The organism is Thermosynechococcus sp. B3 (assembly GCF_030323045.1).
Classification (GTDB): domain Bacteria; phylum Cyanobacteriota; class Cyanobacteriia; order Thermosynechococcales; family Thermosynechococcaceae; genus Thermosynechococcus.
In genome coordinates this window covers 2,549,438-2,605,075 of sequence record NZ_CP097584.1, presented here as the reverse complement: position 1 = coordinate 2,605,075, position 55,638 = coordinate 2,549,438, and the positions used below count along the sequence as shown (strand labels likewise).

Here is a 55,638-nt window from a genome sequence, read left to right as displayed (position 1 = left end):
GTGGGTCTCAAGCAAAAAGTGCGTGCCCTTGAGCGTGCCAACTTTCGTCTGCGCGCAGAGTATGACCGTGTCAGTGCCCCCCATCACTTTAATCCCCAAAATCAGCATGGCTTCGATGTTCTCGAGTTCGATCGCTATACCGATGTGCATCTGCTCTCCCAAGAGGTGATGGAAACCATTGTCCAAGTACAGGAAATCACCAGCGATTTGGAATTGAGCCTAGAGGACACCGAACGCACTGGCCGTGATCTTAACCGCACCGCCAAGCAACTTCAAACTCGGTTTACCCAAGTGCGGATGCGCCCCTTTGCGGATCTGGCCAACCGCTATCCTCGCCTAATCCGCGAATTGAGTCGCGAGCATGGTAAAAATGTCAACTTAGAGATTGAGGGCAGCCACGTTCTCATTGACCGCACGGTGTTGAGTGTGTTGGCAGATCCCCTCTTGCACCTTGTCCGCAATGCCTTTGATCACGGAATAGAACCCGCAGAGGAACGCCAAGCCCTTGGTAAGCCCGCAGCGGGAACCATTACCCTAAAGGCGGCCTATCGCGGCAACCAAACCGTCATTACTGTGGCGGATGATGGCCGAGGCCTAAATCCAGAGAAAATTCGGCAAACGGCACGGCGATTGGGCTTAGCCCGGGACTGGTTGGAAACCGCGAGCGATCGCGACCTTTGGCAACTGATTTTTGAGCCGGGCTTTTCAACGGCCTCACAGGTGACCAGCCTCTCCGGGCGTGGTGTTGGCATGGATGTAGTGCGCACCAATCTGCGGCAAATTCGTGGGGACATCCAGATCCACAGTACCCCCGGCCAAGGCACACGATTTATAATTACAATTCCCTACACCCTCTCAGTGGTACGGGTGCTCTTGGTGGAGGCCGCTGGCATGCTCTTGGCGGTACCCACCGAAGAAATCGAGGAAATGGTGCTGGCCGATCGCTACCCGCCCATCGAAACCCTTGGCTCAACCCTAATTGACTGGGAAGGCTATCTCATTCCTTTAATTGACCTCACCCAGATTTTCCACTTTCAGCGCCCCTATCGTCCTGTGGAAATGGAGGGCGCACCCACAATTAACGAGCCAACCCTGATGATTATCAGTCAAGGGGACAGTGCCCTTGCCCTGCGGGGCGATCGCTATTGGAGCGAGCAGGAAGTCACCATTCGCCAAGTCGAAGGCGAATTAGCCCTCCCCCAAGGCTTTAGTGGCTGCACAATTTTAGGGAATGGCCGCATTGTCCCCCTACTCGATCCCCTTGCCCTCTTTGATTGGTCAGAACAAGAGAGTTCTCATGCCCCTGTGGCTAGCCCCGTTGCCCCTAGCCAAGACACCGTCCTTGTGGTTGATGATTCAGTGAACGTGCGGCGTTTTCTCGCCAGTACCCTCGAAAAAGCCGGCTATCGGGTTGAGCAGGCCAAAGATGGTCAGGAAGCCATTGATAAACTCCAAGGGGGGCTACACGTCAACGCTGTTATCTGCGACATTGAAATGCCCCGCCTCGATGGATTTGGCGTCCTCACTCAAATTCGCCGCATTCCCCAGTGCCAAAACACCCCCGTCATGATGCTGACCTCCCGCACGGGTCAAAAACATCGCCAGCTTGCAGAACGCCTAGGGGCAGCCGCCTACTTTAGCAAACCCTTCCGCGAAAGTGACCTCTTGGCCACCCTTGATCAGTTGATCCGCCATGCTTAAAAGCCGCCGTCGCCGCCAAAGCCAACCCGTTGTTTTAGAGCAGTTCCTGACCTTTATCGTGCGTCAAGAGCAGTTTGCCGTGCCCATGGCACAGGCCTATCGGGTCATTCCTTTACCTCCCATTCATGGCGACCCCCACCAGCGGGGGATTGGCCTTGTCACCTATGAGAATCACGAAATTCTAGTCATTGATATTGGCTGCTGTCTCTTTGATGATCCCCTCTCAACCTCAGAAACCCAGAAGCTGAAATTTTTGCTCATTCTCCAGCCTCGCTTAGAAGGGGAATGGCTTGGCCTGCCCCTCACAGAACCCCCCGTGATTGAGCGCATTCCACGGGATGCCATTCATCCCATTCCCAGCAACTATCTCCACTGGGGGAGTATTCACAGCGTCAGTTCCCTCATGGTCAGTAGTCAAGAAGATCAGGAGCTACCCCCGATCTTTATCGTTGATATTGAGCAGGTTCTGCACACCCTAAAAACGCGATAACCTGCCTGCATTTCTAGATGGAGGCGCACCAGCCATGAGTACGCTGTATGAAACCGACTTTTATAGCTATTCCAATAGAGAATGAGATATCATCTAGCACAATACTTGCGAATCACCTCATCCATAGAACAGTTTAACCCTGCATACATCCGCGCTCGCTTCAGCGCACTAAAGTCGTGCTCAATCACATTCAAATCAAGAGAGTATTTCGGTAAAAATAACACCTCGTGACCCGCCGCTTTCACCACTGCCTGAATCACCCCTTTCGGATGAATCGGTGCATTATCCATCATCAACAACGAACGTTTCTCTAACGCTGACAAACAGTACTGACTCAGCCAGCTCACAAACCCTAACGCATTCAAATATCCTGAAAACAGCATCGGCGCTATGAAGTCTTTCTGGTGTCTATACCGTCCTGCGACTCAACTCTCTCTTTTCTGACGCTTCCCCGCTCGCTCTCCATCAATTCGTTGGCCTCGCGCTGACCACCCATACTCAGACTCCACTCGATCGCTGGGCACGGTCGATTAAACGGTCATCGGGATGGGCAGCAACATCCGCTGCTAAGGCCGCCCAATCCAGCTTCCAAGGACGACGGGGGACAACCGTGGGGGCTAAGTCGCCTCGCTTCAGCCAGCGATGGATGGTGGCGCGGCTCACCTGAAAAATTTGAGTCGCTTCACTGATTTTGCCACCTTGCTTGATATAGGAGACAACCCGCTCTCGTCAGTCCAAGCTATAGCTCATATTCTTGAGTAACATTCATGACGCTTTGAGTATAGCCTATCCCTCTTGAAAATATCTCATCTCCTTTCGAAATGGCTATAGCGATCGAAGTTGATGGCTCATCCCACGATAGCGAAGAAGCTCAAGAGCAAGACTGCTACCGTCAGCAAAGGCTTGAAGCCTTAGGGGTTCGATTCTTGCGGTTTCGAGATGAAGAGGTGCGCCACAATGTTGAGGCAGTCCTTGAGGCGATCGCAACCTAGATTAAGGACAACGCTCCCAAAACTCCCCCTCTAGGGAGGGATTAGGGGTGGGTCTGAGTTGGGCTGACTACGGACAGGGATGCGAAGGGAATTCTTGCCCTGTGAATTGCTGCGTGAATCTCATTTGTGACCTCTGCCCATCAAACTAAGAAGCCTCCCATGGCTTTCTAGTTCTCCTCATCCCAAACTGACGTGGGTGAGATGATGTGTTCGTGCTAAACGCTAGCCGAATCAGCGTCAATCCCTAGAAGGGCACCTCATCTAGGTTAATATCTTCGGGTTCGGGGGGTGGGGGCGCCACTTTCGGTGTCATAGGTGCCGTGGCTGCGGGTGTGGCCATTGGGGTTGCTGCGGGCTGGGCGGGATGATCCACAATGTTGCCGTCAACGGTGTAGAAGCGGCTCACTACCAACTCGGCACGTTTTTCTTTGAAACCTTCGGGGCGGTCAATGGTGTCCATTTTTAGCCGGCCTTCGAGGATCAGGCGATCGCCCACTTTGCATTCTGCCTGCATTTTTTGCCCCAAATTGCCCCAAGCCACTGTTCGCAAACTCATGGGTGGCTCTTCACTGCGCAGGCTAGCAAACTGCACCACCATTGTGGCCACCGCCATCTGATTTTCTTGGGTGTAGCGCAGTTCTGGCGCTTGAATCACTTCTGCAAAGAGGACGCAACTGTTCATCCGATCGGCTTCCAACAGGTCGTGTTCTTTCCAGTATAGTCCCAACGGCTGCCGCGACAAGGCCACAGGATCAATACAGCGCGACTCTGGGGTTCTCCCTAGCACAGACGGCTGTAGCCAATTGTATCTTCTTATACTATCATATAGTTAATTAGATAAATTTACAGAGGATACGGTTATGGCACGGGTGGTTGTCCTTGGGGCAGGCATCGGCGGGTTGTCTACAGCCTACGAATTAAGGCACCGTTTGGGCGATCGCCATCAAGTGGTCTTGGTCTCCGATGTGAATCGCTTTACATTTATTCCGGGACTAGTGGCAGTTGCCCTTGGACACCATTCCCTCGAACGCCTGCAAGTGCCCCTAGGGATCGTGAGCCGTCGCCATGGGTTGCAATGGGTGCAAGGCAAAGTTCAGCAGATTGACCCTAAAGCTAAGAAAGTCTATTTGCCTGAGCAAACCCTTGACTACGACTATTTAGTGATTGCCACAGGGGCAGAACTCGCCCTCGATTTGATTCCCGGCCTTGGCGTTCACAGTTATTCCGTGTGTACCCCCGCCCACGCAGTTGCCGCCCATCGAGCATGGCAAGCATTCCTCAAAGACCCCAAGGATTTAGTTGTGGGTGCGGCGCCGGGAGCCAGTTGCTTTGGGCCTGCCTATGAATTTCTGTTTTTGGCGGAGTATGCCCTGCGGCGTCATCGGTTGCGCGATCGCGTCAAGATTACATTCATTACTCCTGAACCCTACATTGGCCATCTGGGGATTGGCGGCTTGGCCAACAGTGATCAACTCACCCTAGACCTGATTGCACAGCGGGGCATTGAAACCATCACGAATGCCGAGATCACGGCCATTGAGCCGCATCGGATTTTGTTGCGGGATGGACGGGTAATCCCCTTTGGCTACAGCATGATTTTGCCACCTTTTCGCGGGCCAGCCTTTGTGCGTGCCTCGGGTCTTGGCAATGAAAAGGGATTTTTGCCCCTGCTGCCCACCCTTCAGCACCCCGACTATCCTGAAATCTATGGGGTCGGTATTAGTGTTCACCTGCCGCCGATAGAAGTCACCCCTGTGCCTATGGGCTTGCCCAAGACGGGTCAAATGACCGAGGAGATGGCGATCGCCGTCAGCCACAATATTGCTGTTGCCCTTGGGGAATTAGCCGCTGACCCTGTGGTGCCGACACTGGATGCCCTCTGTTTTGCCGACTTTGGTGACACGGGTATTGCCTATATTGCCGCTCCTGTGATTCCTGAGACCCTCGGGCAGAAGCGCCGCTTGGCCTACGCTATTCAAGGATTGTGGGTGAGTTGGGTCAAGGCTGTCTTTGAGCGCTACTTCCTGCTGAAAATGCGATGGGGGCTAAGTGTTCCTTGGTTTGAACAGTGGGGACTGCGGCTCTTCTTTGGCCTTTCCCTTGTGCGTCCCCTTCACCCCCCCCTAGTTTCCAAGCAGCAACCGTTCGCAAAAGTTTGATATGCAACCGTTAACAACACTGACAAGGAGTAATTTTTATGGCGCGCCTCTTTCTCATGGGTCTGTTGATGGTTTGTCTATGGCTCAACAGTTCCTCAGCCACATTGGCCAATGTGAATCCCGATGAACTGGGGAAAGCCGTAACCGCCATTGAACAGTTGGATCAAATGCGCATTGGCCTTGCCTCTACTTTAGAAGGAAGTCCCACGGAACCCACCCTTGACACCTTTAAGACTGTTTGTGCCCCCGTAGGCAAGAAAGCGAAGGAAATTGCTGCTGCCAATGGCTGGCAACTGCGTCAGGTAGCCCTCAAGTACCGCAACCCCAACCATGCCCCGCGCACAGCGCTGGAAGTGCAAGCCCTCAATCGCTTTGATAACAATCGTCAACTCCAAGCCTTTTGGCAAACGGATGCTGCAGGGGTGCACTACTTCCGTCGCATTGATGTCCAAGCCAGTTGCCTTGCCTGTCATGGGGCGAAAAATCGGCGGCCTGCCTTTATTCAAGAAAAATATCCCAGCGATCGCGCCTATGGCTTCCGTGTTGGTGATCTGCGGGGCATGTACGCTGTGACGATTCCGCAAATTCAACAGGCACTCCAAACCTCACCCTAGGGAGGAACTTCAATGAAACGTTGGCAGCGTTTGTTACTTGTGATCCTGCTCGTCATTCCCCTGTGGCTAGCGGTGTCCCCCAGTAGCCCTGCCATGATGCGCACCATTGAAGAGGCTCCCAATCAAGTGGTGGTGCAGTCGCGGCATCAGTTGCGCGATAATCGTGGCTTCACGTGGCAGGTGATTCTCTTTTCCCGTCGTGACCAGTTGCAATTACGCTTGGTGGGGTTTCCCGAGCAGTACCACTTTCGCCATCCCGATCCCTTGGTGCTGATCACATCGAGCGGTCAAACCCTCACAGCCGTAGATGACTTTCCCAAGGCAGACTCCGTTGCCAATGTGGGACAGTTTGACCTGTTGCCCCTCGCCTCGCAATTGCCCAAGAGTGAACCTTTGGTACTGCGTCCGCCCCTAGAGGAGCAGGGGATTGAGATTGCTGTGCCTGCGGCTGTGGTAATTGAATGGCACGCTCTGATGGAGGGAGCCTAGGAACGGGGGCTGATGGGCATAGGTGTTCCGAGGGCAAGGAGCAGGGCTTGGGCTTTGCTCAGGGATTCTTGCCATTCCCGCTGTGGATCACTGTCGGCCACAATACCGGCGCCCACCTGTCCCCAGGTCGTCTGGCGATCGCCTGCCACCAACAAGGTACGGATGAGGATATTCAAGTCCAAATGCCCCCGCTGATCCCAGTAGCCACAGGAACCGTAGAACAAATTGCGGGGAAAGGGTTCCAGAGCCGCCAAAATCGCCATGCAGCGCACCTTGGGACAGCCAGTAATCGTGCCGCCGGGAAAGAGGGCACGGATCACATCCACAGGAGACAGCCCCGGCTGCAACGTGCCGCGAACATTGCTCACCAAGTGAATCACATGGCTGTAGTACTCCAGCGTTAGGAGTTCATCCACCACCACACTGCCCCACTGGCACACTCGCCCCAAGTCATTGCGCTCTAAATCCACGAGCATCATGTGTTCTGCCTGTTCCTTGGTATTGCTGAGAAGTTCCTCGGCCTGGGCGCGATCGCCCGCTGGGGTTTGGCCGCGCGGACGGGTACCAGCAATGGGTCGGGTTTGCACCCTATCTCCCTGCACTTGCACCAAGCGTTCCGGTGAGCAACTGACAATGTAGCCCCAAGGGGTCTGCCAAAAACTGGCAAAGGGAGACGGGTTAATCTGCTGCAGCCGCAGGTATTGTTGCCAAGGATCAACGCGCCCGTAATGGCAAAAGCGGGCCGACAGATTGGCTTGAAAAATATCGCCAGCGCGAATATGGCGGAGAATCTGCTGCACCGCTGCTTGGTAGGTATCGGGTTGCCAGCCAGCGGCTAGTTCAATGCTGCCGGGGCGATCGGGCACCCAGAGAGATGGCTCAGGGGGTGTTTCCGCAAGCGCTTCTTGCAGCGCTGCCAGTTGGCTAGGGGTCGAAGCCGCCAAGTAGAGCAGATCTTCCTGATGATCCAAGACGGCGAAGGCTTGGGGTTCATACCAAAAGGCCACTGGAAAAGGGAGAGGATCAGGCTTCAGAGGCGGCAGGGCTTCAATTTCCCACGCCAACTCATACCCCAGCCATCCCAACCAGCCACCAGTAAAGGGCAGATGGCGCACCGCTTCAGGAACCGCTTCACATTGGGGAAAGCGTTGTAGCGTCGGCAGGACTTGACCCAAGGAGAGTGGCCACTGGCGATCGCGCCGTGGTGACCCCGCACAAATGGAATAGCGCGCTTGGGGAGTCGGGGCTTGGGCTGGACTTTCGAGGAGGACGGCAATCGGCTCCGCCAAAAATAACTGCTGAAAAACGGCGCGACCCGTGCGACGCCGCAGCGGCAAACAGCACCATAGCCACGGCTGACAGGGGAACATCAATGGTGTGTCACCCCCAACCAACCCAAACGAACCAACCAAAATAACCCCATGCCCCCCAGAGCCAACCAATCTCGCCGCTGCAGTCGCAGATGGTGCCAGGGATTATCGTAGGTTCCCGGTTCTTGAAAGCCCCGCACCTGCATCGCACAGGCCACCTGTTCTGCCCGCAGGAGTAAATTGTCCAACAGCCGTACTGCTAAGGTGAGCCACAACTTGATGCTGCCCTTAATGCCCACCAGTCGCCAATTGATGGCACGCGTCCGCACTGAGCGGCTCAGGTTTTGCACCTCTTCTAAGACCAAGGGAATAAACCGCAGCGACAGCGTCAAGGTCAGGGCAATTTCGGCCACCGGCAGCTTAAAGCGTTTCAGGGGCTGCATCAGATTTTCCAAGCCAGCGGTGACTTCCTCAGGGGCAGTGGTGAGCAAAAACAGATGCGTACTGTAAAGGAGCGTAAACAGGAGGGTACTCAGGCGTAACCCCAAATCCAGCGATCGCTGGGAAACTTGCAGATGAATCGGAAACTGACCCACTTGGGCACGAAACTGCCACAGGATATAACTGTAGCTCGTGGGCGGAGCGGTGGCTGCCAAAGGGCGGCGGGGTTGATAGGTGACCGCCATCCCATCGGGCATCAAAGCCGTGATGACTAGAATTAAACTCCCCACCAAGAGGAGCCACAGCAGTTGCCGCCGCCACACCCGTGCGGGAATCCCCCCTAGGAGGGTCAGGAAAATTAAACTAACCACTAGCCCCAACCGCCAAGTGACATCCGCCAAAATAGGTGCCAACAGAAACGTCATCAACCATGCCAACTTAACCCGCGGATCAAGGCGGTGCAGCCAAGTCACCGGTTGTTCAAGGTATAGCCCCAAAGGGAGCGATCGCAGGAGATCCATGGAAAATAACTAGTTCTTCTCCAGTTCCCGCCGCAGGGCTTCCAACTCTGGATCGTAGGCAGGGGTGCTGCTGGGTGACAGTTGCGGGTTGGCCAATTCTGCCTTCAGCCGTGCCAAATCGTCATCCACACTGCCGGCTTCGAGGGCGGCAAACTTGGCTTCGAGGGTATCGCTATTGAGTTCAGCCACGGCTTGGGAGCGAGCCTCCATTTCCTGAACCCGTTCCTCCATGCGCTCAAAGGCGGCCATGGGGGCATTGGTGTTGAGGCTGCTAAAGGTTTGTTGCAGTTGCTCTGAGGCCTTGGCTGCCCGTGCCCGTGCCACCAGCATTTCTTTGCGGGTTTTCGCTTCCGCAATCTTGCTTTCAAGCTGCTGCATTTGTTTTTTGAGGGCTTCCACTTGGGTCACAGACTGCTCCAGTTGCCCTTTGAGAGCCATGGCTGCATTCAGTGCTGTTTTTTTGCGACTCAAGGCCTCAAGCGCTAGTTGCTCATCCCCATGTTGCAGGGCAATTTTGGCACGGCGCTCCCACTCAGCCGCCTGCTGTTGATGTTGGTTGAACTGTTGCTCTAACCGCTTTTGGGAGGCGATCGCTTGGGCGACGGCTTGCCGCAGGGTCACCAGATTGTCCTGCATTTCAATCATGGTCTGCTCAAGGATTTTTTCGGGATCTTCAGCAGCACCCACCAGCGCATTGAGCCAACTGCGAACCACACGGCTGACGCGATCAAACAGTCCCACAGCGTTATCTCCCTATTGGTTCCTTATCTATAGCAGTATGCCACTTTCCTTAGACCCTTTGGCCACGAGTTCCAAAAACGGTCGCTGCCCTAGGCTTAAGCTATAGTAAAATCATCAGAATCCTGATCCTACTTTAGTGATGTCTGCTTCTTCGGGGCGACCTTCAGACGCCTTTGATAAACACGGTTTTCTCAGTCGCTACGCCCCAGCCATGATTAATCAAAATAGAGCTGATCAAATGCTGGCAGACTATGCCAAAGGGCGGCGTGACTTTCGGCGACTGGATTTGCGCGGTGTCACCCTAGAAGATGTGAATTTGGCGGGGGCAGATCTCAGTGGCTCGGATTTAAGCAATGCCACACTGACCAACGTGGATTTGACCAATGCCAAGCTGATTGAAGTTAAGCTGATCAATGCTGAACTGACGGCTGTGCAATTGCGCCAAGCCAACCTGAGTCGCGCCAACCTGCGGGGTGCCACACTGACCCACACGTCTTTAGCCACGGCAACCCTGCGGGGAACAGTCCTGCCCAATGGCCGCTGGTCCGATTAGCTAAAGCTGGTGCAAAAAAGCTTGCAGCCGTTGCCAAAAGCGCTCCATCTCCGCTGGTGTGCCAATGGTGACCCGAATTCCGCCAGCGATCGCCCGCACAAGGGTACCCTGACGCCGCAAGGCATCACACAGGGGCTGGGTGTATTGCGGTTCCTGCAAGCGGAAAAAGAGGAAATTGGCCACACTCGGCCATACCCGCAGTTGGGGGCAACCCTGAAGCCGTTCATAGAGGCGCTCCCGCTCTGCTAGCACCGTGGGAATCTCTGCGAGCAACGCCGGCCGATGGTCAAGGGCAACTTGCGCCGCCACTTGAGAAAACGTAGGCAGGTTATAGGGCAGACGAACCTTTTCTAAAACCGCAATCACCTCGGCATTGCCAATGGCGTAGCCCACCCGATGGGCGGCGAGTCGAAAGGCCTTGGAAAACGTACGCAGAATCAACCAGTTGGGATGCGCTGCCAAGTCCCCCACCAGTGTCTTGCCCGAAAATTCAAAATAGGCCTCATCAATCACCACTAAAATGTCCTCAGGCAGCTGCCGTAGCCAGTCCACCTCCGCTGCGGTTAGAGGGTTCCCCGTCGGCGAGTTGGGTTGCAGCATAAAGAGAACGCGCACGGGGGGAGTCGCTTGGGCAATGAGGGTATTGGCTTCAGCAATTTCCACGGCAAAGGTGTCAGGATCGCGGGGCGATCGCTGGACGGGAATCCCTAGGGTTTGGGCGAGGATCCCGTATATGGAAAATGTCGGTTCTGCCACTAGGATAGAACCGTAGCCCCCGATCGCAGTGGCCAGTAAAATCGAGCGAATTAGCTCATCGGAGCCGTTGCCCACCGCAATTTGGTGTGGGGAGATTTCAGTTGGGCTGTGTTCACTGACATAGCGGGCGATCGCCTGCCGCAGCGGCCAATGGTGACTGTCGGGATAGCGATGACTGGCGAGGGTGCTGACATACTGTTGAGCTAACGCCTCCTTAAGGGCAGTGGGCAAATCCCACGGAAACTCATTGGTATCGAGGTAATCCAGTTCTAGGGGTAGGGAGTCGCTCGTGGGGGTGGAGTAGGCGCGGAGGTTGCTCAGTTCTGGACGAAGAAACGTCGCCATGCCAAGACGGTATAAAGGGATTCAACTATAATAACACTGAGCTTTTTGCCCTAATTTGCTGCCAGCCCTGACACTCAATCTTCATCTTTTGATTACGTAGAGGCGAATGTTCCTATGGCGCGTACCGACTTCAAAGATTACTACCAAATCCTCGGGGTCAGCAAAAATGCCACGGATGCCGAAATTCGGCAAGCCTTTCGCCGCCTCGCGCGCAAGTATCACCCCGACTTAAACCCAGGGGACAAAGAGGCAGAAGCTCGTTTCAAGGAAATTAACGAAGCCCACGAAGTGCTCTCGGATCCGGAAAAACGACGCAAATACGATCAATTTGGTCAGTATTGGCAACAGGCCAGTGCGGCGGGTGCTGGTGGCTTTAATGTCAATATTGGTGACTTTGGCGCTGACTTTAGTCAGTTTGGCAGCTTTGAAGACTTTATCAACGAGTTGCTGGGGCGATTTGCCACCGGCACGACCACAGGGCGTACCCGCACTTGGAGCAGCGCTGGCTTTGATTCATCGGCATTTGGCGGCAGCGATGTTGATGCGGAAGTGCAAATTAGCTTCCAAGAGGCCTTTCAGGGCTGCCAGAAATCATTCGCCATTGGTAATGAACAGGTGACTGTGACGATTCCCGCTGGTGTTAAGCCAGGGACAAAGTTGCGGCTGCGGGGCAAAGGTCAATATAACCCCTACACCCAACAGCGAGGGGATTTATATCTCACGGTACAGGTGGCGCCTCATCCCCTCTTCCGCTTTGAAGAGGATCAATTGGTGATTGATTTGCCGATCACGCCGGATGAAGCTGCCTTGGGTGCTCAAGTCACGGTGCCGACGCCCTCTGGGACTGTGGTTTTGAATGTGCCTGCGGGCACGCGATCGGGGCAATCACTGCGGTTACGGGGCAAAGGGTGGCGCAGTAGTAGCGGCATTGCTGGCGATCTCCTTGCTAAGGTACAAATTGTGCCCCCCAAATCCCTGAGTGCCCAAGAAAAAGAACTCTACGAAAAGTTGCGATCGCTGCGCACCTTTAACCCCCGTGCCCATTGGCCGCTCTAAGTTAGGGAAATTGCCGCGATTTTACAGCTTGGCAGTAGCTCTTAAGGGCAGCGATCGCCTGAGTGCCCAAGTCGGCATACACCTTAGCAAAGGGGGGCACCTGCGGGCTTAAGCCCAAAACATCTGCCGTCACGAGCACCTGACCATCACAGTGGGGGCCGGCGCCAATTCCAATCGTGGGAATTTTCAGCTTGGCGGTAATCTGCTGTGCCAAATCCGCAGGAATATGCTCCAAAATGATGCCAAAGGCACCTGCTTCGGCCAGAGCAAGGGCATCTGCGAGAATTGCTTCTGCCCCCTGTGGCGTCTTCCCCTGTTGTCGCCATCCCCCCAACTGATGCACCCGCTGCGGCAACAGACCCACATGACCCAGCACCGGGATGCCGGCCTCCACTAAGCGCCGCGTTGCTGCCTGCACCACGGGTGAAGCACCTTCCATTTTCACTGCCTGTACATCTGCTTCTTTGACTAAACGCCCCGCCGATCGCAGGGCCTGCTCTGGGCTTTCGTGGTAGCTCAAAAAGGGTAGGTCACACACGAGGAAACTGTGGCTGACGCCCCGCCGCACCGCCTGCGCATGGTGAATCATCTGATCAAGGGTCACCGGCAACGTGGTTTGATAGCCAAGGGCAACCATACCAAGGGAATCCCCGACAAGGATCACATCCACCCCCGCCGCATCCAATAGCCGCGCCCACAGATAATCCCAAGCCGTGAGCATGGTAATTGGCTCTCCCTGCTGTTTTTTTTGCTGGAGTTGGGGTAATGTGACGGGGCGACGCACCATAGTTCCATGCACCATCAGAGCGCTGTATCCCCATCCTCTAAAGGAACGCTCAAAACGTCAATTTAGCCACAGGCATAGAGTCTAGTGATATGATTGGGGCGCGATGTTAGCCACAATACGCATGTCTTTGCCTGCCTTTGTCGAAGCCCTATTAACCCCTGCTGCGTACCCCCATGCAGTGACCTCTCCCATTCAATTGCTGCAAACCCATATTTCCTACGTATTTCTGACGGGGGACTATGCCTATAAGGTGAAAAAGCCGGCGGATTTTGGCTTTTTGAACTTTACAACCCTAGAAAAGCGGCTATTTTACTGTCGGGAAGAGTTACGGCTGAATCGCCGTTTGGCGTCAGATCTCTACTTGGCGGTGGTGCCCATTGTGGCGGTGGGCGATCGCTATTTTGTGGCGGCTCCCCAAGACTTACCTGCGGGAGCTGAGGTGATTGACTATGCCGTGCAAATGCGGCAATTTGATCAGTCGCAACTGTTTTCTCACCTCTTTGCCGCCAACCAAGTCACCCCCCACCTAATTGAATCCCTCGGTAAAGAACTGGCTCACTTTCACCGCACGGCTGCCACCAGTCCCCACATTAGTGAATTTGGCTCCCCGCGGGCGATCGCCCAAGTGATTAACAATTGCCATGCCTTGGCAGCTCAGTTTGTCGGTCGCTGTCAATCCCCAGAGCAGTACGCGGCAATTCAAGCCTTTACCGATGACTTTTTGACGCGGCATCAGGAGTGGTTGGTGCAGCGGCAAGCCGGGGGCAAAATCCGCGAGTGCCATGGCGACCTGCACCTGAACAATATCTGTCTGTACAACGGCAGGGTGCAAATTTTCGACTGTATTGAGTTCAACGAAGAATTTCGCAACATTGATGTCATTTACGACGCCGCTTTTTTGCTGATGGATCTGGAGTTTCGGGGGCGCGGCGACTTGGCCAATCTTTTCCTCAACACCTACTTAGAGTGGAGTGGGGACTACGCTGGGGCAGTGCTGTTGCCCCTTTACCTTTGCATCAGAGCCTATATTCGCGGCAATGTGAACGCCTTGGCCCTCAATGATCCCGCCATTAGCGAGGCCGAAAAGGCAGACATCCAAGCCACAGCCGCCGCTTACTATGCCGCCGCCTATCGCTATACCCAACCGCGTCAAGCCAAGCTCTATGTCATGTGTGGTCTCTCCGGAGCAGGCAAAAGTACACGGGGGCGGGGTCTGGCTCAAGGGGAGCAGGCCATTCAAATCCGCTCCGATGCCGTGCGTAAGCACTTGGCGGGCATCCCCCTTGACCGCCACAGCAGTGATTTCCCGCAGGTCGATCTCTATTCTGAGGCCATGACCCAAAAAACCTATAATCAGCTCTTGGCCTATGCAGAATTGTTGCTGCGTCAAGGACAAACGGTGATTTTGGATGCGAAATACGATCGCGTGGCGCTGCGCCAACCCGTGATTGCCCTTGCAGAGAAACTGCACGTGCCCCTAGAGATTCATTTCTGTAGTGCACCCCCGGAGGAATTGCGCCGTCGCTTGAGCGATCGCCAAGGGGATATTGCCGAGGCCACGCCCGATCTCATTGCTGCCCAAATGGCCAGTTTTGAATCCTTTTTGCCTAGGGAGGAACCCTACGTTCGCCATGTGTGTGACTAGGACGAGCGCGACTGATAATAGGAACAGTGCAATAGGACGGGTCTGATGTATCACATTGGTTTACTGGGGTTGGGCACTGTTGGTGGTGGTGTGGCACAAATTTTGGCGGATCCAGCGGGGCGCCATCCGCTGATCAAGGAACTGGCGATCGCCCAAGTGGGGGTACGGAATATCCATAAACCCCGCGCCATTGCCCTTGATCCGCAACTGTTGACAACAGATTTAGAAAGTATTGTCACCAACCCAGCCATTGATATTGTGGTGGAAGTCCTCGGCGGCATTGAACCGGCGCGATCGCTCATCCTCAAGGCCATTGCCCACGGCAAGCACATTGTCACCGCCAATAAGGCCGTGATTGCCCGTCATGGTGCTGAAATTTTTGATGCGGCCAATGCCCAAGGGGTCTATGTGATGCTCGAAGCGGCCGTGGCTGGTGGGATTCCCGTCATTCAAGCCCTGAAACAGAGCCTAGGTGCCAATCGTATCCACAGTGTCAGCGGCATTCTCAATGGCACCACCAACTACATCCTGACCCGCATGCAGCAGGAGCAAGGGGATTTTGCCCCTATTCTTGCCGACGCCCAACGCCTAGGGTATGCCGAGGCGGATCCCAGTGCTGACATTGAGGGATGGGATGCAGCGGATAAAATTGCCATTCTTGCCAGCCTTGCCTTTGGCGGACGGATTCGCCGCGAGGAAGTGTATTGCGAGGGCATTAGTGGCATCACCGCAGCCGATATTGTCTATGCCGAAAAGCTAGGATTTCGCATTAAACTGCTGGCGATCGCCCGCCAGCTCAGTGGCCAGCCCCTAGAGGTGCGCGTGCATCCGACGCTTGTGCCCCTTGAACATCCTTTGGCCGGCGTCAATGGCGTCTTTAATGCCATTCTTCTCGAGGCAGAGCCGTTGGGACAGGTGATGTTCTATGGCCCCGGTGCGGGTGCAGGGGCAACCGCCAGTGCTGTCGTGGCGGATTTAATCAACATTGCCGCCCTTCTGCCCCAAGGACGTGCCAGCCATCCCTTGCTCACCTGCCAGCATGATCAGTTTATGCCGCTGCTACCGATGGCAGAGGTGGATAGTCGTTTCTATGCCCGTGTCCATGCCCAAGATCATCCGGGGGTACTAGGAAAACTCGGCACCTGCTTTGGTAACCATAACGTTAGTCTGGAGTCCTTGGTTCAAATTGGTAGTCACAACGATCTGGCAGAAATTGTAATTGTCACCCACCATGTGCGCGAAGGAGAGTTCCGCCAAGCCATGGCCGAGATTGCCCAAATGACCGATATTGAAGCCGTGCCCTCGATTTTGCGCGTCCTCGGCACCTCCTAGGGATTGGGCTTGATCCCTGTTTTCCGCTCCAAAATTTCCTTAACCACGAGCGTCACAAGCGCTAGCAAACCAAGGATCACCGCTGCTGCGTAGGCCGACTCCGTGTTGTAGTTTTTGTAGGCGTCTTCAACAAAGAGAGGCAGGGTTTGCGTCAAGCCCGCCACATTGCCAGAGACAACTGCCACAGCACCAAACTCCCCCATCGCTCGCGCATTGGTCAACAGGACCCCATAGAGCAGCCCCCAGCGGATATTGGGCAGGGTGACTCGCCAAAAGGTTTGCCACTCATTGGCGCCTAGGGTTTTTGCGGCTTCCTCCTGCTCGGTGCCGATTTCTTCCAGGACAGGGATGACTTCTCGTGCCACAAAGGGCAAACTCACAAAGGCTGTTGCCAGCACCATCCCCGGAAAAGAGAAAATAACGCGAATATCTAAAGCTTGCAGCCAGCCCCCGAACCAGCCATTGCGGCCATAGACCAGTACCAGCATCAGTCCGGTAACAACGGGGGAGATGGAAAAAGGTAAGTCAATAATGCTAAGTAAAAGGGTGCGCCCCGCAAAGCGATGGCGGGCGATCGCCCAAGCGGCACAGAGGCCAAAGATCGTGTTTAAGGGCACCACCACCAAGGCAAGGGCAAACGTCAGCCACACCGCATGCAGAAAATCTGGCGCCAGCAAATTTTCCAGAAAGGGCATGACTCCCTTGTGAAAGGCTTGGAAAAGGACATTGGCCGCCGGCAGCAAAAGCACAAGGGCTAAGTAGGCGATGGCAATGACAATCAAAAGGGCATGGAGCCACGGCTTTTCTTGGGTGGGCGAGGGTTTAACGCTCCGCATAGCGCCGCCCCCACGCTTGCAGCAGATTAATCAGAAATAAAATCGCTAGGGACACCAAGAGCATCACCGTGCCAATAATGGTTGCTGCCTCATAGTCATACTGCTCTAAGCTCTGAAACACCAGCACTGAGGCAATCAAGTCCCGAAAAGGAGTGTTGGAGGAAATAATCACAATTGAGCCAAATTCTCCCACTGCCCGTGAGAAGCCTAGGGCAACGCCTGTGAGAATAGCGGGCATCAAAGGTGGCAAAATCACTCGCCAAAAGGTCTGCCCATGGGTAGCACCCAGCGACCATGCTGCCTCCTCCACATCCTTTTCCATTTCGGTGAGGACGGGCTGCACCGTGCGAATCACAAAGGGTAAGGAAATAAAGAGCATCGCCACCGCCACCCCCCAGCGGCTGAAGGCAATTCTGATTCCGAAGGGCGCTAGTAAGCTACCAATCCAGCCATTTTCGCTATAGACCGTTGCGAGGGTGAGACCCGCCACCGCCGTCGGCAATGCAAAAGGTAGATCCACGACAGCATCAAAGAAGCGCTTCCCCGGAAAGGAATAGCGCACCAGCACCCAAGCAATCAGGGTACCAAAGATGCCATTGATCAGCGCTGCGATGAGGGCAGTGACAAAGGTGACTTCATAGGCCGACAGGGCGATCGCCCGCGTTGCCACCCGCCAAAAATGCAGTGGCCCAGCACTACTGGCACGGCTCAAGAGGGCAGCAATGGGTACAGCCAGCATCACGAGTAAGTAAAAGACCGTGATTCTCCAAACCCAAGGAAACTGCCAGCGCTGTTTCTGAGGAGAGAGTGACGTCGAAATGGGGTGGGTAGCGGTCATCAGGCTTGATTCTCCTGCTGAATTTGATCAAACAGGGCGCCATTAGCGAAAAATTGGGCTTGCACCTTCTCCCAGCCCCCTAAATCTGCCACGGTAAAGAGGGTGGGCACGGGTGGAAACGTCTGCTGATGGGCGGCAAGGACGGTGGCATCCACGGGTCGAAAACCATATTGGGCAAAGATCTCCTGAGCTTGGGGAGTATAGAGAAAGTCAATATAGGCCTGTGCTACCTCCCGTGTGCCATGTTTATCCACGTATTGATCCACAAGGGCGATCGGGTTTTCAATCAGGATATTCACAGGAGGAAGGATATAGGAAAGGGTCTTGCCCTTTTGGCGAGCCAAGATCACTTCATTTTCATAGTTGATCAGGGCATCCCCCTGTCCCTGTTTCAAAAAGGCATCAGTGGCTTCACGACTATCGCGGGGGAGAGCGGCCACATGGCGAAAGGCTTCAGTCACAAACTGCCGCGCCTGATCAAACGTTCCCCCTGTTTCCGTGACCGATCCCCACAGGGCAAGGAAGTTCCAGCGAGCCGCGCCAGAGGTTTTGGGATCGGCAGTCACAAATGTCACCCCCTCACGGGTGAGATCCTGCCAGGTTTGCAGATTTTTCGGGTTGCCGTCACGGGTAATCAGGGCACCGACAGAAGTGGTGACAATGCTGTTGTGGGGGGCTTGGCTAGCCCAATCGGGGCGAATTAACCCTGCTTTGGCAATGCGATCGACATCTAAACCAAGGGACAAGTGGACGATATCGGCTTCTAGGCCATCAATCACCGCCCGTGACTGACTGCCCGAGGGACCATAACTCGTTCGGAAGCGCACTTTTTGTTGATGTTCCTGTTCCCATTGAGCAGCAAACAGGGGCATAATAGCCTCGTGCGCTTTTTTAGTGACCGAGAACGAAGAAAGGGTTAGATTCACCTGAGCAGGGCGACCATCGGGCAGAGTGGCCTGAAATTGACAAGCAGCGGTGAGACCACTGAGACCTACCGCTAGTAAGAACAAGCTCAACCAAACCCTAAAACGCCGCCAATTGACCATTCTGCCATCAATCTACGATAAATCGGTCGGAATACCGATGTGTAATCCATCTTAGCAGAAGGGGCGGCGATTCTGACTGGAGTTCTTAAAACGTGATCAGCACCCCACTCGGATTCGCGGGAATCACATACTGCGGTTGATTGCGATGGGGCTTTTTGCGGTGATGGCGCGATCGCGGGGAGGCTGGCGGAACACTAACCACTCTTGGCTGTACCACATACACGGGTTGTGTTTGAGGGGTAGGCACCACATAGACGGGTTGGCTAGAGGGACTGGGCACCACATACACCGGCTGACGGGAACCACCAAGATTCACGTTGACATTCAGTTGAGCCACGGCGGTATCCACAAAGGAAAGAACCGCCAAACCAGTCAAGGACGATAGGCCAACGACTTGAAGTGTCTTCAACATCGTCAACTCCTCCACAGAAAAAACGTACTGCGGGGTCTGACGCTTAAGGAGCAGGGTGGGTTCCGATCACATCGGCGTCCAAATAAAAAGGGGGAAGAGCTTCCCCCCAGGCGATTAACGTTGTTTACTCAACGCCCTCAATCTTGTCCTCGACCTCTTGATAGAGTTGCCGCAGCAGTTCCAGATTGGCTTCACTGGTCTGCCAGTAGCCGCGTCCGTGAAGTTCGAGGAAGGTGCTCACCATTTTGCGGAAGGAGTGGGGGTTGGTATTCAGAAGCCGCTGCCGCATCTGCTCATCGAGAATAAACGTGGCATTCGCCTCCTCATAAACCCAGTTATCCACAGCTCCTGCGGTGGCCGACCAGCCCATTGTGTTGACTAGTCGCTTCGAGATCTCGCGCACCCCTTCGTAGCCGTGGGAGAGCATCCCTTCATACCACTTGGGATTCAGGAGCTTGGTTCGGCTGTCGAGGCGAACGGTTTCCGAGAGCGTCCGCACTTGGGCATTGGCTGTGGTGGTATCGGCAATATAGGCCTTGGGTTGTTTGCCATCGCCGCGCAGTGCCCCCACCAGCTTGGTCGGATCTGAGTCAAAGTAGTGGCTGACATCGGTGAGGCTAATTTCTGAGGAATCGAGGTTTTGGAATGTCACATCCACCGTTTTGAGGGCGGTTTCAAAGAGTTCCCGCGCCTGCTGCATCGTCCCCGGAGAATCCGCCGAAAAGGCAAAGGACTTACGGGAGAGATACATATCCTGCAGTTCCGACTCCTGCTCCCAAGAGCTATTTTCCACCGCTAGGTTGACATTCGCCGCGTAGGAACCGGAGGCATTGGTGAAGACCCGTGTGGCCGCTTGGCGCAGGTCAATCCCCAATTCTGAAGCCTGTTGCAGTGCGTGCTTGCGGATAAAGTTTAGCTCAAGGGGTTCATCGGCTTCGGCAGCCATCTTGATGGCACGGTCAATGAGCGCCATCTGGTTGATAAAGAGATCGCGGAAGACCCCAGAACAGTTGACGACAACATCAATGCGTGGCCGCCCCAGCTCTTCTAGGGGGATGAGTTCCACTTTGTTGACCCGTCCCAAGGAATCGGGTAAAGGACGGGCCCCCACTAGCCAGAGCACTTGAGCAAGGGACTCGCCATAGGTTTTGATATTATCTGTGCCCCAGAGCACCATGGCGATGGTTTCTGGCCATTGGTTGTTGTTTTCCGCTTTTTGCCGCGCTAGAAGGCGATCGACCACAACTTTGGCAGACTGCACAGCAGCGGCAGTGGGAATGGCTTGGGGATCCAAGGCGTGGATATTTTTGCCCGTCGGCAAGACCTCAGGATTGCGAATTGGATCGCCACCGGGGCCGGGGAGAATGTACTCGCCTTCAAGGGCTTGCAGCAGTGCCCCCAGTTCATTGTCGGCCACAATCTGCTGTAAACAGAATTCGAGGTATTCCATCAGGGGCTTGAGGGCAGCGGCATCCACTTGGGTATAGCCTGCACCATGGAGGGATTCAATCCACGGCTCTTTGCGCCCCATGTTAAAGAAGTTCAGCTTCGAGACCCGCGACACACGACCCTCGGCATCGGCTTGGGCTTGGACGAGGGCACTGACGGCAGCACGGGTCGCCTCGTTAATCTGGCGCAGCAGTTCAACATCTGCAAGTATCCCGCGATCGCTATTTTGATAAATTTCGTCAATGTCCCGCCCTAGACTCTCGGCAATGAGCCTAGGCAAGCTCTTAATGCCGTCCTCAGAGCGATCCAAGCTGGCAATATTGACCAAGGTAGCCACTGCTTCTTCCGTTGTCGGTGGTTTGCCAATTACGTGCAGGCCACAGGGCAGGAGGCGGCTTTCAATCTCCATTAGTTTGATATAGACCTTGCCCACGAGGGTATCGCGCTCTTCGGCACTGAGTTCTGCCGCGTCCTTATCGGGGAGAGCCACATCCTGATCGAGATTTACCATGCGGCACTTGTCCATGATCGTGTTGACAATCTGAACCCCCCGACCGCTATCTTTCAGGGTTTGGTAGGAACCAATGAGATCGCTGAGTTCCCGCAGCCCTTTGTAGAGACCGGCATTTTCCGCCGGTGGGGTGAGGTAGCTAATGGTGTTGGCGTAGCTGCGGCGCTTGGCAATGGTGGCTTCGGAGGGGTTATTGGCGGCGTAGTAGTAGAGGTTGGGAATACAGCCAATGAGATTATCGGGGTAGCAATCCCCAGACATGCCCATCTGTTTACCCGGCATAAACTCCAAGGAGCCGTGGGTGCCAAAATGGAGCACCGCATCCGCTTGCCAAATGTGGTTGAGGAAGGTGTAATAGGCAGCAAAGCCGTGGTGAGGACTGGCAGAGCGAGAAAAGAGCAGCCGCATTGGATCCCCTTCGTAGCCAAAGGTGGGCTGCACACCAATAAAGACGTTGCCGTAGGTTTTGCCGTAGATGAGCAGGTTTTGGCCGTCACTGTTCAGGTGCCCTGGCGGTTTGCCCCAGTTTTCTTCAAGGCGCTTGGCGTAGGGGGTGAGGCGCTCGTATTCCGGTACGCTCATGCGGTAGGCAATGTTGAGTTCGGGACTACCCACTTGGGCACGGGCATCGTGGAGAATTTCCTGCATCAGGGCTTCGGCGCTCTCGGGCATGTCCTGCACGTCATAGCCGTTGTTTTTCAGGGCTTCCATGACTTTGTAGATGGAGCCAAAGACATCCAAGTAGGCGGCGGTGCCAACATTGCCTTTGTCGGGCGGGAAGCTAAAGATGGTGATGGCGACTTTCTTTTGCACCTTGGGTTTGCGGCGCAGATTGGCCCACTTCAGTGCCCGCTGCACGATCATTTCCACGCGGTCTTGGAGGGCGATCGCCTTACCGGTCATGCCATCGCGACCGGAAAGAATAATTGGCTCAATGGCACCATCCAGTTCCGGTAGAGCAATTTGCAGCGCCACTTGAATCGGGTGCAGCCCCAGATCACTGTCTTCCCATTCCTCAGTGGTTTGAAACACCAAGGGCAGTGCCACCATGTAGGGACGGTTGAGTTTTTTCAGTGCCGCCACAGCTTTGGGATGATCCTGCTTGGCAGGCCCCCCCACAAGGGCGAATCCCGTGAGAGAGACAACGGTATCAACAATGGGTTTTTCAGGGTTGACAGGATCGTAGAAGAATTTTTCTAGCGGGGTCGAAAAGTCCAGCCCACCAGAGAAGACGGGAATCACCCGCGCCCCTTGGGATTCAAACTCTTGCACAATGGCGACATAGTGGGCGTCATCACCTGTGACAAGGTGGGTACGCTGCAACAGCAGGCCAATGGTGGGCACAAGGGGATCCTTAAGATCAGTGCCAATATCGCGGCGACTGTTGAACCAGTTGAGGTACTCCTTGAGATCCTCAAACATTTGCGGTGCAAGGGGGTGCCAAATACCGGTGTCGGGGTAGGTGACCGGTTCTTGGTAGCTGAGGTTGCTGTTTGGCTGACCTTTGAAGACGTAGCGATCGGCCAGCATCAGGAGGAAGTTTTGCAAATTCTCGGGTGACCCCCCCAGCCAGTACTGGAAGCTGAGCATGAAGTTGCGGGCATCCTGGGCTTTGTCAATGGGGAGGTACTTCAGGACTTGGGGCAGGGTTCGCAGGAGTTTGAGCATGGCGTCTTGGAAGCCGGCACCTGACTTCTCCTTGCGCTTTTTCATGAAGTTGGCAATGACGCTCTTGGATTGGCCAATCTGAGCCAAGGAAAAGCTGCCCATTTTGTTGAGGCGCATCACCTGCGGCAGCGAGGGGAAGACAACCGCTACATCGAGGCGATCGCGATAGGGCTGAACCGCCTCGACCACCTTATCCGCTAAGTCCTCAATGAAAATCAGGGAGGCGATAAACACATTCGCCCGCGCCACGTCCTCACAGAAGGCGGCATAGTTTTCGGGATTGCGCAGTTCCTCAAGGAGATAGCCACTGATTTCAATGGCCACCTGTGGATGGGTATCGTTAATGCTGCGAACCGCTGCCGACAGCGCGCTCTGGTATTGGGCTTCAAGTACCACATACACCACTCGCAACAGCGATCGCCCATTTAACGCCGCTGGCGCGATATGCCGAATCGTGGACTTGACGTGGGTGAACATGCGTTCAAACTCCTTGTAACGATCGAGACCAAACCCCAAGTGGGATATACGCCCCTTTGCTAAAACGATGGAGGACATTGAGGAGGTACTATCCCGCACTGGCTTTACAGTGCTGTGGGTCTTCCATCCTTGCAAGAAGGGCTGTACCTCTTGTGGTTGTAGCAGAAAATCAAGCTGTGGAGCGACTTTGCGCCCCTGTGGTAACAAATTGCAAAGTTTTGCTACCTAAGTATTAAAACTTATTACAGGACTTGACTGATGGGAAGTCAGTGGCACTAGACAACCGTTTTCCAATCGCCACGTGCGATCGCTAATCTCCTGTAGTTCCGTTGCTTCGTGGGTCACCACCAGCAAGCTCCAGTGTTCCTTGAGGCGGCGCAGCACCTGTACCAATTGGCGGCGCATTGACCAATCCAGACCCGCTGTGGGTTCATCGAGCAAGAGCAGGTAGGGTTGGCGCACCAGTTGCACAGCAAGCGCGAGGCGACGCTGCTGACCACCACTCAAGGATTCGGGGCGGGTGTGCAAAGGCAAGTGATCGAGACCCACATCGGCAAGGGCACGGTAAAAGTTTTCGTAGGGAATTTCTGGGTGGCCAAAGCGCAGCTCTTCGAGAATGGTACTGCCACAGAAGTAGCGATCTGGGAACTGAAAGACCAATCCGGCCAACTGTTGTAAATGATCGGGTGTGAGAACCTGATCCTGCCATCGAATGATTCCCCGACTGGGGGTGGCCAAGCCCGCTAAAATCTCTAGTAGGGTGGTTTTGCCGGATCCACTGGGTCCGATAATTAATCCCAGTTCAGCCATACCCAAGTCTAAATTAATGTCCCGCAAAATGGGCTGAGGGGTGGCGGCGGGGTGGTAGCTGAGATGGTGAACCGCAAACAAGATGCAGACTCCGGAGGTAACGACCGTGCAAACACGTCAACTGCGCCTGTGGCAACGCTTTGCTCTCTATCTTAGTGGAGCGATCGCCCCCTGGGTACTGAGTACCGCTGCCCTTGCTGGCGATCCTTTCCGTACGGGCGCTCAAGCACGACCCATTTCCGATCAAACGGAAGCCGTCTTTGTTGCCCTCTTTCGCGATGGTAACTATGTCAAAGGTAAAGAGTTACTGCCGGCGGCCTTGGAGCGCGATCGCCAAGAACCCCTAACGCTGACGTTGGCTGCTGCCATTGCCTATCTTAATGAAGACTGGGCAGGGTACAAACGCTATGCCGAGGAGACCCTGCGCGCTGCCCAAGCCCTCACGAGCCGCGATCCCCTGCGGGGAAATCTCTATCAAGCCGTGGGGCATTTCCTGATGGCCGGCTATGAAATTTCCGATGCCGGATCGGGGCCTGTGGCTGGTGCCCCCGCCGCTCTGTTGCGGGTACAGCGGGTTCTCGATCATGTGGGGCGAGCCGAAGCTGTCAATCCTCGCGATCCGGAATTGAATCTTGTTCGTGGCTTTATGGAGTGGGGCATTGCCAGTAATGTGGGCTTTGTCAGCATGGATCGGGCCATTCAAACCCTGCAAACCTACGCCGCTCCCAATTACTTGAGTTATCGAGGCTTGGCCTTGGCCTATCGCGATCGCAAGCAATGGCCGCAGGCCTTAAACGCGGTTGATCAAGCCTTGGCACTTGCCCCCAACAATCCAGAACTCCTTTATCTGAAAGCACAAATTTTGGCCGCCAGTGGCAACCGATCGCAGGCACAGCAATATTTCCAGCAAGCCCTAGCCAAACAAAGCCAATTGCCGCGAGGGATTCGCGAGGAAATTCAGCAGTTTAGCCGCCGCCTTTTGCCCCAAGGCTAGGTTGTTGGCTCAGACAGCAGCTTTACTATTGGCAGCTTGGCAATATCTGTGCTGAGCAGGGGCTGAACCTGTTCCAAAATAGCGAAAATTTCTTTGCGGCAGTTCCACTGAGGGATTTCGCCATAGCGAAGCGTGAGTTGCGTTAAAACTTCCAGCGCATAATCGGGAAAGTCCAGTGCATCAGCAATTGCCGCCAGTCTTAGCAAGTGGCTAGGGCTCTGTAGGTGCCGATTTTGCTGCTGTTGATTCTCATTGAGCAAATCCCGCAGGTAAATTGCATCGGCCCATAGCAGTTGACCCCCTCGCTGTTGGGAGCAAAATGGGGAAACGTAGCGCGGTAATCGGCACCAACCATCATTGGTGAGTAGGTCAAAGAGCACAAAACCTTGAGCGCGCAAATATGCATCAATATCCCCAAAGAGGGGCTGCCCCCTGTAAACCTCCGAAAACTCAACTTCAACCATGATTGCTAAAGTACTTGCTGCCAGAAGCTGCTCACCGCCTTGCAACACATCCAGATCTGCCCCTTGGACATCCACTTGCAGGACATCTATGCTCTCTAGTCCTTCAGCTTGGGCAAATGCGTCAAGGGTAGTTGTTTCCACCTGAACAGTTGCCGCCACATTCAGGCTAGGATTAAATCCTTGAAATCGCGATGTGTAGCTCAAATTTGGTGGATATAAAGAACTGCAATGAATGGCGTTGGTAATGTAAAGGGTTGATTCTCCCACCTCTTTGCCCAGCGTCAGCGGATAGTGACGCTCAAACCAAGTGATTCCTTGGGCTGCTAAGGCGGTATTGGCCTCATCACAGGCGTCGGCATCCGCATCAAAACCATAAATTCTGAGATTGGGGGCAAAGATATGCCATGGAGATTGGGCATAATCATCCTCATGATAGATTTTGCGAGAGCCAACGATGCACAGCGTTAAAGAAATTGGATCGAGCTTGCCTGCCGCTTTTAGCGTATTGTTAACGAGTCCCATAGCAAAGTAAAACTTCTACGACATCAACGACAATTCTGAATTGTGCCCTAGCGAAGACTGCCTTTTGCTCAATCATCGCCACCTTGGTAAGGCGAGCAATCCAAGAATTTTCACCCCCTTGGCTCCCCAAGATTTTAGTCCTCGTGATAGGTTAACGGTGAAAATGCGACAGGATGCAGGACTATGCACGCCAGAACCAAAGGGAAATCGCTTGTCCGCTGACTGGATGTGGGTAAGGCCTACCGTCAGCCCAACGGTCAGGTCACTAGCATTTTTGGTTGCGCCTACGTCTGGGTTTGAGGGTGTTCCATCTTTGGGAAAAGGGCTGTACCGCTCCTGTGCGACGATAAATATAAGCAGCCAAAAATCTGGAGATGGAGAACTTCCCTCACCCGATGATTGATGAACTATTGGAACTCTCGCCCAACTGGGGACTGGATACCCTGTTGTTACTTGTGGTGTTGTTGGCACTGGAAGCGGTTCTCTCAGCGGACAATGCGATCGCCCTAGCGGCCTTGGTACGAGGCATCGAAGACTTAGATGAGCAGCGGCGGGCACTCAATCTAGGACTGGCCATTTCTTACGTTTTTCGCATTGGCCTGATTTTCACAGCGACTTGGGTCTTGCGGTTCTGGCAGTTTGAGTTGGCGGGGGCACTCTATCTGCTGTGGTTATCGGCAAAGTACTTTTTCTTTACGACCGAGCCAGAACATGAACACGAGCGGGTGATTCGTTCTTTTTGGCAGGCAGTCCCCCTACTGGCCTTAGCGGATTTGGCCTTTTCCCTCGATAGCGTGACAACGGCGATCGCCCTGTCGGATGAGCGTTGGCTGGTATTACTCGGCGGCACGATTGGCGTGATTATGCTGCGCTTTATGGCGGAGCTATTTATCCGCTGGCTGAAAGAATTTCCTCGGCTTGAGGATGCGGGCTATTTCACAGTGACGCTGGTGGGTCTGCGGCTGCTCATTCGCGTGATTAATCCCCAACTGGTACCCTCGGACTGGGTAATGATTAGCCTGATTGCCCTTTGCTTTACGTGGGGCTTTTCCAAGCGGGAGGTGGAGGAGTCAGACACCCCCCCAACCCATCCCAAATCAACCCATGAGCCTACATCTCATACACCCAAGAGGTGAAGGCCGGCTCCCAAGGCACCAGTTCCTGCGTTTGGAACCAGAGATTGATTTCCCGCTCGGCATTTTCGGGACTGTCGGAGCCGTGAATTACATTCCGTCCCACATCTACAGCAAAATCGCCCCGTAGCGTTCCCGGTTCAGCATTGAGGGGATTAGTGGCACCAATCAGTTTGCGGGCATTGGCAATCACCCCCCGGCCTTCCCAGACCATGGCCACCACCGGTCCAGAGGTAATGAAATTCACTAGCCCCGCAAAGAAGGGCTTATCTTTGTGTTCGCCGTAGTGCTGCTCTGCCAATTCGCGGCTGACCCGCATCAGTTTGAGGCCGACCAGTGTGTAGCCTTTTTGTTCAAATCGTTGGATAATCGTCCCCACTAGCCCACGCTGCACGCCATCGGGCTTAATGGCTAGAAATGTCCGTTCCACGCAGTATGTCCTCTGCTCGATCTACAGGATTGATTTTACGGTTTTCGGGGGTCGGATGCCGCTACCACTGTACCAAGTTGATGCCTTTACCCAAGAACCCTTTCGGGGTAACCCGGCGGCCGTATGTGTCCTAGGGACGTTTTTTGAGGATGCAACCTTGGGGGCGATCGCCCGCGAAATGAATCTTTCGGAAACGGCTTTTGTCGTACCGCTGGCCAGTGGCTTTCACCTGCGCTGGTTTACCCCTGTGGCAGAAGTGGATCTCTGTGGTCATGCCACCCTCGCAACGGCCCATGTCCTCTGGCAGCATCAGGGGGTGGTGGGGGATCTAGAATTTCACACCCGCAGCGGTCTCCTGCGTGCCCAGCGCCTTGGGGATTGGATCGCCCTTGATTTTCCGCGGCAGCCCGTAATGCCCCTTGCGGATCAGCAGGTGCAAGCCTCAATCATTGCAGCGCTCGGGACAACGCCGGTGTTTATGGGGCAAGCGGGGAGCGATCTGCTGGTGGAACTGGCCGATGCCGATGCGGTAGCACAGTTGAAACCTGATTTTGACCAGATTGCCCGCCTGTCCTGCCGGGGATTGATTGTGACCGCCCGTGGCGAGAAATATGACATCATCTCTCGCTTTTTTGCCCCCCAATTGGGCATCCCAGAGGATCCCGTCACTGGCTCTGCCCACTGTAGCCTCTATTCCTACTGGCAACCCCAGCTCGGTCAAGAGGAACTCATTGCCTATCAAGCCTCCGTCCGGGGCGGCGTGATTAAAATGCAACCCCAAGGGGGCGATCGCCTGCGGCTATTGGGTCAGGCGGTTACGATTTTCGCTGGGGAACTCCTGCTTTAGAATTCAATCCCCGGCTGGGCTTTAACGCCCTGTTCGCGAAAGGGATGCTTGACAAGGGTCATTTCCGTCACCAGATCTGCGGCGTCAATCAGGGCTGGGGGAGCACCGCGTCCGGTGAGAATCACATGGGTCATTTCTGGCTTGCGGGCAAGTCCCTCGAGCACCTGTGCCACGTTTAAGTAGTCCAGCTGGAGGGCGACATTAATTTCATCGAGCAGTACCAAGCGGTACTCGGGGTTGGTGATGTAGCTGAGGGCAAGTTCCCAAGCGGCTTGGGCGCAGGCGATATCCCGCTGGCGGTCTTGGGTTTCCCATGTAAAGCCCTCCCCCATCGCATGGAAGGCCAGTTGGTCTGACCAATGGCTAAGAACCGCTTTTTCCGCTGGCTCCCACGCCCCCTTGATAAATTGAATAATTGCCACTCGATAGCCATGCCCCAAGGAACGCAGCACCATGCCAAGTGCCGCCGTGGTTTTGCCCTTGCCGTTGCCCGTATGGACAATAATGAGACCTTTTTCACGGGTGCGCTCCGCGAGGCGTTGGGCCTGCACGGCTTTGCGCTGCTGCATTTTTTGGCGGTGCTGTTCGTCAGTGAGCATGGGCTAGCTGGCAAGGTACTCGTGAATATCGCCGCGGCGTTTGCGGAGTTTGCTGAGGGCTTCCCGCTCAATTTGCCGTACCCGCTCGCGACTGATGTTGAGCAGTTCGCCCACTTTGGCAAGGGTGAGGGGCTGGCCATTCTCTAGGCCAAAGCGTAGGGAGAGCACATGGCGTTGCTGCGGGGTCAGATCTGCCATCAGCCGTTCAAGGTCACTGCGCAACGAGGATTGAGCGGCAAACTCCTCCGGTGAAATGGAAGGATCCTCGAGCAATTCCCCCAACTCCGTATCCTGATTATCGCCGACACGGACATCAAGGGAGAGGGGCTGTCGCGCCCGTTCAAGATATTCCCGCACTTGGGCAGGGGTTAATTCCAGTTCTGCCGCCAGTTCATTAATCGTGGCAGCGCGACCAAGGCGTTGGGACAGTTGTCGCTGGGCTTTTTTGATTTTGTTCAGCTTTTCGGTAATGTGGATGGGCAGACGGATCGTGCGCCCCTTTTCAGCGATCGCCCGTGTAATGGCTTGGCGGATCCACCAGTAGGCATAGGTGGAGAAACGATACCCCTTGGTGGGGTCAAATTTTTCTACCCCCCGCTGCATCCCGATTGTGCCCTCTTGGATTAGATCAAGCAAATCCACATTGCGCTTGATGTACTTTTTGGCAACCGAAACCACCAGCCGCAGGTTGGCCTCCACCATTTTCCGTTTGGCGCGCTCACCATTTTCGATAATTGTCTCTAATTCTGCTTCACTCATGTTGGCGGCGGCGGCCCATTCAGCACGGGTGGGTTCACGGTTGAGTTCTGCTGCGAGCTTTTCGCGAATCTCGTTCATAGCGGCAAGCTGCTGCACCTGTTTGCCGTAGATCACTTCCTGTTCGTGGGTGAGCAATGGCACACGGCCAATCTCCCGTAGGTAAGTGCGCACTAAATCTTTTGAGGTATCCATAGTCCCTATCGCTCGTTCTCAAGGTTGACAGCAGTGATTCGTCCAAGGCCTAGGAATATCGTTTTCTCTATAGGATGGGCGATCGCCCCTGCTAAAGATCGCGGCCAAGCCAACGGTGCTTTAACAGCGTTTTCGGAGATACGTTACATATATTAAGAATCTTAACATTTCTAAATCTGTTCATCGGAATACTAACACCGACCTTTGGCGGTTCTTAATCTTTTTTTATATTTGCCCCATTGAAAAGTCTCTATGAATTTTGAAAATACAGACGGAGTTAATAAATCTTTAGTTCACGCCTCAGCCCTACTGAAGAGTTATCCATTCTCGCGGCTAGGGGTATGCAGTCGCGTCTTAGGAATGAGATGTATTTTCCTGGAGTAGGGATTTAATTTGTGCTAACAACTGCCCCAGTTTCCCCTCCTCAAAAAGGGCATTGATCAGGGCTAGCCCGCTAGTGGCTAGGAGCAGTTTATTGAGATCAGCAGGGGTGCCCCCGTTGGCAAAGGTATAAATTTTGGCATCGCCAATCACCCCCGGTTGCGGGGCAAGGGCTTGGAGAACTTGTGGCAGTTGCGGTGCCAGTTCTGGCCAGAGGGCTGTAATCACTTGAGCTGTCAAGTTAGCGTTGCTAATCACATTTTTGGCCGCGAGCATGGCCTCCATCCCTTCAGCTTCAGCAAGGGCTTTATCACGGTTGGCCGCCGCAAGGGTGCGAATCGCTGCCGCCTCCATTTCCGCTGCCTGTTGGGCAATTTCCGCTTGCCGCCGCCGCCGAAAGGCATCAATTTCCACAACGTTTTGCTCTAGCACCCGTTTTTCAGCCGCTTCCCGCTCTGCGGCAATAATCGCTAGGTTTTTCTGGCGATTGGCTTTTTCCACTTCGATGGCGGTGGTGACCGCAGATTCTGCCCGTGCCCGCTCGGCTTCGGCAATCAGACTTTCTTTTTTCTTGGTGGCAACGGCAATCGCCACATCCTCTTGGGCAAGACGCGCTTGACGCTCGGACTCCGCAATGGCCACCTGCGCTTGCAAACGGTTGGCCTCCACCTGCTGCTGGCGACTGATCTCGGCGATTTCTGCCTCCTGCTGTTGCTGGGCTTGCGTTACCTTGAGGAGTTTATTTTTTTCCTCCAGTTCAATGCTGGCCTCAATTTCCTTCTGTTGGATGGCGAGTCTTTTGCGGATTTCTTCTTCCTCAACCGCTTGGGCTTGGAGCAACTTTGCCCGCTGAATCGCGGCTGCCTCTGCTGCTTTGGCCTCCTCAATTTCCCGCTCCCGCTGCGCCTTTAGGGCTTCCACCTTCAGGCGTTGGCTCAACAGTGCCGCTTCTTTTTCCTCTTCAATTTGCAGGGAGCGTTTTTGGGCATCCAGTTCCTTTTGTTCGATCGCTACCCGGGTTGAGAGTTCGACTTCCCGCTTTTGCTGAATCGAGCGTTGAATCGTTTCTGTGCGCAGCCGCACCCCCTGAGCATCAAAAAAGTTGTTTTCGTCGTAGGTGTCGCTCTCTTGGACTTCTGAGATGGCAATGTTGTTGAGGGTGAGTCCAACTTTTTGCAGATCCTGCTGCATCAGGTTGAGTACCTCTTGGGCAAACCCCAGTTTGTCGGAGTCAATTTCAGCCAAGGACTTGTGTTTTGCGGCTGCGCGAATGGCATCGTCCGCCCGTTTTTCAAGGGCATTCTTGATGTCTTCGGGGGTAATGCGGTTATTTTGCGAAAGGCGAGCGGCGGCAGTGAGGACATCCTCTTCGGTGGCATTGATGCAGACATAAAAGGTGACCCGCATATCAGCCCGCAGATAATCTTGGGTGCGCACCGCCAATTTGCCCGTTCGCTCTACGTCAATGGAGATTTCCCGCAGCGGTACCCGTGTCAACTCATGGAACCCCGGCAGGGCAATGCAGCCACCATTGAGAATGACTGTTTTTTTCTTAACAAAAATCCCCCCCGTGCGCACAAAGGCTTCGTTGTTGGGGGTAATGACATAGACGCGCGTGTAAGCCCAAATGCTCAGGAGCAGCAAAATCACAATGCCGGCAATCACACCGGGAAAAAAGAGCAGCCCACCCAGATTACCCATGACAATGGGGGGAGACTCGGCCAGTACCGTGGCTTTGGTTTGGGTGCGGGGGGGTGCTGGCAATTCTGGTGTCGGTAATGCCTGCAAAAATGTCAGCCAGTAAAGCATAGAACTGCCCCCTCAGCGTTAATTTCAGTGTGGCATTTTGGGGGCGATCGCCCGCTATTTTTAAGGGTTCTTTAATTCGCTGGAGCCACTTCAGTGGTTGAGGCCACGGCGGCATCTTTGCGCTTTTTCTTCTCTGTGACTGTCACAGGTCGCATTTCAATATGGTTGAGCAGTGTCGTGACAAAGGCAAAGAGCAAAAAGGGCAAGGTTAAGACCAAAATTAGCCCCCCGACCAGAAACGCCTGCACGGGATTGTTGTAGAGGGTAAGGGATGCGGCCAAACCAATAAAGATCACAATCAGCCAAACAATGACTTGGCCATAAATATCCCCGAAGGTGAGGGTGCAGACGAAACGGTATTTTTGTAAGCCGTTTTGTAGTTCATTGGCCATAGGGGCTATCCTCGCGGCGTATGCTGAACAGTTCCAGTTAAAAAATAAGCTTTTGGCTCAGGGGGAGTAAAACGGAGGTTGCGTGACAGGGTTGGCAAGTACAGAGAAACGAAGGTACCTGAATTTTAGAAAACCTGCCCCCAAGATTAAAGCCCTTGCAACAAATGTACAAACTTTGGTTAGAAAAAGCGGGCACGGGCATTGGACAGCCCTTTTCTAACATTGGGATCCACCAAACCCGCCTCTGTGATCGTGGCTTTCAGAAGCTGGCGTGTCTTCTCTCGGTGTGAAAAGGGCTGTAATATGACAGATTGTATCAAAACTGCACTGATCGCCCCCGAAGCACTCTATGGGTACGTTTTACCGTTTGACCACCACGGCGGGTTTACAGGCTGCCCTTGGCACATTATCTCCCGCAACCACCCTTGGTTTTGTACCGACAATGGGGGCACTGCATGGGGGGCATGCCGCCTTGATCCAGCGGGCACGGCAAGAGTGTGATGTGGTCGTTGTCAGTATTTTTGTCAACCCGCTTCAGTTTGGTCCCCAAGAGGATTTGGAGCGCTATCCCCGTGCCCTTGAGGCGGATACGGCGCTTTGTCAGCAGTTAGGGGTGGATCTGCTCTTTGTGCCCAGTGTGGCTGAACTGTATCCAGCGGGGATGGAGAGTCTGACGGTAGTTGAGCCACCAAGGGAATTAACAGAACGCCTCTGTGGGCGATCGCGCCCCGGCCATTTTCGCGGGGTAGCAACAATTGTGCTGAAGCTCTTGCATTTGGTGCAGCCCGATCGCGCCTATTTTGGCCAAAAGGATGCCCAGCAGTTAGCAATTATTCGCCGCTGTGTGGCGGATTTGAATCTGGACGTGGAGATCATTGGCTGCCCCATTGTCCGTGATGCCGATGGCCTTGCCCTCAGTTCCCGTAATCAATACCTCAGTGCGGGCGATCGCGCCACCGCCTTAGCCCTAAGTCAGAGCCTAGAGGTAGCCACCACCGCCTTCCGCCAGGGCTGCTTTGAAGCTAAGCAGCTATTAGAGCAGGTGCACCACCATCTGCGCCAGTTTCCCCAGTTGCGCCTCGACTATGCCGAATTGGTGCATCCCCAGACCCTTGTGCCCTTGGAACGCATTGAGACCGTGGGACTGCTGGCGATCGCGGGTTGGGTGGGGCAAACGCGCCTCATTGACAATTGCCTATTGGATCGCCGCCTGCCGATTCTGGCCGTGGATGGCCCTGCCGGCGCGGGGAAGTCAACCGTGACGCGACTAGCAGCCCAAGCCCTAGGGTTGCAGTACCTTGACACCGGTGCCATGTATCGAGCGGTAACTTGGTGGTGCTTGGCAAATAACATTGATCTCAGGGATGAGCCAGCGGTCGTAGAGGCGATCGCCCATTGTCAGTTGCGTCTTGAGAGCAGCGATCCCCCTCAACCCACACGGGTGTGGATCAACGATCGCGAGGTCAGCCAAGCGATTCGTTCCCTAGAGGTGACGCAGCGAGTGTCCCAAATTGCCGCCCTGCGGGGTGTGCGACGGCTCATGGTACAACAACAGCGGGCGATCGGAGCCAATGGGGGCATTGCTGCCGAAGGTCGTGATATTGGTACCCACGTCTTTCCCGAGGCGGGCTTGAAAATTTTCCTAACGGCCTCGCCTGAAGAGCGTGCCCAGCGCCGCTGGCAGGAATTACAACAGCAGGGACAATGCGACCTCTCCTATGAGGAATTGCTCGCTCAGATTACCGCTCGCGACACAGCGGATCAGCAACGCACCTACGCCCCCTTTCGCAAAGCTGCCGATGCCATAGAAGTCTGTACGGACAACTTGGGGATCGATGAGGTAGTGAGTAAAATTGTCCATCTCTACCGCAGTCGCTTTCCTCAACCTTGATGAGCAAGGGAGATTTCCCGTACAGTAGCAGAGGAGAGTTCACGCCGAGCACATTTCTATGGATCGCAATCCCCTCGATCTTGTACAGCAACTCTACTACACGGGTATTGGAGCGGCTGCTGCTGCCATTGAATCCCTACAGGATGAGGCCAAACGCCAAGAATACCTGACGCAACTGCGGGTGGATGCCCGCCAATTGGCCACCGTCTGTGCTGAGAAAGGCCGCCTCACCGAAGCGCAAGCACGGGAACTGATTCAAACCTTCATCGCCCAACAGCAGCAACCCTCTTCGACCCCTGAGCCTGCTCCTCGCGAGAGTGCTGACTTAGCCGCAGATATTCAAACGCTTCTCGAAACGCTGCGCGCCATTCGCCAAGACCTACAGCAGGATTCTCAGGCACCCACGCCCTAGGATTTGCGCATTACGGGAAGTAGGTGCCCTTAATGATTGCTCTTTAGTCGTTGTCCCAGCACTCACGGCCAATGAGGTCGCCAATGCGATCGCGCAGCATAAAATCACAGCGCTCTAGCTCTGCCTCAATGAGGGGCCACTCCCGAACGGGCACAAACTGGCAGAGGGTGTAAATGGGCTGCTGCCGACTCACCACACCTTTGGCCACCAGTCGTCGTGCTTCATCTTTGACGAGTTCGATGGAGTATTGAAGGGATTGAACCATAACATCCTCGTTTGGCTGAAGAGACCCTAGGATTCAGAATTGGCAAAGTGTAATATCCAATACTGAACTATTTTAACTTTTGCCCTAGGGAGCTACCTGTCATAATAACAAATGTTTCCTAAGTCAGGGGGTTCTGACCAAAAAATCCTACCACTGGTGGAAGCGAGTGGCGCCTCACCTGTTCTTGAAGTTACATTGACTGTCACTGCCCCAGAGCATCGTTTATCCTAGAGAAAGGCAATGCCAAACAAAATCTAAAGACTGCCCCATGGCTTTCCATCTTCCCCAATTGAGCTGCCAACTGCGCCTAGAGGTGGCCACCCTCCAACCCGAACTTGTGCAGTGGCGACGCTATTTGCACCAGCGACCAGAATTGGGCTTTCAAGAACACCTGACGGCGGCCTTTGTCAGTGAGAAACTGCGGCAATGGGGCATTCAGCATCGCACGGGTATTGCGGAAACGGGAATTGTGGCCGTGATTCCGGGATCGCGACCGGGGCCAGTGCTGGCGATTCGCGCCGATATGGATGCGCTGCCAGTGCAGGAGGAAAACGATAAGCCCTACCGCTCTCTCCATGAGGGGAAAATGCACGCCTGCGGGCACGATGGTCACACAGCGATCGCCCTTGGGACTGCGAAATACCTTGCTGAGCACCGCGATTTTGCTGGTACGGTCAAAATCATCTTTCAACCAGCGGAAGAAGGTCCCGGTGGGGCTAAACCCATGATTGAAGCGGGAGTTCTCGATGCCCCCAAAGTGGATGGCATTATTGGCCTGCACCTCTGGAATTTTCTGCCCGTTGGTACGGTGGGGGTGCGTAGTGGGCCGTTGATGGCGGCAGCGGAATTCTTTGAGTGTGAAGTACACGGCAAGGGGGGACACGCCGCTTTACCCCAATTTACGGTGGATACGGTTCTCGTTGTTGCCCAGATCATTACGGCCTTGCACACTATCGTCTCGCGCAACGTGGATCCCCTAGAGACAGCGGTGATTTCCGTGGGGGCAGTACATGCGGGCACCGCCAAGAACGTGATTGCCGATACCGCGACCTTTCGGGGAACAGTGCGATACTTTAAGCCAGAGTTGGGGGACTGGCTACCCCAGCGCATTGAACAGGTGATTGCGGGTATCTGTCAGAGTCATGGTGCCACCTATCGCTTTCACTATGAGCGGATGTATCCCCCCACCGTCAACGATGCCAAGATGGCGAAATTAGTGCGCTCTGTTGCTGAATCGGTGGTTGAGGTGCCGGCTGGGGTCACGTCCCACTGTCAAACGATGGCGGCGGAGGATATGTCGTTTTTCCTGCAAGCGGTTCCGGGCTGCTACTTCTTTTTGGGGTCGGCCAATGGCACACTGGGGTTAGATTTCCCCCACCACCATCCCCGCTTTGACTTTGACGAAACTGTTTTAAGTATTGGGGTTGAGCTGTTTGTCCGCTGTGTGGAGAAATACTGTGGTCTAGTGGAGACCTAAATTTCCCATGTCCCTCACGGTACTCATTGCCGATGATGATCCCGGCATCCGCCTGTCGGTGAGTCGCTTTTTGGAATCCGAAGGGTACTGTTGTCTGACGGCGGGAGATGGTACCCAAGCCCTCGAAATGATCCACCGCTATCAGCCCCATCTGCTGATTACGGACATTGCCATGCCCAACATGAATGGCTATGAGTTGGTGCGGCAGGTGCGCCAGCATCCCTCATTGCGCTTACTACCGGTAATTTACCTCACCGCACGCACAGAACTGGAGGAGCGGATTCGTGCCTATCGCACCGGGGGCGATGTCTATCTCTCCAAGCCCTTTGACCTCAATGAGTTGGCAGCGGTGGTGCGTAATCTACTCGATCGGGCACAACTGGTACAAATGGAGTGGCAGCACCGACAGCAGCCCTTTGCAGTGCCGAAAACACGAACCCTCAGCGTTGATCTCACCCAACGGGAAAAGGAAGTGCTAGGGTTACTCGTGGCGGGACTCTCCAATGCCCAGATTGGCGATCGCCTGCACTTGAGCGCCCGAACGATTGAAAAGCACGTCAGTAGCCTCTTTCAAAAAACAGCGGTTCACAATCGGGCTGAGCTGGTGCGACTGGCCATTGAACAGGGCTTGGTGGAGCGACAAACCAGTTCCCAAGCTTGAGCCATAGCTGTTACCGTCAAGGAAGAGTGTTGAGGAACTGAAACCCGATGCAACGGATTCCCCCTGCCCCCGGCCAAGAATCGGTTTGGGACTATCCCCGTCCGCCCCGTGTTGAACCCACCTCAAAACACCTGCGGGTGGTCTTTAATGGTGTGGTGATTGCCGACACCCAGCGGGGACAGCGGGTATTAGAAACCAGTCATCCCCCAGTGTATTACTTTCCGCCAGAGGATGTACAGGCGCAGTATCTGCTGCCCTCAGCACGGCAAACCTTTTGCGAGTGGAAAGGACAAGGCGCCTACTACCACGTCAAGGTGGGCGATCGCCAAGCGGATAATGCAGCTTGGTACTATCCCAAACCTACCCCTGCTTTTGCGCCAATCTGCAACTACATTGCCTTCTATGCTGCTTTGATGGATGAATGCACCGTGGATGGTGTAGTGGTGATTCCGCAACCGGGGGGCTTCTATGGCGGCTGGATTACTCCGGACATTGTCGGCCCGTTTAAGGGGACACCGGGGACTTGGGGCTGGTAAGGGCTGCTAAGTGTTTCTCAAATCACTCCATCTGCGCCACTTTCGCAACTACAGCGAGCAATCGGTGACGTTTGCTGCGCCAAAAACCATCGTCGTTGGGGACAATGCCCAAGGCAAGTCCAATTTGCTAGAGGCTGTGGAGTGGCTGGCCACACTGCAATCCCATCGCACCCATCGCGATCGCGACCTTATTCAGCAGGGACAAGAGAGTGCCCAAATTGAAGCCACCCTAGAGCGCCAAGGCATCCCCCTTGATCTGGCGGTGAGTTTGCGACCGCTCGCAGGCCGTGTCCTACGGGTGAATGGCTGTACTGTTAAGCGCACGGCGGAATTTCTGGGGCAACTCAATGCAGTGGAATTTTCCTGCTTGGATTTGGAACTAGTGCGGGGCACACCGGCCATTCGCCGCAACTGGTTGGATCGGATTTTGGTGCAATTGGAACCCCTCTATAGCCAACTGCTGCAAACCTACCAAAAAGCCCTGCGCCAACGGAATGCTCTCCTCAAGCAGGCCGGCAGCCAAGGATGGGATGAGGCCCTCTGGCAGGCATGGAATCAGCAATTGGTGATCAATGGCACCCGCATTATCCGTCGCCGACAGCGCCTCATTGAACGCTTGGCGCCCTTGGCTCAGGAGTGGCATCGCGTGTTGAGTGGCGATCGCGAGACACTCACCTTGACTTATGAGAGCCATGTGCCCCTTGGGGATGGCACCTCTGAAGCGATTGTGGCTGCCTTTAATGAGGCCTTGGCCGCTCGCCGCGCCATTGAACTGCTGCAAAAAACCAGTCTGGTGGGACCGCACCGTGATGATGTGGGCTTTTGCCTCAATGAGCAAAGTGCCCGTCAATTTGCTTCCCAGGGGCAGCAGCGCACGCTGGTATTGGCGCTGAAACTGGCGGAACTGGCTCTTGTGGAAAGTGTGGTGGGCGACACTCCCCTTTTGTTGTTGGATGATGTCCTCGCCGAATTGGATTTGCAGCGGCAGGGAATTTTATTAGAGGTGATGGGCGATCGCTACCAAACGCTGATTACCACCACCCACCTTGCCCCCTTTGCCACCCCCTGGCGCAAGCATGCCCAAATTCTCAAGGTGACGGCGGGGACGATCGCAAGCGTGCCTGACACTGCTGCTGAAACCAGCAACTAATCTGGGAAACGGTTAGCTCAGCAATGGGCACCCCCTCCCTTGCAGCAATTTGCCGCAGTTGCTTGAGGGCACTGATCAGAATTTGGCCGTACCACGTCATAAACCCCCCTTGGCGCTGCTCCTCCGCTTGCAACTGGGGATCGGCAGCAACGAGTTCATAGACTTGGGCTTCCGTTAGGGCTTCGAGGGGGTTTCCCTCTGTCTTAGCTCGCAGATAGCGCTGGGCATACACCGCTACTCGAATGGCAAAGCGATCTGCGGCCGGTAAGAGCAGTTGATCAATCTCTTGACACTCACTGACGGTGAGCAGATCTGCAGGATTCATGAACGGCTTAGGCCAGTCCAGCGGGTGTCGGTGCTGCTGTGGATTCTTGGATATTAATCACGTTGGGCGTAAAGAGAAAGACACCATCCCCAAGGCGCGATTGATGGCCATTGATGGCATAGGTACTACCAGCGGCAAAATCAGAAATGCGCTGTGCCTCGGTGACATCGAGGTGCTCTAGGTTGAGAATCACTGCCTTGTCAGCCCGCAGCGCTTGAACGATCAGGGTCGTATCACTGAGGGACTGCGGTTTGATCACCACTACTTCATAGCCACTACTCAAGGAATGACCAAAGGCAGTCAGTTCACTCATGACAACTCCCCCCTGGGAACATAGCAACAGTACCTACGATTCAATAATGACATTAGACTTCATCCTGTTATACCGACTACATCAAAATTTATGCAAATTCCAGCCTTACAGTCTTGGCACTGCGTGAATTTTTGAGCATGGATGGCTGTTTCTAATATCGGTTGCAGCCCCCACTGGGCATAGGCAAGTTACTGGTTGCGCACTAGAATAGGCGCACTTAGGTTTAGGAATGTCTCAATGATCAAACGTAGCCAAGCGAAGCGATATGGCTCCTTTGGGGCGATCGCCCTTCTGAGCGCGTATCTCGTGGTCGCGAGTCCTCACCCCGCCTTGGCGATGCACATTAGCGAGGGGTTTTTGCCCCTTGGCTGGGCAGTGGGCTGGTGGCTGGTTTTTTTACCCTTTTTGGCATGGGGACTATGGGCACTGCGACAACAGATTCAACAGCAACCAGAGTCAACCCTGCTGATTGCCTTAGCCGGTGCCTATGCCTTTGTGCTCTCCTCGTTGAAAATTCCCTCGGTCACCGGTAGTTGTTCCCATCCGATGGGGATTGCCTTGGGGGCAGTTCTCTTTCGGCCACCGCTGATGACCGTCCTGGGAACATTGGTGCTGCTCTTTCAAGCCCTGCTCCTTGCCCATGGCGGCCTGACCACCCTAGGCGCTAATGGCTTTTCGATGGCGGTGGTGGGACCTTGGGTGGCTGGGTTGACCTATTGGGGGATGTCCCGTGCCACGACTAAGCCAGCGATCGCGATTTTTAGTGCTGCTCTGATCAGTAACTTGGCCACCTACTCGGTGACTTCTTTACAATTGGCATTGGCCTTTCCCGATAGTATGGGTGGGGTGGCGACGGCTTTTGCCAAGTTTGCGGCGCTCTTTGCTGTGACGCAGATTCCCCTAGCGATCAGTGAAGGGTTACTCACGGTGTTGGTGTGGAACTGGTTGACCACGTACTGCACAGCAGAATTGCAAACCTTAAAACTCTTGCCTGGAGGGGAATCCAATGAATAAAAAAACAGTGGCGTTCCTATTGGGCGGCGCAATTCTCTTAAGTACACTTCCCCTCCTGCTGGTTAAGGGTGACTTTGAAGGTGCCGATGCCCAAGCCGAAGCGTTAATTAGCGAGGTGGCGCCAGACTTTGAACCTTGGGCAGAGCCATTGTTTGAACCCCCCAGCGCCGAAGTCGAGTCACTGCTTTTTGCCCTTCAAGCGGCATTGGGTGCAGGGGTCATGGGGTTTATCTTGGGTCAGTACCGCGAACGCCATCGCCAAAAGGCAGCCGCCGCCTCAAAATCGCAACAGTCCTGAGCAGTCAATGCACCATCACCTCGATACCTATGCCTATACCAATGGTCTGCGGCATCTGCATCCTGAACAAAAGCTGATTTTCGCGATCGCCAGCCTGTTATTGACGTTTTTTGCTCGCCCCCTTGTCCAGAGTTTGCTTTGGCTGTGGCTGAGCTTTTGGATTCTCGGCTATGCCCGCATTCCGTGGCGGGTTTATTTCACCCTCTTAGCCACAGTTGCTGCGTTTTGGCTGGTGAGTTTGCCGGGGTTAGTGGTACAAATCATCCCGACGGAGACTTTACGGGCTTCGGGGCAAGTGGTTCTCAGTGACATCTCCCTAATGGGCTGGTCGTTCTTTATCAGTGCCGAGAAATTGCACCAAGGCTTAACCCTAGGACTGCGGACAATGGTTGCCAGCACCTGTTTACTATTGATTTTATTGACGACCCCCTTTCCAGCCCTGTTGAGTGTGGCCGAACGCTGGCGGGTTCCCCATTTCATCCTCGATATTCTGATGTTGATGTACCGCTATATCTTCACCCTCTTAGAAACCGCTTTCACGCTGCAATTGGCGCAGCGGGCACGGGGCGGCTATCAACGGCGATCGCGCTGGCTCGTTAGTGTGAGCCTGTTGGCGGCTCAACTCCTGCAGCAGTCTCTGTACCGCTATGAACAGGTGAACCTTGCCCTGCTCAGTCGTGGCTTTCAGGGGCAGTTTCGGGTATTGCGTCCCCAGTCCTATGCCTATTCGCAACGCTATGGCCTTGAAATCGTCATTGGTGGCGGTGCCCTCATTCTGCTGAATGCAATCACCTGAGATGTCTGTGCCGCTACTGGAATTTCATCAGGTTGGCTTTCGCTATCCCAATACCACTACCCCCGTGCTGCAAGACTGCTCCTTTACCCTAGAGGCGGGACAGAAAGTTGCCCTTTTGGGGCTGAATGGCTCAGGCAAATCAACGCTCTTTTATCTGGCAGCGGCCCTCTATCGGCGCGATCGCGGTGAAATTTACTGGCAAGGGCAACGGCTCGTCCATCAACCAGAGCGACTGCGGCAGTGGCGTCAACGCATTGGCTTGGCCTTTCAAGACCCCGAACAGCAACTGGTGGCAGCCACCGTGGCGGAGGACATCTCCTATGGGCTGTACAACTTAGACCTACCCACCGCCGAAATCGAAGCGCGTTTGTACCAAACCCTAGAGGACTTTGATTTAGTGGAGCTTGCCGATCGCCCCCTGCATCATTTGAGTTTGGGGCAAAAACGGCGGGTGGCACTGGCTGGAGTAATGGCCTTAGCACCGACGCTATTACTGCTCGATGAACCCACCACCTATCTCGACTATCAGCAGCGGCAGCAACTGGAGCAGGCCCTAGAGAACATTCACCAGCAGGGAACCACGATTGTGATTGCCACCCATGATCTTGATTTTGCCTATGGCTGGGCCGACTGGATCATGATTTTGGCCAATGGTCATGTAGTGGTGAGCGATCGTGCTTCCCATGTCTTTGGGCAGTGGCCGACCCTTGCTGCTGAACTTGGAACACCCACCCTCCTTGCCCTGTGGCAACAATTCCCCGCCTCATGGCGACAGCATCGCCCCTTTCCCCGTACGGTGGCGGACTGCAGCCAAGAATTGATAGCCCTTTTTCAGAGCCTTTTACAAAACGGTCCCCCTTAAACCCCTCTCGGTTCTGTCGCTAAGTGCTGTTCAATGGGCATAATAGGAGCGATACCCTTTACCGATCAGCGGCACATATAAAACTGTATGGCTACAATTATGATTGTTGATGACAGCCCCACCCTGCGGGCAATGATTGTTCAGCTGATGAAAGAGCAGAACTATGACGTTGTTGAGGCCGAGGATGGTATCGAAGCCCAAGAAAAGATCAAGGCTCAATGTCCTGATTTGGTGATTCTGGATGTGGTGATGCCGCGCATGAATGGTTACGAACTGTGCCGCTGGATTAAGGGTGAAGCGGCTTGCCAAAGTGTGCCCGTGATCATGTGCACCACCAAAAGCGAAGAGTTTGATATTCACTGGGGTAAAAAGCAGGGGGTGGATGCCTACATCACCAAACCCTTTGATCCTGCAGAACTCATTGCCACTGTTAAACAACTCCTAGGATAGTCCTAAATCCAAGACGGCAACCACATCCGCCTAAAAAAGTCTTGGGGCGTCAGGGGTAGTCCTAAGTCAAGGGGCAGCCAGTAGAGGAAGCCCCCAACAACCACCCCGAGGACGGCAATGCGTGCCCAGCGTGCCCAAACTCCCCAATCGCGGCTGGCTTCCCAGACCAAGGCCAAGGCCATAAAGCTATAGAGGGCAGCGGGGAGGTAGTGATAGATAAAAACACAGCGGCTCACCAGTGCCCAGGGCAAGAGATTGGCAGCATAGTTTAAGAGCACAAAACGACCTGCGGTTGTGGTCAAGCTAAGGGGGACAAGAGCCACCGTGGCCAAGGTGCCCAGCCACAGCAGGGGGGGATTAAAGAGGGCATAGACGGCATAAACCCATTGCGTATCTGCCAGTGGTAGGGGCGGGCCAATGACCGGCACGGGTTCACTGAGGGTTTGCACCCGCTGAAAAAAGTAGCTCATGGGGCGCAGCAAGAGCGGCCAAGACCACCACGGCGAACAGTAGGGATGGGCAGTACTGGCAACACTGCGATGAAAGTTAAACATTTGGCGATGGAGGTCAAGTAGGCTCTGGTGGAGATGAAACTGGAGATGGGGTAGCCAGAGCAGGGTATAAACCACAAAGGCGACAACGGGGAGTAGCAGGCACATCTGCCACCACTGGTAAGTGGTCTTCCATTCAGCAGGCAGCGGTAACCTCTGCTGGAGAAGCCAGAAAAGCCCTACCCCCAACAGGAATCCCAAGCCACTCCACTTCACTGCCCCACAGGCGCCAAAGGCAACACCTGCGGCCATCAGCCAGAGCGATCGCCCCCTTCCTCGGTAGCGCAGCCCCCACAACCAGAGAATCTGTGCCACCACCCCAAAAAGGACAAGGGAGATATTGATGAGAGCATAGCGGGACTCCACCAAAAAGAGGCCATCGAGGGCAATAAAGAGTCCCGATAACAGTGCCACTCGCGATCGCCGCGTCAGGAGATAGGCCAACACTGCCACCGCTATGGGAATCAGTGATCCCATCAGGGCATTCAACCAGCGATAGCCCCAAGGGTGAAAGCCGCCCCCCAGCCAAATGCTCAGGGCAATCAGGTATTTTCCCAAAGGCGGATGGGCATCAAAGAAAGGAACACCGGCGAGATAGTTGTGGCCAAAGCGGGCAAAATAGACCTCATCAAATACCAGTGTGGGAAAGCGAGTCAGCCCCCAAAAGCGGGTGGCAAGGGCAAAGAGCCACAGCAGCAGTAGCCCCAAGGGCATCCTAAGCCGCTCCCTGCAACTCCGCTGTCCGCACCGCAATCCGTTGGCTGCGATCGCCCCGTTGAACGGTCAGGTTGAGAACTTGCCCCACAGCAGCACTATCAACAATCCCCTGCAACTGATCGGCACTGGTAATCGGTTCCCCATCCACGGCTGTAATCACATCCCCCCAGCGCAGACCGGCTTTTGCCGCCGGTGTATTGGGCAACACTTGCAGGACAAGAACGCCATTGACCTCTGGCAGAATCACTGGTGAGTTGGGGTTAGCATTGTTTTCCTTGGCCATTGCTGGCGTGAAGGTGGTCATTTGAATGCCAATGTAGGCGTGTTGAATTTTTTCACCGCGAATCAGGCGTTCTTGCAGCGCTTTGGCCTTATTAATTGGAATCGCAAAGCCAATCCCCATGGCATCGGCACGAATGGCAGTGTTAATGCCAATCACTTCTCCCTCTTCGTTGAGCAACGGCCCCCCAGAGTTGCCGGGGTTGATGGCCGCGTCCGTTTGAATAAAATCAAGGCGCTTATCGGGGATACCCACTTGGGCGCTGGAACGGTGGAGTGTACTGACAATGCCCAATGTGACGGTGTTATCAAGGCCAAGGGGATTCCCGACGGCGATCGCCCAATCCCCCACTTTCACGTCACTGGAATCGCCAAGGGGCGCAGTGGGTAGTGGTTCGGTGACCCCTTTGAGTTTGACAATCGCTAGATCAGATACCTCATCCACGCCGCGCACCTCGCCCTCAAAGACGCGGCCATCCTTGAGGCGCACTGTTACCGTATCTGCTTGACTCACCACATGGGCGTTGGTCATAACAATGCCACTGGGATCAATGATGAACCCCGACCCCTGACCCCGCAGCCGATCCTCTTGAGGGGGCAAGGCTAAACCGGGGAAAAATTGGCGAAAGAAGGGATCACTCAAGAGGGGATCCGCTGGGCGCACAATCGTGCGTTCGGTATCAATGCGAACAACCGCATCGCCAACCCGCTCCACTGCGGCTGCCACAAAACTATGGTGAGCTGCTGCTGCCCACACCGGTGTACCGCTACTGAGGCACCAAACAAGGGCAAGGCCAAGGCAGCATTTGAGGGTCTGCTGAAGCAAATGGGCAAGGCGTTTCATCATTGGTGGCCTAAAGCGCAACAGATTCATTTCTGATTGTATCGAAGCCCCCCCCTCTGGCTGTGAATCCAAAGCACAAATCTGCATAGGAGGGGAATGTCCCTCAGAACAAGAATCAATGTCACAATCGTAAAAGTATTCAAGTTTAGGGGCACTATGCTGCGGATTGGCATCGTCGGGCTGGGACTCATTGGTGGTTCACTGGGCATTGATCTGCGGGCAAAGGGGCACTATGTGGTTGGGCTGAGTCGGCGGACGGAAACCTGTGAGCGGGCGATCGCCAAGGGTGCCATTGACTGGGGCAGTACGGAGCCAGAAATTTTGCGTGCCCTTGATCTGGTGTTTCTCTGTCCCCCCATTGGCAGCATTCTCAGTGTCGCCTTGGACATTACCCCCTACCTCAGTCCAGAAACAGTGCTGACAGACGTGGGATCCGTCAAAGGAGAAATTGTCCCCGCCCTCGAAAAACTCTGGCCTTGCTATGTCGGTGGGCACCCGATGGCCGGTACCGCAGAATCCGGCATTGAAGCGGCGCAAGCCCATCTCTTTGAGAATGCCCCCTATGTTCTCACCCCAACCCTCTACACTGACAGTGCGGCCATTGACTGTGTGGCTGGTGTGGTCAATGATCTCGGTGCCAAGCTACTCTATGCCACCCCCTCGGATCACGATCGCGCTGTTGCTTGGATTTCCCACCTTCCTGTCCTCGTGAGTGCAGCACTGATTCTTGCGAATGCCCAAGAAGCCAATGAGCCGATTCGGAAGCTTGCCCAGCAGTTGGCTAGCTCCGGCTTTCGCGATACCAGCCGTGTTGGCGGCGGCAATCCAGAGTTGGGACGGATGATGGCGGAATATAACCGCGCGGCGTTGCGCCACTGCCTGATTCACTACCGTGCCACCCTTGATGATCTGATTCGCCAAGTGGAGCAGGAGGACTGGGAGCGGCTGCAAACAACCCTAGAACAGGCACAAGCCTACCGCGAGCAGGTCTATCCCTCAGGGACGCCGCCGGTAGTTTAGGCGACGCACAATCCAGTAACTGGCAGACAAGGCCAAGATGGCGATCGCCAGCCCCAAGAGCTTTGCCACCGTTTCCGGTTGGCCAATATCCAGAATGATAATTTTACGGGCAATGGCAATTAGAGACGTGACAATTACTAGCTCAACGATTTGCGACGAGACGTGGGTTTTCAGGTAGGCGGTGATATTTTCAAGAATCTCCAGAGCCACAAGCACATTGAGAAAGAGGCCAAAGATTTTCACCAGTTCAAGGCTAAACTGTCCCAAGGGGGGTGAGAATAGCTCCACGGTCAGAATCCGCCCCAAATCAATAATGGCGACGATGACCACCAGCAGCATCCCGATCGCCAGCACCCGAGTCGCGATTCCCTCAATCTGACTGAGCAACTGCAAAAACCGCTGATTGTCCTGAAGTAGAAGAATTACCTCTTGCCAAAAGAGAATCAAAGGCCGTAGCCAGCGTCGCATCCCTAGAGCTCAGCCAGAAGAACAAGGGGAGTGTAGGCTACTGGTTCCACCAAACGAGTGTTGAGGCCTAGCCGCTGAAACGACACTTGCAGTTCCTCAAGGGTGCCTTTGACCGAGAGCAGTCGCGGTAGCCATCCCTGAAGACGGAGGGTACCATTGCCAGCGGTGGTGATCATCACCTTGGGCTGAAGCCATTGCCCCAATTCCAATGCCGTTTTGCCCCCCTTGAGAATCGCCCCCACCACGGGTAAACAGACATCCAACAGCGGCGTAATCACCACATCCACCTTGCCGTAGGTGCGCAGCCACAAATCATGACAGCCGTGGGGTTCATAGTAGAGACTTTGAGTGCCCCAGCGCAGAACGTAACCATTTTCCTGTTGACGAGAGCCGATACTAGCGCCCTTCGTGGCTTGAATTGTGAGATCGCGGTACGTGTAGGTTTGGTGGGGGCTAAGGGCAATCACTGTTTCAAAGCCAAGGCCCTGGGCAACTTTGGCGGCACTGGGGGAGGCAATGACCGGTAGGGCGCGATCGCAGGTGCGGAGGGTAGGTTCATGGCAGTGATCCGGTAGCCCTTGGGAAAGCAAAATGACATCCACATCAGTCGGCATGGCACAGGGGCGCGATCGCTCCGCCTGAAACAGCCAAGGCGTGTTGCCAAAAGTCAGTGCCCCGACAAACCACGGATCAACCAAAATCCGCGTATAACCTAACTCCCACAACCAAGTATTGCTCTCCAACCACGTTAACTGCATTGCCCCGCTCCTACAGCAACCGCGCCAAGATATTGTAAATCAGCAAAAAAATGTTGCCCATAACCATGCAACCCAACCCCACTAAACCACAAATGAGCAGCGCTGTCACACCCCCTAGGCCTGCTTGCAAGAGGGGGACAAAAAAAAGAACTGCCCCTGAAATGACCGCAATGATCAACTGCTCCCAGTGTTCAATCCAGCGTTTGTACTGCAAAAACACCAAAAAGGCAAATAGAGCACCAATCAACCCCGCACTCACACCAACAGGCAACTGCCAAGCGGTCATCAAACTAAAAATCATCAACCCCAAGGCCGTCATTTCAAAGCCCGTAAAGCCAGCACCAATGAGAATTTTCAATGCCGGTAAGGGAGGCGCAGGCTGGCGGGGCGGTTTTGCTTTCGGACGTGGTGTGCTGGTCGGTGGCGTCACCGGTCCAGGTGAAGGAGGGGGTGCCGGTTGTGACACTACGGGTGGCGGGGAAGGGGGTGCTACTGTTACTGGTTGTGGCGGTGGGGGCGGTGGTGGGGCGGGGGTAGAGTAAGCATTTAAGTCCGCTAAGACCTCTGCCGCTGATTGGTAGCGATCGCTAGGAGCAGGTTGTAGCATGCGATCTAGAATGGCTTGCAGTTGTGGACTGACTTGGGCATAGGAATGCCAATGCCAGCGGTTGTTATAGGCGTCGAATAGCTCACTGGGATCTTTGCCGGTCAGCAATATGATACAAGTCACTGCTAAGGCATAGAGATCTGAACTGGGATAGACCCGTTCCCCCCGTGCTTGTTCCGGTGGCGCATAGTACTGGGTATAAATACCCGTAAAGTGTCCTTGCTGTCCCCCCGCTTGGGAAATCTGCTTCACCGCACCAAAATCCAGCAGATAGAGCCGCCCTTGGCCGGGAAACTTTGTCTTGCTGGGGTGCTGGCGCATAATATTTGAGAGCTTAATGTCACGGTGGATCGAGCCGTGGTCATGGACGTACTGCAACACGGGTAGGAGTTCCCGCAGCACCTGCCGCACCTCTTCCTCACTAAAGCATCCCTTTTGAGCCAGTTCATCTTCGAGGGTTTCGCCGTCAATATATTCCTGCACCAAGTAGAAATACTGTTCTGTTCCTTGGCCATTGGCACTGGGAACCTCTTCAGCAAAAAATGCCAGCAAGTCGGGAATTTGGGCATGCTGTCCCAGTTCCTCAAGGACTTGCCCTTCCCGCTCAAAGAGTTCCTGAGCTTTTTGCCGACTCTGGGGATCGGAGACGTTGGGGCGAAATTGCTTGATCACGCATTCGCGCCGACCGGGGGTATCCAAATCCCGCGCTAGATAGGCCGCCCCAAACCCCCCCTGACCCAGAACCCGCTCTGCAACGTATCGTCCCCGTAGAATCAAGGGCATCCCACAGGCCGTACAAAAGCGTTCAGCCACACGACTGTACCGTTTGTTGGGGTTGTCTAAGTCTGGAACATCGTTTTGGGGACAACGACAGTAGGGACGGGTGCAATAGACAAGCATGGCAGAGGTGGCGCGATCGTTTCCTTGATCATGATAGACCTGTTGTCGGCAGCAACGCTTGGCCTAAGGGACAAGCCCTATTGTGCTGAAATGAGTGAAAGTGGATCAAAGCTGATGGTCGGACTCGAACCGACGACCTACTGATTACAAGTCAGTTGCTCTACCAACTGAGCTACACCAGCACTACCCCTAGTGTACTACGCTTTGGCAGTAGTGAGAAATCCAAGACTATAGTCTCTTTCATAAACAATTGCGCACTGCCAAGCCAGATAGACAGTCTAAAATAAGGCTGCATGCTCAGTTAGAACAGTTAGCCTTGGCATCTTGAGCTGTTTATGATTTATTGCAAAACACTGCAGACATCGGCAAAGTGTAGGAAAATAGGCTAAATCTCGATGAGTTTGCTGTGGCAGTTCCACACCCGTGATTATTCTGCACCTGTTAGATCCTTGGAAACGCACTCCGGTCAAAACATGGCGTTTCCCGATTAAAACGACTATTCGTATTGGCCGTGCCGCAGACAATGATGTGATTCTCAATGATATTCTCATTAGTCGCTATCACGCTGAACTGTCTTGCTATCGGGATCCAGAAAATATCGGGCGTTGGTATCTCAAAAGTTTGGGGGCGATCGGGACGTTTGTTGATGGTCGCCTTGTTGACGAGAGCAAACTTGCCAGTGGCAGTCTCATTCAGCTAGGACCCACAGGCCCAATTCTTGAATTCCATGAGCAAACCTTTCGCCGCAGTGCGCCCACCCTCAGTGAGTGTACCCATGCCGGTAATATGCCAGGGAATCTGTTTTGCATTCACTGTGGTCAACCCCTCAATGTGCAGCGCACCGTACGCAACTATCACATCCTGCGCCTTTTAGGGCATGGTGGCATTGGCACAACCTACTTGGCCTGTGAAGCGCAACCCCCCGGGGGATGGACTGGCAAGGTTCCAGAGGTGCGGGTTCTCAAAGAACTGCGGTCTGATATGGAGGACAATGAAAAGGCACAGGAACTCTTTGAACGGGAAGCTCGCATCTTACAGCTCCTTGACCATGCAGGGATTCCCCGCTTTTATGACTTTTTCGTGGAAGATGGCAAAAGCTATTTGGTCATGGAACTCATTCATGGCATTGACCTAGAGCGCTGGGTACTGCGCAATGGCACGGTGCCAATTCCTCAGGCGGTGCAGTGGATGATTCAAACCTGCGGTGTCTTGGACTATCTGCACAATCAGGATCCACCCGTGATTCACCGGGATCTCAAACCCAGTAACCTCCTGGTGCGATCGCGGGATAACCAAATTGTTTTGATTGACTTTGGGGCGGTTAAAGAACTGGGGCATTCCCCCGGTGGCACCCGCATTGCCGTGGAGGGCTACAGTGCTCCGGAACAGATGATGGGCAAACCCACCATTCAGTCGGATCTGTTTGCAGTGGGCGCAACCCTAGCCTTTCTGCTGTTGGGGGATAGTCCGATGCGTTTCTATCACCACCGTGATGGCTTTCATCGCCTTGATGTTTCGGATCGCCCAGAGATTCCTTTCCCTTTGAAACAGGTGTTGCACCGTGCTACGGCTCCTCTGTTGCCCGATCGCTATCCTTCCGCGATCGCCTTGGCTAAAGCCCTCAAGGAAGCCCTTGCGGCACTGCCCCAAGAATCCTCGCAAGTTTAACGTGATCGCCAATTCCTATGATTTATCTGCCTGTTACTGCTCTACTTTTTGTGCTGCTGTTACTGTCGCTGCCTTTCCTTTGGCTAGCGATCGCTCTTGATGCTGTACAAGTGGCCGTTGCCAAGTTGGGCTTTTCACCCACTGCTGCCTCAGTGCTACTGCTGCTTGTGATTCTCGGCAGCACGATTAATATCCCCCTCTATGAGCGGGTCTCCACGGTGGCCATTGTTCCCGACTTTGAGGCACTCTGGTTAAGTCGGTTTTGGGGCATTCCCCTGCGCAAAATTGAGCAAAAGACGATTGTGGCACTGAATGTGGGGGGCGGCTTGATCCCGACGGTGCTAGCCCTCTATCAATTTACCCGCGTCAGTCCCTTGGCGATTCTCTTGGTGACGGCAATTGTGGCCGCTGTCAGTTACTACTCTGCTCAGGTGGTACCGGGGATTGGTATTCAAATGAATGCCTTGGTCGCGCCCCTGACAGCAGCAATGACAGCCATTTTGATTTCTGGAGGCGTAGCGGCGGCACCCATTGCCTTTGCTGGAGGTGTGCTGGGAACCCTGATTGGTGCAGATTTACTCCACCTACGGGAAATTGAGCGGATGTCGGCGGGAGTGCTGAGTATTGGTGGCGCGGGTGTCTTTGATGGTATTGCCTTATGTGGGCTATTTGCCCTGCTATTAACTTAGGCATACCCGCTGTAGGAATGACCATGATAAAGTGCTGGATGGAATGCTAAAACCTGTGAGAAAAGATCTATGGGTCTGCTGGCTGGCTATCAATTTGTCAAAGATTTAGAATCGGCGGGGGCACTGGCACTCTTTGTTCCGCCGGAGGGGGGCTTTGAGGGTCGCTATCAACGGCGACTGCGTTCCAAGGGCTATACCACCTTGCACATGAGCGCACCGGGTTTGGGGGATTTAGCAGCCTACCTGACCCAAGCGCACGGGATTCGTCCGGCTCACACGGGCAAGGAAGACATTCGCGTTTATTTCCAGCCCCCCCTAGTGACCTACCACTTGGAAAACCTGCCCCCCAATGCCAAGGGACTGGTGCTTTGGCTGATTGATGGCAAGCGCCTCTCAAGGCAGGAATTTGCCTACTTGGCACAGTTAACCCAAACCCTACCGAAGTTCAAAGTGGTGGTGGAAGTGGGGGGCGATCGCACTGTGCGCTGGGAACCCCTTGCTGATTGGGTCGCTGCTGCTTAAAACCTGACCCTGACCTTCGACGTCAATCAACAAACTGCCTACTTGCCCCTTGACAGTCCCCCTGAAACCCTGAAGGATGTAGGCCAAGAGGGCGCGATCGCGCTGTATCAAAAATAACCATTGGGGAAGGAACCATGACCTCGAATTCCGATATTTCAGGGAAAAAATTGCAGCCGGCATTTGCGGTATTCTCTTGGGTGCCTTTGGCATTCACAAGTTTGTGCTTGGCTACAACACGGAGGGCTTGATCATGCTACTGGTGAGTCTTTTAACCTGTGGCCTGCTTGCCCCTGTCATGAGTATCATTGGCATCATTGAGGGCATTATTTACCTGACCAAAAGTGATGAAGAATTTCATAGAACATACATTGCTAGCAAAAAAGGCTGGTTTTAGATCCTAGGGCTGGTTCCATCGCAGGCGCATCAGGGGGTGAGCCTATGGCCATCGTTGGCCTGTTAGAATAACATGCGCGGCATTTACCCACCAGCGTCTTCTGGCATATCCATTGCAGCCCAGCAGTGACCTACGAACCCCTGCATCACAAATATCGTCCCCAACGCTTTGCAGATCTAGTGGGTCAAGGGGCGATCGCCACCACGCTTACCCAAGCCCTACTCAAGGAGCGCATTGCCCCTGCCTATCTTTTTTGTGGTCCTCGCGGCACGGGTAAAACCTCTAGTGCCCGTATTTTAGCCAAGTCCCTCAACTGCCTGAGGACTCCCAAGCCTACCCCCGATCCCTGTGGCCAGTGTGAGGTCTGCCGTCAGGTGGCCAATGGCACTAGCTTAGATGTGATTGAAATTGATGCTGCCAGCCACACCGGGGTGGACAACATTCGCGAACTGATTGAGAAGGCACAATTTGCCCCAGTACAGTGTCGCTACAAAGTTTATGTGATTGACGAATGCCACATGCTCAGTGTGTCGGCCTTCAATGCCCTCCTCAAAACCCTAGAGGAGCCGCCGCCCCATGTGGTCTTTGTCCTTGCCACCACAGATCCGCAGCGAGTTTTGCCAACAATTATTTCCCGCTGTCAGCGCTTTGATTTTCGGCGGATTCCCCTAGGGGAGATGGTTGCCCACCTTCAGCACATTGCCGATAAGGAGCAAATTGACATTGAGCCGCAGGCCTTGACCCTGGTGGCACAATTGTCCCAAGGGGGACTGCGGGATGCTGAAAGCTTGCTGGATCAGTTGAGCTTATATCCTGAACGGATCACGGTAGAACATGTATGGCAACTGGCTGGGGCAGTACCAGAACAGGATCTGCGGCAATTGCTGGGGGCGATCGCCCGTCAGGATGCGGTGGCGGTTCTTGAGCACACCCGCCAATTACTGGAACGGGGTCGCGATCCGCTGACGATTTTGCAAAATCTGGCCAGCCTCTATCGCGATCTGCTCTTGGCCAAGACAGCTCCTGAACGGCAGGACTTGGTAGCCCTGACAGCGGAAACATGGCAAGCACTGATTACCCTTGCTGAGGCCTGGTCAGTTGAGGAAATTCTGCACGCCCAACAACATCTGCGCACCTGTGAAAGTCAAGTCAAACAGAGCAATCAACCCCGTCTCTGGCTGGAAATTAGTATTCTGGGGCTGATCACAGAGACGGTTCCACCGCCTGCTGCAACGCCAGTAACGCCTACCGCTGATCCAAAACTCAGGAGCGTCCCAACGCCTAAGGCCGAACCCCAAGCCCTAGCTGCGCCTGCTAAGACCCCAGAACCGCCTCCCAAGGAATCTGAGTCACAGGCCAAACCGGTTCAAAAAATTAAAGACCCTGTTGCACCAACGCTTCCACCAGAGCCAGCCACTGAAGCACCAGCCGAGAATCCTGAAGAGGTGTGGCACCAAGCATTACAGCTCTTACAACAGATGCAAATGAGTACCTATGCTCTGCTCTCGCAACATGGTCACCTGCGACAAATGAGCGATCGCGAGGTGCACATCGGCATTGTTAATCAAACACTGTTAAATCTGACGAAGAATAACCAAGCCAAAATTGAAGCCGCCTTTTCCCAAGTTCTAGGCCGCCGCATCAAAGTTGCCTTTGAGATTGCCCCCCTACCCCACAAAACCACGCCTGCGCCAAAAGCTAAGGAGCCGCCGCACTCCGCTGTCGTCATTCCCTCTCAACCACGGGAAGAACCACCGCCACCCCCCATAGAACCAACCCCTACTCCACCCCCGCCCCCTCTCACCACTGACCCGGATCCTGTGCGTGAATCTGCCGAAAAACTGGCACGATTCTTTAACGGGGTGGTTATTCGCTTACCCGATGAGGGAGAAAGTCCAGACATCCCAATTGCTGAAGCGTCTGAAGAGGATGAGCTTGAGTTTTAAGGGCTGTCGGGGTCTAGGCTTGATCGAGGGATTTAACAACGCCAAGATGCAACTGAATTTTTGGCTCTGAGTCAAGGGGGGTCTGAAGCTGCGCCTGTAACGCCGCCACTGCCGTCAAAAAGGCTGTCAAATCTAGGCCGCAAAAGTCTGGATCACACTGTTCAAGGCGACGCCGCCCTTCCCCCAACAGCAAAATCGCTCCCCGCTGGTTGCCCCGACTCAGGTGATAGCAGGCCACGGCAATTTGTAGCAGACCTTGGTAAAACGTGCGCTCAGGTTCACTGGCCTCTAACCAGAGGGCTTCGAGGGTGTCATGGCAGGCATAGAATTCACCTCTGTTGAATTGGCCAATGGCTAAGGCAAGCTCAGGCGGCATATTTGATTGGGGGAGCACAATGGGGGATAATAGTAAAGAATCATGACATTTTTTAACGAATATCGGCAGAGCTTGTGCAAAATCCTCGAACTGTCTCTGATACCAAACGCGCTTTTTATGCGGCTCACAGGCGACCGATTCACTCGATCTACCGCCGCTTTATTGAAGAACTGCTGGTCGAAATCCACCTGCTGCGCGTCAATGTAGATTTTCGCTACTCTCCCCTATTTGCCCTTGGGGTCGTGACCGCCTTTGACCAGTTTATGGAGGGGTATCAGCCTGAGGGCGATCGCGCCAGTATTTTCCATGCCCTCTGCGGGGCTGAGGAAATGAACCCGCAACAGCTTAAGGAGGATGCCGCCAGTTGGCAACAGTACCAAGGCCGCCCCTTGAGTCAAATCCTCGATGAACTCAACAGTGGTCAACCCAGTGCCCCCCTCAGCAGCCTCAACCACGAGGGCAAATATAGCCGCCTCCATGCGGTGGGACTGTATGCCTTCCTTGAGGAGCTGGCGGGGGATCTGACAACGAATCTCAACGAGACACTGGATCAACTGGCTCCCGTCATTAAGCTGCCCATCGAGAAAGTCAAGCGGGATCTCGAACTCTACCGCAGCAACCTCGATAAAATCAATCAGGCTCGTAGTCTAATGAAAGAACTGGTGGAGCAAGAACGCAAGCGCCGTGCCCAGCAGGCCTCTCCCCCACCCGCTGTAGATGCCAGTTCCGATGCCCCCGCTTGATCCGCCCCAACTCATTACCCTCGATGCGGTCGGCACCCTCTTTGGCCTACGGGAATCCGTGGGTACCGTTTATGGTCGCTTTGCGGCGGAAGTCGGGGTTCAGGTTGATTCAGCCGCATTAGATGTGGCCTTCTTTAAGGCCTTTAGGGCTGCCCCGCCCTGCGCTTTCCCTGATCTTGAGGCTGCACAACGGGCAGAGGCAGAA

Annotated in this window: 59 protein-coding genes, 1 tRNA gene and 1 pseudogene (2 of these 61 only partly in view); 32 read left to right on the top strand and 29 right to left on the bottom strand. The window is 54.5% G+C overall.

Annotated features, from left to right (window positions below; all coding sequences use genetic code 11):
- Together M0646_RS12880 and M0646_RS12875 are read left to right on the top strand one after the other, a co-directional pair.
- Positions 1-1,701: the 3' portion of a hybrid sensor histidine kinase/response regulator gene (locus M0646_RS12880; RefSeq protein WP_286649727.1), read on the top strand. It extends 1,077 nt beyond the left edge of the window; only the last 1,701 of its 2,778 coding nucleotides appear in the window; the start codon falls outside the window, past its left edge; the stop codon is at positions 1,699-1,701.
- A complete protein-coding gene (locus tag M0646_RS12875) occupies positions 1,694-2,191 on the top strand; it encodes a chemotaxis protein CheW (RefSeq protein ID WP_149821472.1) in 498 nt (165 codons plus the stop codon). The genes M0646_RS12880 and M0646_RS12875 overlap by 8 nt, the downstream gene beginning before the upstream one ends.
- An 89-nt stretch (positions 2,192-2,280) precedes the next feature.
- Here the strand turns inward: M0646_RS12875 and M0646_RS12870 are convergent.
- A pseudogene (locus M0646_RS12870) lies at positions 2,281-2,899 on the bottom strand (transposase).
- A gap of 113 nt (positions 2,900-3,012) precedes the next feature.
- Here M0646_RS12870 and M0646_RS12865 point away from each other — a divergent pair.
- Entirely contained in the window at positions 3,013-3,183 is a 171-nt protein-coding gene (locus M0646_RS12865; protein WP_286649726.1) for an endonuclease domain-containing protein, read from the top strand.
- 244 nt (positions 3,184-3,427) lie between these two features.
- Here M0646_RS12865 and M0646_RS12860 read toward each other — a convergent pair whose 3' ends face one another.
- Entirely contained in the window at positions 3,428-3,865 is a 438-nt protein-coding gene (locus tag M0646_RS12860) for a single-stranded DNA-binding protein (protein WP_149821863.1), read from the bottom strand.
- A gap of 178 nt (positions 3,866-4,043) precedes the next feature.
- Here M0646_RS12860 and M0646_RS12855 point away from each other — a divergent pair, with 178 nt between their 5' ends.
- Genes M0646_RS12855 through M0646_RS12845 form a run of 3 tightly spaced genes read left to right on the top strand, consistent with a single transcriptional unit; the run spans position 4,044 to position 6,445 of the window.
- The gene (locus M0646_RS12855) at positions 4,044-5,342 is read left to right on the top strand and encodes an NAD(P)/FAD-dependent oxidoreductase (protein ID WP_286626001.1); all 1,299 of its coding nucleotides are present in this window, start codon (positions 4,044-4,046) and stop codon (positions 5,340-5,342) included.
- A 38-nt stretch (positions 5,343-5,380) separates the two neighbouring features.
- Entirely contained in the window at positions 5,381-5,956 is a 576-nt protein-coding gene (locus tag M0646_RS12850) for a DUF3365 domain-containing protein (protein WP_286625999.1), read from the top strand.
- Positions 5,957-5,968: 12 nt separating this feature from the next.
- Positions 5,969-6,445 carry a DUF3122 domain-containing protein gene (locus M0646_RS12845; protein WP_149821464.1) on the top strand — a complete coding sequence of 159 codons (477 nt, stop codon included), beginning with the start codon at positions 5,969-5,971 and terminating at the stop codon, positions 6,443-6,445.
- Here M0646_RS12845 and M0646_RS12840 read toward each other — a convergent pair.
- The 3 genes from M0646_RS12840 to M0646_RS12830 are packed head-to-tail and all read right to left on the bottom strand — an operon-like array spanning position 6,442 to position 9,458.
- A complete protein-coding gene (locus M0646_RS12840) occupies positions 6,442-7,917 on the bottom strand; it encodes an anthranilate synthase component I (RefSeq protein WP_399374969.1) in 1,476 nt (491 codons plus the stop codon). The genes M0646_RS12845 and M0646_RS12840 overlap by 4 nt on opposite strands.
- Positions 7,815-8,717 (bottom strand): energy-coupling factor transporter transmembrane protein EcfT, encoded by a 903-nt coding sequence (locus M0646_RS12835; RefSeq protein WP_286649724.1) that lies wholly within the window; start codon positions 8,715-8,717, stop codon positions 7,815-7,817. The genes M0646_RS12840 and M0646_RS12835 overlap by 103 nt, the downstream gene beginning before the upstream one ends.
- Before the next feature lie 9 nt (positions 8,718-8,726).
- Positions 8,727-9,458, bottom strand: coding sequence for a PspA/IM30 family protein (locus M0646_RS12830; RefSeq protein ID WP_206200417.1), 732 nt, complete (start codon positions 9,456-9,458; stop codon positions 8,727-8,729).
- 139 nt (positions 9,459-9,597) lie between these two features.
- On the opposite strand from M0646_RS12830, the gene M0646_RS12825 reads away from it, so the two are divergent.
- Positions 9,598-10,011, top strand: coding sequence for a pentapeptide repeat-containing protein (locus M0646_RS12825; RefSeq protein ID WP_226971972.1), 414 nt, complete (start codon positions 9,598-9,600; stop codon positions 10,009-10,011).
- Here M0646_RS12825 and M0646_RS12820 read toward each other — a convergent pair whose 3' ends face one another.
- On the bottom strand, positions 10,012-11,112 hold the full coding sequence (locus M0646_RS12820; protein WP_286649723.1) for a histidinol-phosphate transaminase: 1,101 nt from the start codon (positions 11,110-11,112) through the stop codon (positions 10,012-10,014).
- A 114-nt stretch (positions 11,113-11,226) separates the two neighbouring features.
- Between M0646_RS12820 and M0646_RS12815 the strand changes: the two genes are divergently transcribed.
- Positions 11,227-12,168 (top strand): DnaJ C-terminal domain-containing protein, encoded by a 942-nt coding sequence (locus M0646_RS12815; protein WP_149821452.1) that lies wholly within the window; start codon positions 11,227-11,229, stop codon positions 12,166-12,168.
- A 1-nt stretch (position 12,169) separates the two neighbouring features.
- Here the strand turns inward: M0646_RS12815 and panB are convergent, their stop codons facing one another.
- Positions 12,170-12,970, bottom strand: a complete 801-nt coding sequence (gene panB / locus M0646_RS12810; RefSeq protein ID WP_286649722.1) for a 3-methyl-2-oxobutanoate hydroxymethyltransferase — start codon at positions 12,968-12,970, stop codon at positions 12,170-12,172.
- A 106-nt stretch (positions 12,971-13,076) separates the two neighbouring features.
- On the opposite strand from panB, the gene M0646_RS12805 reads away from it, so the two are divergent.
- Complete coding sequence (locus M0646_RS12805) at positions 13,077-14,600, top strand: bifunctional aminoglycoside phosphotransferase/ATP-binding protein (RefSeq protein WP_286649721.1); 1,524 nt, start codon at positions 13,077-13,079, stop codon at positions 14,598-14,600.
- Positions 14,601-14,645: 45 nt separating this feature from the next.
- Positions 14,646-15,932, top strand: coding sequence for a homoserine dehydrogenase (locus M0646_RS12800; RefSeq protein ID WP_315863001.1), 1,287 nt, complete (start codon positions 14,646-14,648; stop codon positions 15,930-15,932).
- On the opposite strand, the gene cysW is transcribed toward M0646_RS12800, so the two are convergent.
- From cysW to M0646_RS12770, 6 genes are all read right to left on the bottom strand, one after another.
- Positions 15,929-16,768, bottom strand: coding sequence for a sulfate ABC transporter permease subunit CysW (cysW, locus tag M0646_RS12795; protein WP_286649720.1), 840 nt, complete (start codon positions 16,766-16,768; stop codon positions 15,929-15,931). The two genes, M0646_RS12800 and cysW, sit on opposite strands and share 4 nt — an antisense overlap.
- Entirely contained in the window at positions 16,755-17,606 is an 852-nt protein-coding gene (gene cysT / locus M0646_RS12790; protein ID WP_286649719.1) for a sulfate ABC transporter permease subunit CysT, read from the bottom strand. Before cysT ends, cysW begins: the two co-directional genes overlap by 14 nt.
- Entirely contained in the window at positions 17,606-18,622 is a 1,017-nt protein-coding gene (locus M0646_RS12785) for a sulfate ABC transporter substrate-binding protein (RefSeq protein WP_255451678.1), read from the bottom strand. The genes cysT and M0646_RS12785 overlap by 1 nt, the downstream gene beginning before the upstream one ends.
- Before the next feature lie 115 nt (positions 18,623-18,737).
- A complete protein-coding gene (locus tag M0646_RS12780) occupies positions 18,738-19,064 on the bottom strand; it encodes a hypothetical protein (protein WP_286649718.1) in 327 nt (108 codons plus the stop codon).
- A gap of 124 nt (positions 19,065-19,188) precedes the next feature.
- Entirely contained in the window at positions 19,189-23,169 is a 3,981-nt protein-coding gene (locus M0646_RS12775) for a magnesium chelatase subunit H (RefSeq protein ID WP_286649717.1), read from the bottom strand.
- Between the two features lie 225 nt (positions 23,170-23,394).
- Positions 23,395-24,060, bottom strand: coding sequence for an ABC transporter ATP-binding protein (locus M0646_RS12770; RefSeq protein ID WP_149821437.1), 666 nt, complete (start codon positions 24,058-24,060; stop codon positions 23,395-23,397).
- A gap of 25 nt (positions 24,061-24,085) precedes the next feature.
- On the opposite strand from M0646_RS12770, the gene M0646_RS12765 reads away from it, so the two are divergent.
- On the top strand, positions 24,086-24,973 hold the full coding sequence (locus M0646_RS12765) for a Sll0314/Alr1548 family TPR repeat-containing protein (RefSeq protein WP_226971971.1): 888 nt from the start codon (positions 24,086-24,088) through the stop codon (positions 24,971-24,973).
- Here the strand turns inward: M0646_RS12765 and M0646_RS12760 are convergent.
- Positions 24,970-25,959 carry an FkbM family methyltransferase gene (locus tag M0646_RS12760; protein WP_286649716.1) on the bottom strand — a complete coding sequence of 330 codons (990 nt, stop codon included), beginning with the start codon at positions 25,957-25,959 and terminating at the stop codon, positions 24,970-24,972. The genes M0646_RS12765 and M0646_RS12760 overlap by 4 nt on opposite strands.
- Positions 25,960-26,354: 395 nt before the next feature.
- Between M0646_RS12760 and M0646_RS12755 the strand changes: the two genes are divergently transcribed.
- Positions 26,355-27,095, top strand: a complete 741-nt coding sequence (locus M0646_RS12755; RefSeq protein ID WP_286627196.1) for a TerC family protein — start codon at positions 26,355-26,357, stop codon at positions 27,093-27,095.
- Here the strand turns inward: M0646_RS12755 and ndk are convergent.
- Positions 27,070-27,522, bottom strand: a complete 453-nt coding sequence (gene ndk, locus M0646_RS12750; RefSeq protein WP_149821431.1) for a nucleoside-diphosphate kinase — start codon at positions 27,520-27,522, stop codon at positions 27,070-27,072. The genes M0646_RS12755 and ndk overlap by 26 nt on opposite strands.
- Positions 27,523-27,577: 55 nt before the next feature.
- Between ndk and M0646_RS12745 the strand changes: the two genes are divergently transcribed.
- Positions 27,578-28,369: a PhzF family phenazine biosynthesis protein gene (locus tag M0646_RS12745; RefSeq protein WP_286625986.1), complete on the top strand. Its 792-nt coding sequence runs from the start codon at positions 27,578-27,580 to the stop codon at positions 28,367-28,369.
- On the opposite strand, the gene cobO is transcribed toward M0646_RS12745, so the two are convergent.
- The 4 genes from cobO to M0646_RS12725 form a co-directional block, all read right to left on the bottom strand.
- Positions 28,366-28,968 (bottom strand): cob(I)yrinic acid a,c-diamide adenosyltransferase, encoded by a 603-nt coding sequence (gene cobO, locus M0646_RS12740; protein ID WP_149821427.1) that lies wholly within the window; start codon positions 28,966-28,968, stop codon positions 28,366-28,368. The two genes, M0646_RS12745 and cobO, sit on opposite strands and share 4 nt — an antisense overlap.
- 3 nt (positions 28,969-28,971) lie before the next feature.
- Positions 28,972-29,919: an RNA polymerase sigma factor, RpoD/SigA family gene (locus M0646_RS12735; protein WP_149821425.1), complete on the bottom strand. Its 948-nt coding sequence runs from the start codon at positions 29,917-29,919 to the stop codon at positions 28,972-28,974.
- Positions 29,920-30,273: 354 nt separating this feature from the next.
- Positions 30,274-32,109 carry a flotillin family protein gene (locus M0646_RS12730; RefSeq protein ID WP_286649715.1) on the bottom strand — a complete coding sequence of 612 codons (1,836 nt, stop codon included), beginning with the start codon at positions 32,107-32,109 and terminating at the stop codon, positions 30,274-30,276.
- A 71-nt stretch (positions 32,110-32,180) separates the two neighbouring features.
- Positions 32,181-32,501, bottom strand: coding sequence for a hypothetical protein (locus tag M0646_RS12725; RefSeq protein WP_149821421.1), 321 nt, complete (start codon positions 32,499-32,501; stop codon positions 32,181-32,183).
- A gap of 349 nt (positions 32,502-32,850) precedes the next feature.
- Between M0646_RS12725 and M0646_RS12720 the strand changes: the two genes are divergently transcribed.
- Both M0646_RS12720 and M0646_RS12715 read left to right on the top strand, forming a co-directional pair.
- On the top strand, positions 32,851-34,392 hold the full coding sequence (locus M0646_RS12720) for a bifunctional pantoate--beta-alanine ligase/(d)CMP kinase (RefSeq protein ID WP_286625984.1): 1,542 nt from the start codon (positions 32,851-32,853) through the stop codon (positions 34,390-34,392).
- 58 nt (positions 34,393-34,450) lie between these two features.
- Positions 34,451-34,804 carry a hypothetical protein gene (locus tag M0646_RS12715; RefSeq protein ID WP_149821417.1) on the top strand — a complete coding sequence of 118 codons (354 nt, stop codon included), beginning with the start codon at positions 34,451-34,453 and terminating at the stop codon, positions 34,802-34,804.
- 43 nt (positions 34,805-34,847) lie between these two features.
- Here the strand turns inward: M0646_RS12715 and M0646_RS12710 are convergent, their stop codons facing one another.
- Positions 34,848-35,069 (bottom strand): DUF4327 family protein, encoded by a 222-nt coding sequence (locus M0646_RS12710; RefSeq protein WP_024123956.1) that lies wholly within the window; start codon positions 35,067-35,069, stop codon positions 34,848-34,850.
- 268 nt (positions 35,070-35,337) lie between these two features.
- On the opposite strand from M0646_RS12710, the gene M0646_RS12705 reads away from it, so the two are divergent.
- From M0646_RS12705 to recF, 4 genes are read left to right on the top strand one after another with little or no spacing between them, the layout of a single operon-like run.
- Complete coding sequence (locus M0646_RS12705) at positions 35,338-36,546, top strand: M20 family metallopeptidase (RefSeq protein WP_286649714.1); 1,209 nt, start codon at positions 35,338-35,340, stop codon at positions 36,544-36,546.
- Positions 36,547-36,553: 7 nt separating this feature from the next.
- Positions 36,554-37,207: a response regulator transcription factor gene (locus tag M0646_RS12700; RefSeq protein WP_286649713.1), complete on the top strand. Its 654-nt coding sequence runs from the start codon at positions 36,554-36,556 to the stop codon at positions 37,205-37,207.
- Between the two features lie 47 nt (positions 37,208-37,254).
- Complete coding sequence (locus tag M0646_RS12695) at positions 37,255-37,743, top strand: DUF427 domain-containing protein (RefSeq protein ID WP_286625978.1); 489 nt, start codon at positions 37,255-37,257, stop codon at positions 37,741-37,743.
- A gap of 10 nt (positions 37,744-37,753) precedes the next feature.
- Entirely contained in the window at positions 37,754-38,893 is a 1,140-nt protein-coding gene (gene recF, locus M0646_RS12690; RefSeq protein WP_149821409.1) for a DNA replication/repair protein RecF, read from the top strand.
- Here recF and M0646_RS12685 read toward each other — a convergent pair.
- Both M0646_RS12685 and M0646_RS12680 read right to left on the bottom strand, forming a co-directional pair.
- Entirely contained in the window at positions 38,832-39,218 is a 387-nt protein-coding gene (locus tag M0646_RS12685; protein ID WP_286649712.1) for a hypothetical protein, read from the bottom strand. The two genes, recF and M0646_RS12685, sit on opposite strands and share 62 nt — an antisense overlap.
- A gap of 7 nt (positions 39,219-39,225) precedes the next feature.
- Positions 39,226-39,531, bottom strand: coding sequence for a cell division protein SepF (locus M0646_RS12680; protein WP_149821405.1), 306 nt, complete (start codon positions 39,529-39,531; stop codon positions 39,226-39,228).
- A gap of 237 nt (positions 39,532-39,768) precedes the next feature.
- Between M0646_RS12680 and M0646_RS12675 the strand changes: the two genes are divergently transcribed.
- The 5 genes from M0646_RS12675 (at position 39,769) to M0646_RS12655 (ending at position 42,951) form a co-directional block, all read left to right on the top strand.
- The gene (locus M0646_RS12675) at positions 39,769-40,545 is read left to right on the top strand and encodes an energy-coupling factor ABC transporter permease (RefSeq protein WP_286649711.1); all 777 of its coding nucleotides are present in this window, start codon (positions 39,769-39,771) and stop codon (positions 40,543-40,545) included.
- Positions 40,538-40,843 carry an energy-coupling factor ABC transporter substrate-binding protein gene (locus M0646_RS12670; protein ID WP_149821403.1) on the top strand — a complete coding sequence of 102 codons (306 nt, stop codon included), beginning with the start codon at positions 40,538-40,540 and terminating at the stop codon, positions 40,841-40,843. The genes M0646_RS12675 and M0646_RS12670 overlap by 8 nt, the downstream gene beginning before the upstream one ends.
- Positions 40,844-40,850: 7 nt before the next feature.
- Positions 40,851-41,639 carry a cobalt ECF transporter T component CbiQ gene (cbiQ, locus tag M0646_RS12665; RefSeq protein WP_286625974.1) on the top strand — a complete coding sequence of 263 codons (789 nt, stop codon included), beginning with the start codon at positions 40,851-40,853 and terminating at the stop codon, positions 41,637-41,639.
- Position 41,640: 1 nt separating this feature from the next.
- Complete coding sequence (locus tag M0646_RS12660) at positions 41,641-42,501, top strand: energy-coupling factor ABC transporter ATP-binding protein (RefSeq protein ID WP_286649710.1); 861 nt, start codon at positions 41,641-41,643, stop codon at positions 42,499-42,501.
- 87 nt (positions 42,502-42,588) lie between these two features.
- On the top strand, positions 42,589-42,951 hold the full coding sequence (locus M0646_RS12655) for a response regulator transcription factor (protein ID WP_149821397.1): 363 nt from the start codon (positions 42,589-42,591) through the stop codon (positions 42,949-42,951).
- 2 nt (positions 42,952-42,953) lie between these two features.
- On the opposite strand, the gene M0646_RS12650 is transcribed toward M0646_RS12655, so the two are convergent.
- Both M0646_RS12650 and M0646_RS12645 read right to left on the bottom strand, forming a co-directional pair.
- The gene (locus tag M0646_RS12650; RefSeq protein ID WP_286625971.1) at positions 42,954-44,216 is read right to left on the bottom strand and encodes a phospholipid carrier-dependent glycosyltransferase; all 1,263 of its coding nucleotides are present in this window, start codon (positions 44,214-44,216) and stop codon (positions 42,954-42,956) included.
- A 1-nt stretch (position 44,217) separates the two neighbouring features.
- Positions 44,218-45,345, bottom strand: a complete 1,128-nt coding sequence (locus tag M0646_RS12645; RefSeq protein ID WP_149821393.1) for an HhoA/HhoB/HtrA family serine endopeptidase — start codon at positions 45,343-45,345, stop codon at positions 44,218-44,220.
- Between the two features lie 156 nt (positions 45,346-45,501).
- Between M0646_RS12645 and M0646_RS12640 the strand changes: the two genes are divergently transcribed.
- Positions 45,502-46,362 (top strand): prephenate/arogenate dehydrogenase, encoded by an 861-nt coding sequence (locus M0646_RS12640; RefSeq protein ID WP_315863035.1) that lies wholly within the window; start codon positions 45,502-45,504, stop codon positions 46,360-46,362.
- On the opposite strand, the gene M0646_RS12635 is transcribed toward M0646_RS12640, so the two are convergent.
- The 4 genes from M0646_RS12635 to M0646_RS12620 all read right to left on the bottom strand — a co-directional run bounded on the left by M0646_RS12635 (position 46,339) and on the right by M0646_RS12620 (position 49,277).
- Complete coding sequence (locus M0646_RS12635) at positions 46,339-46,830, bottom strand: phosphate-starvation-inducible PsiE family protein (protein WP_286625967.1); 492 nt, start codon at positions 46,828-46,830, stop codon at positions 46,339-46,341. The genes M0646_RS12640 and M0646_RS12635 overlap by 24 nt on opposite strands.
- Before the next feature lie 2 nt (positions 46,831-46,832).
- Positions 46,833-47,588: an MBL fold metallo-hydrolase gene (locus M0646_RS12630; protein WP_286625965.1), complete on the bottom strand. Its 756-nt coding sequence runs from the start codon at positions 47,586-47,588 to the stop codon at positions 46,833-46,835.
- A gap of 10 nt (positions 47,589-47,598) precedes the next feature.
- Positions 47,599-49,095, bottom strand: coding sequence for a serine/threonine-protein kinase (locus tag M0646_RS12625; protein WP_149821385.1), 1,497 nt, complete (start codon positions 49,093-49,095; stop codon positions 47,599-47,601).
- Between the two features lie 109 nt (positions 49,096-49,204).
- Positions 49,205-49,277, bottom strand: a tRNA-Thr gene (locus M0646_RS12620).
- A gap of 241 nt (positions 49,278-49,518) precedes the next feature.
- On the opposite strand from M0646_RS12620, the gene M0646_RS12615 reads away from it, so the two are divergent.
- The 5 genes from M0646_RS12615 to M0646_RS12595 all read left to right on the top strand — a co-directional run bounded on the left by M0646_RS12615 (position 49,519) and on the right by M0646_RS12595 (position 54,314).
- On the top strand, positions 49,519-50,763 hold the full coding sequence (locus M0646_RS12615; RefSeq protein ID WP_286649709.1) for a protein kinase domain-containing protein: 1,245 nt from the start codon (positions 49,519-49,521) through the stop codon (positions 50,761-50,763).
- Between the two features lie 17 nt (positions 50,764-50,780).
- A complete protein-coding gene (locus M0646_RS12610) occupies positions 50,781-51,452 on the top strand; it encodes a DUF1614 domain-containing protein (protein WP_149821381.1) in 672 nt (223 codons plus the stop codon).
- A 69-nt stretch (positions 51,453-51,521) separates the two neighbouring features.
- Complete coding sequence (ndhN, locus tag M0646_RS12605; protein WP_149821379.1) at positions 51,522-51,974, top strand: photosynthetic/respiratory NAD(P)H-quinone oxidoreductase subunit N; 453 nt, start codon at positions 51,522-51,524, stop codon at positions 51,972-51,974.
- 106 nt (positions 51,975-52,080) lie between these two features.
- Positions 52,081-52,368 carry a TM2 domain-containing protein gene (locus tag M0646_RS12600; RefSeq protein ID WP_315863191.1) on the top strand — a complete coding sequence of 96 codons (288 nt, stop codon included), beginning with the start codon at positions 52,081-52,083 and terminating at the stop codon, positions 52,366-52,368.
- A gap of 125 nt (positions 52,369-52,493) precedes the next feature.
- Positions 52,494-54,314, top strand: coding sequence for a DNA polymerase III subunit gamma/tau (locus M0646_RS12595; RefSeq protein ID WP_286625960.1), 1,821 nt, complete (start codon positions 52,494-52,496; stop codon positions 54,312-54,314).
- Positions 54,315-54,327: 13 nt separating this feature from the next.
- Here M0646_RS12595 and M0646_RS12590 read toward each other — a convergent pair whose 3' ends face one another.
- Positions 54,328-54,690 (bottom strand): DUF309 domain-containing protein, encoded by a 363-nt coding sequence (locus M0646_RS12590; RefSeq protein ID WP_286625959.1) that lies wholly within the window; start codon positions 54,688-54,690, stop codon positions 54,328-54,330.
- A gap of 74 nt (positions 54,691-54,764) precedes the next feature.
- Here M0646_RS12590 and psb29 point away from each other — a divergent pair, with 74 nt between their 5' ends.
- Positions 54,765-55,433 carry a photosystem II biogenesis protein Psp29 gene (gene psb29 / locus M0646_RS12585; protein ID WP_286625958.1) on the top strand — a complete coding sequence of 223 codons (669 nt, stop codon included), beginning with the start codon at positions 54,765-54,767 and terminating at the stop codon, positions 55,431-55,433.
- Positions 55,420-55,638, top strand: partial view of an HAD family hydrolase gene (locus tag M0646_RS12580; RefSeq protein WP_149821370.1) — the 5' portion only. Its footprint extends 528 nt past the window's final position; the window shows 219 of its 747 coding nt (coding positions 1-219); it begins with the start codon at positions 55,420-55,422; its stop codon lies off the right edge, out of view. Before psb29 ends, M0646_RS12580 begins: the two co-directional genes overlap by 14 nt.

Bases quoted from the DNA above. Each gene is read 5' to 3' on its own strand.
- M0646_RS12845 (WP_149821464.1), top strand. From the start codon at position 5,969: ATGAAACGTTGGCAGCGTTTGTTACTTGTGATCCTGCTCGTCATTCCC.
- M0646_RS12710 (WP_024123956.1), bottom strand. From the start codon at position 35,069: ATGGTTCAATCCCTTCAATACTCCATCGAACTCGTCAAAGATGAAGCA.
- M0646_RS12805 (WP_286649721.1), top strand. From the start codon at position 13,077: ATGTCTTTGCCTGCCTTTGTCGAAGCCCTATTAACCCCTGCTGCGTAC.
- M0646_RS12745 (WP_286625986.1), top strand. From the start codon at position 27,578: ATGCCGCTACCACTGTACCAAGTTGATGCCTTTACCCAAGAACCCTTT.
- M0646_RS12635 (WP_286625967.1), bottom strand. From the start codon at position 46,830: ATGCGACGCTGGCTACGGCCTTTGATTCTCTTTTGGCAAGAGGTAATT.
- M0646_RS12705 (WP_286649714.1), top strand. From the start codon at position 35,338: ATGGCTTTCCATCTTCCCCAATTGAGCTGCCAACTGCGCCTAGAGGTG.
- M0646_RS12670 (WP_149821403.1), top strand. From the start codon at position 40,538: ATGAATAAAAAAACAGTGGCGTTCCTATTGGGCGGCGCAATTCTCTTA.
- ndhN (WP_149821379.1), top strand. From the start codon at position 51,522: ATGGGTCTGCTGGCTGGCTATCAATTTGTCAAAGATTTAGAATCGGCG.
- M0646_RS12645 (WP_149821393.1), bottom strand. From the start codon at position 45,345: ATGATGAAACGCCTTGCCCATTTGCTTCAGCAGACCCTCAAATGCTGC.
- M0646_RS12715 (WP_149821417.1), top strand. From the start codon at position 34,451: ATGGATCGCAATCCCCTCGATCTTGTACAGCAACTCTACTACACGGGT.
- M0646_RS12825 (WP_226971972.1), top strand. From the start codon at position 9,598: ATGTCTGCTTCTTCGGGGCGACCTTCAGACGCCTTTGATAAACACGGT.
- cysT (WP_286649719.1), bottom strand. From the start codon at position 17,606: ATGACCGCTACCCACCCCATTTCGACGTCACTCTCTCCTCAGAAACAG.
- M0646_RS12850 (WP_286625999.1), top strand. From the start codon at position 5,381: ATGGCGCGCCTCTTTCTCATGGGTCTGTTGATGGTTTGTCTATGGCTC.
- M0646_RS12695 (WP_286625978.1), top strand. From the start codon at position 37,255: ATGCAACGGATTCCCCCTGCCCCCGGCCAAGAATCGGTTTGGGACTAT.
- M0646_RS12590 (WP_286625959.1), bottom strand. From the start codon at position 54,690: ATGCCGCCTGAGCTTGCCTTAGCCATTGGCCAATTCAACAGAGGTGAA.
- M0646_RS12835 (WP_286649724.1), bottom strand. From the start codon at position 8,717: ATGGATCTCCTGCGATCGCTCCCTTTGGGGCTATACCTTGAACAACCG.
- M0646_RS12660 (WP_286649710.1), top strand. From the start codon at position 41,641: ATGTCTGTGCCGCTACTGGAATTTCATCAGGTTGGCTTTCGCTATCCC.
- M0646_RS12700 (WP_286649713.1), top strand. From the start codon at position 36,554: ATGTCCCTCACGGTACTCATTGCCGATGATGATCCCGGCATCCGCCTG.
- M0646_RS12820 (WP_286649723.1), bottom strand. From the start codon at position 11,112: ATGGCGACGTTTCTTCGTCCAGAACTGAGCAACCTCCGCGCCTACTCC.
- M0646_RS12875 (WP_149821472.1), top strand. From the start codon at position 1,694: ATGCTTAAAAGCCGCCGTCGCCGCCAAAGCCAACCCGTTGTTTTAGAG.
- M0646_RS12625 (WP_149821385.1), bottom strand. From the start codon at position 49,095: ATGCTTGTCTATTGCACCCGTCCCTACTGTCGTTGTCCCCAAAACGAT.
- cysW (WP_286649720.1), bottom strand. From the start codon at position 16,768: ATGCGGAGCGTTAAACCCTCGCCCACCCAAGAAAAGCCGTGGCTCCAT.
- M0646_RS12815 (WP_149821452.1), top strand. From the start codon at position 11,227: ATGGCGCGTACCGACTTCAAAGATTACTACCAAATCCTCGGGGTCAGC.
- M0646_RS12680 (WP_149821405.1), bottom strand. From the start codon at position 39,531: ATGAGTGAACTGACTGCCTTTGGTCATTCCTTGAGTAGTGGCTATGAA.
- M0646_RS12865 (WP_286649726.1), top strand. From the start codon at position 3,013: ATGGCTATAGCGATCGAAGTTGATGGCTCATCCCACGATAGCGAAGAA.
- M0646_RS12610 (WP_149821381.1), top strand. From the start codon at position 50,781: ATGATTTATCTGCCTGTTACTGCTCTACTTTTTGTGCTGCTGTTACTG.
- M0646_RS12800 (WP_315863001.1), top strand. From the start codon at position 14,646: ATGTATCACATTGGTTTACTGGGGTTGGGCACTGTTGGTGGTGGTGTG.
- M0646_RS12775 (WP_286649717.1), bottom strand. From the start codon at position 23,169: ATGTTCACCCACGTCAAGTCCACGATTCGGCATATCGCGCCAGCGGCG.
- M0646_RS12720 (WP_286625984.1), top strand. From the start codon at position 32,851: ATGGGTACGTTTTACCGTTTGACCACCACGGCGGGTTTACAGGCTGCC.
- M0646_RS12730 (WP_286649715.1), bottom strand. From the start codon at position 32,109: ATGCTTTACTGGCTGACATTTTTGCAGGCATTACCGACACCAGAATTG.
- M0646_RS12685 (WP_286649712.1), bottom strand. From the start codon at position 39,218: ATGAATCCTGCAGATCTGCTCACCGTCAGTGAGTGTCAAGAGATTGAT.
- M0646_RS12760 (WP_286649716.1), bottom strand. From the start codon at position 25,959: ATGGGACTCGTTAACAATACGCTAAAAGCGGCAGGCAAGCTCGATCCA.
- M0646_RS12630 (WP_286625965.1), bottom strand. From the start codon at position 47,588: ATGCAGTTAACGTGGTTGGAGAGCAATACTTGGTTGTGGGAGTTAGGT.
- M0646_RS12655 (WP_149821397.1), top strand. From the start codon at position 42,589: ATGGCTACAATTATGATTGTTGATGACAGCCCCACCCTGCGGGCAATG.
- M0646_RS12675 (WP_286649711.1), top strand. From the start codon at position 39,769: ATGATCAAACGTAGCCAAGCGAAGCGATATGGCTCCTTTGGGGCGATC.
- M0646_RS12860 (WP_149821863.1), bottom strand. From the start codon at position 3,865: ATGAACAGTTGCGTCCTCTTTGCAGAAGTGATTCAAGCGCCAGAACTG.
- M0646_RS12780 (WP_286649718.1), bottom strand. From the start codon at position 19,064: ATGTTGAAGACACTTCAAGTCGTTGGCCTATCGTCCTTGACTGGTTTG.
- panB (WP_286649722.1), bottom strand. From the start codon at position 12,970: ATGGTGCATGGAACTATGGTGCGTCGCCCCGTCACATTACCCCAACTC.
- cbiQ (WP_286625974.1), top strand. From the start codon at position 40,851: ATGCACCATCACCTCGATACCTATGCCTATACCAATGGTCTGCGGCAT.
- M0646_RS12650 (WP_286625971.1), bottom strand. From the start codon at position 44,216: ATGCCCTTGGGGCTACTGCTGCTGTGGCTCTTTGCCCTTGCCACCCGC.
- cobO (WP_149821427.1), bottom strand. From the start codon at position 28,968: ATGCTCACTGACGAACAGCACCGCCAAAAAATGCAGCAGCGCAAAGCC.
- M0646_RS12725 (WP_149821421.1), bottom strand. From the start codon at position 32,501: ATGGCCAATGAACTACAAAACGGCTTACAAAAATACCGTTTCGTCTGC.
- M0646_RS12735 (WP_149821425.1), bottom strand. From the start codon at position 29,919: ATGGATACCTCAAAAGATTTAGTGCGCACTTACCTACGGGAGATTGGC.
- M0646_RS12855 (WP_286626001.1), top strand. From the start codon at position 4,044: ATGGCACGGGTGGTTGTCCTTGGGGCAGGCATCGGCGGGTTGTCTACA.
- M0646_RS12755 (WP_286627196.1), top strand. From the start codon at position 26,355: ATGATTGATGAACTATTGGAACTCTCGCCCAACTGGGGACTGGATACC.